The following is a 53,369-nucleotide window of genomic DNA, read 5'->3' as shown; positions in this document are numbered from 1 at the left end:
GTGGCCGCCCCGAGGGTGCTCAGCTCGTACGCCTCTTCCTCGTCCGGAAGGCCGGGGACGTCGCTGTCGGACGGGGGCGTCGAGGGGGCCTCGGCCGGGCTCCGTGGGTCGTGCGGCACAGGAAGAACCGGCGGAGCGGTGTCGAGTGAGGACACGAGCTGCGTTTCCGGAGCCCGAGTCCGGGTGCTCATGGGCACTGGTGCCTCGTGACCGCTGTCGGACGGGTGCGTGCCAGGAGGGGAGACACGGCTTCGCCCGACAGGCGGCTCCGCGGACCGTTCCTCCTCGGGCTGCTGTTTCGGTGCGCCGGAGCGCTGCTCGGGGGCGGGAGGCGTCGTGCTGGTGTCCGCAGGCTTGGTATCCGGGGCGGAGGTCTCGAACGTCGGATCCGGCAGCGGGGTGGTGACCGGGGCCGGGGTGCCGGGCGGGAGTGCGGCGTGGAAGAAGTCTTCGGTGGCGAAGAGGACGGGGTCATGGGCAGGGGAGACGGCGGCCGGATCGAAGCCTCGGGGCAGGAAGACCTGCTCGTGGCCATGCTCGGTCACCACGGTGAGCGGGGTGCCCAGGACCCGGGCGGCGAGGGCGGGCAGCAGGTCGGCACCGCCGTGGGCGCCGGGGCGGCGGTCAGGCGGGGCGGGCTCACCGTCCGGGCGCTCGGCGCCGTCCTGCTGCGGCTCGCTCGCGAACGGGCGTGACAGAGCAGCTGTGGCAAGTGCCACCCGCTGCGCGGGGGTCGCCCAGAAGGTCTGTGGAAGACGGCCCAGCTCGTTGAACTCGGCCTGCTGCGCCGGCGTCAGCTGCACGCCGGCGGCGTCGAGTTCGCTTTGGGTGAAGGCGTCCGAGACATCCAGGGCGAGGGCGTCGAGCAAGTCCTCGTTGCCGTCCTCGCCCAGCGCCCAGGCGAGGCGCCTGCGGGCGGTGTCGACGGCCTCCGCGGTGACCTCCGGGTCGCCGGGGGTACTCGTGAAGCGCTCGGCCAGATCCGTGCCCAGCAGGTGGGGGAGCCGGCCGCGGTCCTGGGCGACCGCCAGCAGCGCATGGAAGAACGAGGCGCCGTCGTGCGGCACGGCGTGCACCTCGCGCACTGTCGCGCCGTCCGGCGAGGTGAGGGTGCGCGGGTCGGAGCCGGTGCCGTTGGTGACGGTGTACGGCTCCGGTGCCTCGGAGCGCCAGTCCGGCTCGGTGTACGTCTGCGGTTGGTTCGGCGGCCGTACCGAGACCGGATTCTGGTGGTGGGCGGTGAGACGGGAGGCGTAGAGATGCAGGCGGTGGTGGTCCTGGGCGGCGGCGTCGGTGCGCCGCTGCCAGCGGCGGACGTCCTCGCGGGCGGCCTGCCAGGTGGCGACGGCCGGGGACTGGGCGATGGCCTGTGGCAGGACGGTCGCCCGGTCCGGGTGGTCGTCGCCCAGTGCGGCCCGTTCCTCCGCGCTCATGTCGAGCCATGCCTCCCGAGCCCGTGCCCGGGCGTCGTAGTAGCTCCGCTCCGCCTTGGCGAGGTCCCCCACGGCGTTGGCCAGGCTGTCCCAGGCGGTGACGACGTCGTTGGGGAACGTGGTGTCGTCCAGGAGGCCGTAGTCGCGGGCCATGTCCTCGCGCAGCCAGACCAGGGCGGTCGTCTCGGCTTCGACGGCGCGCGGGCCGCGCTTCGGCTTGCCGAGCGCGTGCAGCGGGCGGCCGTCGGTGATGTGGTGGTCCACGTCTGCCACCGCCAGCCAGCTCACCGGCAGCGCGAAGAGCATGGTCCGGTCGGTGGCCACCTTGACGTGGGTGCCGAGCGTGGTGCTCGTGGTGCCGGTGGACGGGGTGCCATCGTTGGCCCCGCCGACCGGGACTGTGCCACCCGGGTTCAGCAGGCCTGCGTTGCCGGTGCTCACCAGCGGTGCCGTGCCCACCGTACCCTCGACGTTGTCGGTGGTACCCGCCGTCAGCGTGTTGGAGATCTTCTGTCGCTGCATGGCTTCCATGCGTGGTTTGTTCTCCACGGCGAGCAGCCGGGCCCCGCGGCGGTGCATCTTCGCGTAGAGGCGGGAGTCGGCGGTGTGGGACTGGCCCAGCAGGCGGGCGGACGTCTGCGTGGGCAGCGGCGAGCCGTTCGCGCTGAGCGCCTGGCGGAAGCCGGCGGTCAGGCCGATCTGCGTGGTGGCCTCCTGCTGGGTCTGGGCGGGTGTGGTGCCGAGGGCGGTGAGCGGGGTGAGCCGGGCCATGCGCACGCGTTCGGCAAGGGCATCGTTGACGTGCCGCTTGCCGAGGTCGCTGTCGCCGAACCCATCGGCGCGAGCGGTGGCAAGGGTCAGGGCGTCCTGGACGTTGGGCGCGCCGAGGATGTCCACGGCAAGGATGCCGGAGCCCGTGCGGTCGTCGAAGGGCAGGATGTCCGGGTCGGCGGGAGTGGCGGTGTCGCCGCTGTGGTGATCGCTGCTGCTGGAGGCACGCCATTCGGCTATGCCTTCCGGGCGGGCCTGGGAGGCGGTCAGCATCCGTACCGCGCGCTCGGGTTCCCCTATGTCCTGCTCGGTGAGCTTGCCATAATGTCCGTTGCCGTCCGGGGTGAGCAGGCCGGCCGGAACGAATTCGTTGAGGCTGCCGACCGGAACCGTGACTTCGTCGATGAGCGGCTCGCCGGTCCGGTCCGTCATGGTGACGGTGAGGGTGTAGCCGGTGACGATCTCGGCGTGCGTCTGGGTGGTGGCGACGTTCGGCATGGCAGTGCTGCCGGTGGTACGGGTCCGGGTACTCGACGCCTGCTCGGCCGCAGTGCTCTGAAGCGAGGGGTTGGCAGCGAGGGGGCCGCTGTCGGCCGTGCGCGCGCCGACCGCGGCCGTCAACTCTCCGCTGCGGTCCCGCGAGGAGACTTCTGCGTCATCACGTACGGAGTTGCGGTAGTCCTCCAGTTCGATGCCGGTCCGCAGCCTTTCCACAGTTGTGGTGACCGGGGTCAGCTTGAAGCGGACTTCGGCGGGGCTGCCGCCGACCGGCAGGTGGTGAGGGCTGTTCCACACGCGGAGGCGGACCGGTAGGGGCATTCCGTCGGTCGTCAACTCGTGCAGGTTGGCGCGGAGAAAGTCGGGGGAGAGTCGCTGAAGGATCTGCTCCCGGTCGGCTGAGGGGACATGGAACTTCTGCAGCCTGTCCGTCAGCGCCCGCGCTGCCCCGCTCGCGTCGAGTTGGCCGCTGGAATGGGTGGCGAAGCGGCGGCTGCGCAGGAAGGCGGGCACCCGGTAACCACCTCCGAGGTTACGCGGGGTGGTGCTGCCCATGCCGTCCGGAGCGAGCCCGGACTCGATGGCGTCCTGCATCGGTAGCTGGAACATCACCGCGTCGCGCAGGCGGTGCAGCGCGGCGGCAGCCCCGCGTGGGGTGAGAACACGTCCCAGCCGTTCGGAGAGCCGCCCTGCCGCGGCGCCGAGTGTGGCCCCGGCACGGGTGCCCACCGTGCCCAGCACGGCCGTCCAGCGGTCTCGCACCGAGATGGTCTCGACGACGTCGGCCACCACCAGGTACATGCGCCCGGAGAAGGTGAGAGTGGTATTGCGGCCCGGGGTGATGTTCCTGGAGACGGTGGTGGTCTTGCCCCAGTTGTACTGCAGTCCGGCCGTGTAGGAACCGATCACCGCCACACCGCCCTGGGCGGCCTGCTGAAGCGGGCGGTCGGCGCCCAGAACGCCTGCGGTGACGCGTGAGGCGGTGCTCTTCGTGGACTGGAGCCGGTGTTCGTTGCCGAGGGTTGCCTCCAAAGCGGCCGGCTTCGGGTCGCTCTTGACCCGCAGGTTGCGCAGTTCGCCGCGGATCGCGCCCCTCAGATAGTGGGTCTGGAGGGGGCCGGCGCCAACGAGTCCGGAGATACGGGAGCCGAACGGTCCCAGGTACTGACCGAGTTGCGCGGCGATACTGAGGTCCGCCACCGCACGGCGCAGTGCGGTGTGCGACGGGGCTCCTGGCATGCCGACATGCCAGGAGGTGCCCGACGCTCGGTCAGCCGTGTCCTGCATGAGCTGCTGACGCTGAGGTCCCCCCTCGACGCCTGCCACCACGTGCGGGGCGCTCAGCACCCTCCGGGTCAGTTGCCGGTCGGCGGAGTCGTCCACTGGCGGTCCGGTGCCGTCGATGAGCTGGTCCGCCTCGGTGGGGGAGAGCTGCTCCGGTTCGGGTGTGCGTGCCGGTTCGCCGGCCTGCTGGTCGGTGGGGGCGTGGCGGCTGGAGCCGTGCGCCGACGGCACCGCCAGATCCACCCGGCACACGGTCTCGCCCTCTTCGTCGAACAGCGCACTCTCCTCGATCCGGCTGACGAAGACACCAGCGCCGAGCAGACCGACCGAGGCGAACCGGGGAAACCTGCGCGGACGGCGGTGTCCCTCGACGGAGGCGCTCAGGCGTACCTCGTAGCTGTAGAGGTCGGCGCCGTTGTGGTACGACAGGTGGTCGTTGACCACCGCAAGGGTGTTCCGGGTGGCCTTCTGCCGGGTCCTGCCCCAGCGGGCACCCACCGCCACGCCGCCGGCTTGGCGCAGCAGCCCGGTTCCGGGCACCTTGTTGTGGTCGCGTGGTGAGATGCCCGCTTCGACACCGCCGGACAGGGTGCTGGACGTGTGCTGGCCCTGCCCGGAGACCTCGGTGCCGACCAACGCGTTGCGCAGGGAGCGTTCGCTCAGGGTGGTCTCGAACTGCCGATCGGTGAGCCGCGCACGCAGGATCAGGACGTAATGGCCACGGCGCACCTTGCCGTCCTCGGTGACGGAGACCGGCACTCCGGTGGTGGTCAGAACATCCAGACTCTGCTTCAGGGTGGGATGGTTCAGCGCCTCGCGTACCTGGCGGTCGTTGTACAGCGCGGTCCTCATCCGCCCGTCGCCGTACCAGAATCTGGCCAGCCGCGGGTGGCGCAGCATGAGGGGTGGTACGAACAGCGACGGGTACACGCGGTGAAGGGTGTCCAGTACGGCGTCCGCGAAGACCCGCAACGGATCCTGCGGACCGGTCTGCCCGTTCTGATCATGGTTCTGTGCCTGGTTTCGGCTCTGCTGGTTCAGCGCCGGGTCCTGGCTGCCGTCCGGCGCTGAGGTCTCGTTCGGTGCCGGGTTGTGTCGACGGACCGCGCGGAAGCCCTCCACGCGGACCTGACTGCCCAGGTGTATGGGGTCGTTTCGGGTGAGGTACCACGGCACCGGAGGCTCGGCGGCCGGGTCGGGTCCCGTCTGCCCGGGGATACGACCGTCCCAGCCCGCGAGCCGCCGCGCGTCCTGAGTGGAGATCCAGTCCAGGCTGACCACTCGGAGCGGGCGGGCCGCGGACGACGGCTCGCCGGCCTTGCGCACCATCAGGGTGCGTTCCACCCGGTACAGCGCGATCGGGTGATTGCGGACACGGCCGGTGATCTTACGAGCCGCTTCGCTGCCCAGGTGATGGCTCCGCCCGGTGCCGAAATCCCCGCGGATCAGCGGACCACCCTGGATGCGTACGTCCGTCTCCGGGCCGACGACGGTGCCGCCGGGACCGGAGGTCGTCTGCAGACCGAGTCGGGTTTCTCGGACGTGCGCACGCTGGTTCTGGTAGGTCGTCTGGGTGATTTCGCGCAGTTCGGACGTCACAGACTCGGTGACCAGGGTGGCCCGGTGCGGAATCGACCGCTCGATCACCAGGTGGCCCAACGGGCGCTGGCGGTGCCCCCGAGTGAGTTCGGGGCCGCTGACCGGTGCGGAGAACCGCCCGAAGAGGGAGAGCAGCCGTTGCGGCCGGACGTAGTCGACCAGCGTGTGGTGCGCGGAACTGCCAGGCCGGGCACCGGAGATGGCGAGCGCCAGTTCCTCCGGCGGGTCCGTCAGGTGCAGTCCGGCGGTTTCGGTGAGCCGTGGTTCCTCTCCGGCCGGGAAGGTGAGCTTCTTGGGCGCGCGCCGGGGTCCCGCGAAGGGCACCGTGAGGTCGGTGGGCAGTCGCCAGCTCAACCCATGCCGCATGGCGAACCCCTCGGAGTGCACCTGGCTGCGCACCCAGTCGGGGCCCGGTGAAGGTGCGCCGGGTGAAGTGTCCTGGCCAGTGGTCTGCGGGGCTCTGGTGACCCGGTCCACCCGCACCCGGTAGTAGACGTCGTCCAGGTACAGGCGGGAGCCATCCACGCCGCGATACTCGGACTGGTGGTAACCCTGGGTGCTCTGGTTGTAGTCGGTTCGGCGGGACCAGCCAAGGGAAACGCTGATTTTCAACAGCCAGTTGAGTGGTGTGCCCATACCCAGTGCGGCGGCGATCCTGCGGCCGGTGCCGACGCTGCGCGCGCCCTCGATACCGCTTTGGCCACGGTGCATGGTGTCCACCCGGACCGTGCCGTCCTTCACGTCGGAGATGGGCTCCCAGCGGTGGTAGGGGACAGCCTCGACCGTCATTTCGAGGCCGGTTCCCGACTTCTCACGGCCCACGAAGCGCGCCCCGCGCGGGGCGGTGAACGCAGAGGGCTGGTCGGTCAGCAGACCCAGCAGTTCCGCTTTGTCGAACCGGTCGCGCAGATTCTCCGGCACCTGCTTGAGGATCTCTTGCGCCACCTGCTCGGGGGAACGCAGGGTAAGGACCCCTGGGCCGGCGAACAGCCCCGCCGGCCGTGTTTCGTGCGCGGCGTCGTCCGGACGCCCATCGTCCGGGTCGGCGTCCGGATGGAGCAGGACGGTGGGCAGCCGGCTGCCGTCCTCGAAGGTGACGGTGCGTGGTGCCGGGCCCGGCGGCTGGACGTCCGGGCCAGTCAGCAGCTGGGCCGGACGGTTCCGCTCGAGCTGGGTTTCCGTCGGTACCGGGGCGTCCGGTTCGGGGCCGTACAGGCTGGGGGCGTCGGCCATGTCGCGCAGCCAGTCCCGGAAGAGGTCGCCCGGTTCGGGGGCGTACAGGCTGGGGGCGTCGGCCATGTCGCGCAGCCAGTCCCCGAAGGGGTCGCCCGGTTCGGGGCCTGAAGCCGCCGGGTCCGGCCCCGTGGCAGGAGCCTGGTGAGGCAGTGGGGCCAGGGCGCTGTAGTGATCGATGCCGTTGTAGTCCAGGTACAGGGTGCCGCCTCGGCCACCCGGGTTGAGCGCCAAGACGTGAGTGTTCCCCGGAGACTGCTGGTCGGGCGCGACGATCCGCACATCGAGATCGAGCGTGTGCGCCAGCCCTTGGGGAAGCAGATCGGCGAAGGGCGAGGACCACAGGCCGGGGAGCTCGGCCGACGCAGTGAGGAGTCCCCGGGTACCGAGTTGCCGCGCATCGGTGGGAGTGGGAGCGACGGCGGCGAGCTCCGGGTAGCTGCTGTCCCGGAGGATCCGCTTCCATTCGCCGGGGTCACCGTCGTTGACGACCGCTTCTGCGACCCGGTTCCAGTCATCCGTGATCCGCTGCCGCTCGCTGGGATCCTGTGCCCCGGTGAGGGCGCGCAGACGCAGGTCGTCGACCACGGCGAGCACGGGATCGGGGAGGGCCTCGTCCGCCACGGCGGCAAGTTCGGAGTCGTCGAGCCGGTCGCGCAGCAGGCGGCGCAGCCCGGCGATGTCACGCGCCGCCCACGCCGGTGGTATGTCCTGACTGCGCGCACTGTCGAGCAGGGCACGGAAGAGGCAGTTTCCGTCCCCGGGCGTGTCCCATCGCCGAAAGATGCTGCCGTCAGCGTGCACGGTGTGCACGGTGACGGGCACAGTGGTGCTCGTGCCCGGCGGGGCTGGGTCCCCGGCCAGGTTCTCCGGAGGGGACATCGCGGGTGCCAAGCCCTTGCGGCGGGCGAGCTCGGCGGTGTCCTCGGGGCTGAGAGCGAGCTCGGACAGCGGCAGGGGTGTGTGAGAGAGGGACCAGGTGATCTGCACCGAGGGCGCATACGTGAGATCGCGCACCTCCTCTGGCGAGACCAGGGTGTTCGGTGGAAGCACGGGCGGTGGCGGTGGAGGGGGCACCAGTCCGTCGAGGGTGGTCTCGGGTCCGGCGGTGGAGCGCAACTCGGCTGCCGCGCGCAGGAACTCCTTGTACTCCTCGACGGTGGGGCCGGCCGACGGGACGGAGGTGGCGTCTGCCGCCGTGGCGCCCTTGCGGTCGACGACCATGCGACGCAGCAGGTCCGGGGTCATCCGGCCATCGCCGTAGCGGGCCGCGGTGTGGGGGCTGAACCAGCGTCGGCTGTCCACGAAGGCGAGCCCGGCGAGCAGGTCCAGGTGCTCCGGCCGCTTCTCGGCGTCCGGGCCGAGGACCTCCCGCAGCGTGCGGACTTGCTGGAGCGTACGGGCCCGGACGAAGGGGTCAACTGGTTCCGGGCCCACGTGCAGGCCGATGTCGCGCGCGAGCCGGTCGAGGTCGGCACCGCTGGGTTCCGGGGTGAACAATCGCCACTGCCCAGGGCCGTCCTGGCCGTCGACGAGCACCGCGACGGTGTTGCCGTCCGCGTCCCGGGCAGTGCCCACCTTGCTGGTCGGTGCCCACACCGACTGGCCGGTCTGGTTCGACACGTGCTGTGCCAGCGGCAGCCCCGCCACCTGCGGCTGTTGCCCGGCTTCGCAGGAGTACAGCACCAGTGGCCGGTCCACGCCGAGGTGCTGGATCACTTTGCCCAGCTGCACTCCACTGACGGTCACGGTGGGGTACGCCGGGTCGGTGCTTCCGAGCCCGGCCCAACGGGAGGTGCCGTGCGTCACCGCGTACTGGGCGCCCAGCTCGGTGTCCAAGCCGGGGAGGGCCGTCGGAGGGCCGGTGAACACGGCCTTCTGCGACGCCGGGGAGCCGGAAGCTGAGGTGATGCGTACATGGCGGAACGTGGATGTGCCGAGCAACTCGCGGCGTTTCGCGTTTTGGGGTGTACCGTCCTCGGCCGGGCTCTGGGAGATGATCAGCGCATTCACAGCACCGCTTGGTGGGGAGCTTGCGGTGTCCGCCGCCCAGAGTCTCAGCTGCGCGATGGGTACGGTGTGGCCGTCCAGGGCGGTGACGACCGGATCGCCCGGTGGTTGCGCAGGGCCGCCCTTCTTGTCGTCGACGGTGCTGTTGCGCTCCGCGGGCCGCACGGTGATCCGCCCCGAAGTGGAGGTCACGCTTGGCTTCGTCAGGGGCCCGGACGGAACGGTGGGCACGGGCGTGGCCGGGGTGCTGTCGGTCTCCGGGCCGGGCCTGTCGGCGCTGCTCCTTTCGCCCGTGCTGCCTGCTCCGTCGGACCCAGCGGAGTTGTTTCCGGGAGCGCTCACGCCGGTTGTGTCGTCGGTGCCGTGGCCCGACTCCAGGTACAGGTCGGTAGCCGGTTCGTCCCAGGGCTGAGAGAGCGTGAGGTGCTTGAGGGAGGAAGGCTCACCGGCCGGTGGGGAAACCGGGGCGGTTCCACCGTCGTGCACCGGAGGCGTCGTGACGAACGGCGTCTTCGGGGGCGTGGCGGGAGGGGCGGGCGGGTCGCCGTGGTGGGTTCCGGTGCTCTGGATGGCGGGTCGGGTCTCCGGTGCGGGGGGTGCGCCGAGGGCGTCGGCGAGCGGAAGCAGCACATCCGCATCAGGGAACGCGGTGTCGGCGGAGCCCCGAGTGGTGTCCTCGCTCCCCGGAGAGGCCGTGCCGAGGTCCGTCGTGGCGACGTCCGTGTCACCGGTGTCCGGTGACACGACGGACAGTGGGCCACTGAGCGGACGGACCTTGACCGGAGCGCCTGGCGCATCCCGGGTCAGCTCGACGGCCGCGCGCACCGGTCGCCCGGCCCCGTCCGGTGTGATCGCCGGTCCGAGTACCACCGCTCGGTCGGTTCCGGCTTTGTCGAGCAGTTCGGCCGCTTCCGGTGTGCCCTCCACCGATGGTGGCATGTCCGAAACCACGATTGTCAGCGGTGAGGCGGGGGTGGGCGGGGGGTTTTGGGCTGACGGGGTGGCTTCCCGGCCGCTGATGGTGTGGGTGCCGGTCCTCGGTGGGTCGGTGGTGACGCCGGCGGGTGGCGTGTGAGGGCTGCCCGCGGGGACGTCCGAAGTGTCCCGGGGCGTGGAGGGGGTGTCGGTGTGCGGTTGCGTGGGGGTGGTGTGCGAGGTTCGAGTCGTGTCCGGGGGCTGGGCGGTGACCGGTTCGGTGGTGCCCTCGGGATGGTCCGTCGTGTTCCCGGCGGGGCTCGTGGGAGTGCCGGCCGTGGGCTGTGTGCTGTCGCCGGGTGGGAACGAAGCGGTGAGAGGTGTGGGGCTCCGTGTGAGTGGGGTGTTGTCGGGGGCGGGGGTGCTGCCCGTGACGGGGTGGTTGTCGGTGAGTGGGGTGTTGTCGGGGGCGGGGGTGCTGCCCGTGACGGGGTGGTTGTCGGTGAGTGGGGTGTTGTCGAGGGCCGGGGTGCTTCTCGTGACGGGGTGGTTGCCCGTGAGCGGGACGCTGTCCCCGATCGGTGTGCTCTGCGTGATCGGTGTGTTCTCGATGGCCGGAGCGACCGTGACTGGGGTGCCGAGGCTGTCGAGGAGATGGCTGATCCAGTCGGCGTCGGTCCGGGTCGTGGGGCTGGTGCCGATCGGCACCAGCCGGATCTCGGGTCGCCCGGACAGGCTGCTGTGCAGGGTGTCCCGGATCTCGATCTCGGCACTGCTGGGGGGCTGGGAGCCGCGGATGTCCGTGAGCTCGCGCAGTGCCCGTTCCCGGACCTCCGCCGGGCCCTGGTGGACCTGCTGCCACAGATCGCTCTCGAGGGGAGTGACGGTGCCGGGGGAGGACAGCGAAGGCACCTCGTCCGATCCCGGAGGGTACGCCGAGTGGACCGGGGGCCGGGCGAGCGGGGAGCCGCCACCCACGATCTGCGTGTCCGGCGAACTGCCGTCCGGGGCGTTCGTCAGCGGGGAGCCGTCGGTGGGCTCCTGACGGGTGGGACCGCTGTCGCCGCGGGAGACGGTGGGTGGTGGCTGGTGACGCAGTTTGTCGATCGTGTGGCGTAGCTCGGCGCCACTGTTCAGAGCGGTGTCGCTGAGGGTGGACTCGACCTGGCTGCTGACGCCCGCGCCGACGAACGTGGACCAGCTGAAGGACCATTTACCGTCGAAGGCACCCTTGATCACGTACTCCGCCAGTGCCTCGCCGGCACCGGCGGCGACGAAATCGGTCGCGCCCTTGAGACCGTAATGGACGGCCAGCGCGCCGGGCCGGTCGGCGTTGTCGCGTATCAGCTGGTTGTTACGCCACAGGTCGGAGTTGTTCCGGAACGACAGCGGGTCGTCCCGGAACGTCAGCGGCGACTTCCTCTCAGCGCCGGAGCCGTTCGCGGACGGACCGGCGCCGTCCGGTCCCAGCTTGGGATCCGGTCGCACATCGGTGCCGAACTTGGGATCCGGTCGCACATCCGGTCCCAGCTCGGGATCCGGGCCGCGTGGGGGACGCGGGCCGCCGTCCCAGAGGGCGACCTTGTTCTGCAGATTCGGGGGGTCCTTGAAGCCGAGGTCCGGGCCGTGCTTGAGGAAGTCGTTGTCGAAGCTCTTGACGATGTTCCTGGCCCAGTTGTCGAAGATGCTGGTGAAGGCGCCCGCGGCTGCGCCGAACGCGGCGGACTTCAGGATGTCGTTCCAGTCGATGCCGTCGGGACGACGGCCGTCCGGGGCGAAGTTCATCATCGCCAGCCGCACCGCGAATGTGGTGAACGCCTCCTGGAAAGCCTCCGACAGCGAGGGCAACACATGGAAACGCTGCAGCAGTTGACTCATGATGAGCAAGATCCTCAACCGGCTGCGCAGCCTGGCCAGCAAGATCTGACTCGCCGAGACACCACCCGTGAAGAACGACAGCGCCAGCAGAAAGGCGATCTGGGCCATCAGCAGCACGACCTCGGCGATCATTTGCCACTTCGCCTCCATGATGTCCATGGAAGTCTTCCGCCGGCCCTCAGCGATCTGATCGAGCTGACCAGCGAAATCGATCAAAGGGTTCTTGCCCCCGTCGTCGATGAGCGACCTCACGGCATCCGAGTACGCGCGTGCCACATCATCCGGAAGCGCACCGGCAATATCGTGAACCGACCTGGCGATGAGCCCGGCGAGCTTCTCCAGCTTCCGGCCCAGTCCCGAGTAGTCCTGACGGCTCGCATAGGCGAGGTCCTCGTCGGCGTCGAGCCAGCGCTCCCCTGTCAGAGCCCAGAGAAAGTCCTTGAGTGAATCGGAAGGATCGAGACTCACCGCACCAGCACCCCGAGATCAGCGACGGCCATGACGGCCCAACCCCCCGTCACCACCCAAACCAGACGCGCCGATACGACTGTTTCGCTGCTCAAGCTCCTCAATATGAAGATCCCGCGTGGTCTTCATCATCTCGACCTGGCGAAGCGTGGCATCCGTGATGCCCACCAGAGCGTCACGGATGGCCATCAGGGTGGCCTTCGTGGTCTCCCGCTCCTTCTGTTCCTGCGGCCTGGCCTTCGCCGCGAACTCACCTTCCGTTCCCGGCCACCGAATCGTTCTGGCCTGGTCGTCGAGGAACTCCTCGGTCATGTTCCCCGCCAGCGAGGCGATCTCCTCCAACTGCCGGGTCAGAGCCTCGATACGCTGCGGATCAACGTGGTACCGCTGCCCCACCGTCAGTCCTCCCCGTCCTCACCCAGCGCATCCCGCCACACCGGAACAGCACGCCCCTGGTCCGGCCTGTCGTCGTCCTCACGCAGTACCTCCGGACCGAAGATCTTCTCCCAGTCCACCTCGAAGCCCTTCAGCTCCGGCACATCCGCGCTCGGCTCGGTGAAAGGCGCCATCGCCCTCATCACATGCCGGTTCATCTTCAAACGCGCGTCCTTCGCCGCCTCCAGCACACTGGCGGCCAACTCCTGCGCCGACATGTCCCGGTACTTCTTCTCCAGAAACTCGATCCCGGCCAGCTCACCCTGCGACCCCACAGTGACCCGGACAGCACGATCGGAAGACACCACCGCGAACGACGCCTCCCGCAACTCCCGCTCCGTACGCGCCACCGCCTCCTGAACCGCCTCCAGCTCAGCCATCGCCTTCTCCAACCGCTTCTCCAACGGCTCCGCCACGCCCGCTCTCCTTCTCATGCCGCTCCTGTCGCGGTTGTCCTGCCGGAGCTCCCGGCCGTCAGCGCCCGATGACGGCCGGAGTGCCGCCCTCCTCGGTGCCCCACACGTCCGTCTCCTCCTCCAGGTAGTCGGCGGAACTGGTGGGCCGGCGTCCCGGCTGCTCCTCGTCCGCGGAATGACCCCCGGTGGTCGGTACCCGCGAGGCCGGAGCCAGGAAGGTGTCGTCGTCCTCCTGGCGGTTCCACGGGCCGCGTCGGCGGCGGCTGCGCCGCTCGCTCTCCTCCAACGTGTCGACCAGGACAGCACGCACCCGTTCACCGTTGCCCTTGTCGCCGCCCCCGCCCATACCGCCGCCCATCGGCATGCCGGGAGTACCGGGAGTACCCGGAATACCGGGCGCGCCTGGCACGGCGGGGAAACCGAGACCGGAGCCGGCAGCCCCCACGGGGGGTGCCGCACTGGTCGCGGCGAAGGCGCCAGTGGCCAGGACATCACTGTTCCCGCCCCCGCCGGCGAGACCGGCGCCACCGTGGCTCGGCCCAGCCACTGGCACATCGCGACGATCGATGCCGTCTCCACCGTTCCCATTCAGGCCGCCCGGCGAGCCGAGGTTGTCGGGGAGGTTGATGCCGTCGGGCAGGTGGATGGGCTGGGTGGGGCGGTCGGGGAGGTTGATGCCGTCGGGCAGGTCGATCGGCCGTTCGGGGCGGTCGGGCAGTCCCGGGCTGTCGAGCTGGTCCGGCCTGTCGCTGCCCCGCGGCGAGTTGAGCTCGCCCAGATCCACCGTCCTGGTGTTGCCCTGGGGATCGGTGACGGTGACGATGCCGGTCTCCGGGTCGAGGACCTGCTTGCTGCCGTCGGGGAAGCTCGTCACCAGGCGGCCGTTGTCGAGCATGGTGGTGGAGCCGTCCGGGTTGGTCACCTTGGCCCCATGGGTGAGGTCGGTGATCGTGGTGGTGCCGTCCGGGCGGGTGGTGGTGAGCGCCCCGGTGTCCGGGTCGAACGTGGCGCGGCTGCCGTCCTGATACCTGGTGGTGAAGTCGCCCTCTTCGAGGGCCGTGCGACCTCCAGTCGGCGTCTCCAGGCCGGCAAGGTCGCCCGGGGTGCCCAGGCCGTTGCGGCCGTTGAGGTTGCCCAGGTCGCCGAGCTTCTCGGTGGTCGTGGTGCCGTCGGGGCGGGTGGTGACCGTTTCGCCGGTCGTGGGATCGACGGTCCGGGTGGTGCCGTCGGGGTACGTGGTGGTCAGCTTGCCGTCGTCGTCGAGGACGGTGGTGGAGCCGTCCGGGTTGGTCACCTTGGCCCCGTGGGTGAGGTCGGTCACCGTGGTGGTGCCGTCCGGACGGGTGGTGGCGAGTGCCCCGGTGTCAGGGTCGAAGACGCTGCGGCTGCCGTCCGGGAAGGCCGAGGCGATCCTGCCGTCGTCGAGCCGCCCGAGGTCGCCGGCCGCGCCCCGGTTCAGCCTTCCGGGGCTGCCGAGGGGTGTGCCGAGTGGTGCCAGGTGGGCGGCTTGCAGGGGCCCGTTGTGGTTGGGTGATCCGTTGAGGTTGCCGAGATCGCCAAGGGACTTGTTGACCGTGTCGGGGTCGCCGGGGCCGCCGGGGCTGCCCAGGTTCTTGGGGATGTCGCCGAGTGGTGCCAGGCGTGCGGAGTCGTTGGGGTTGGGTGATCCGTTGAGGTTGCCGAGATCGCCAAGGGACTTGTTGACCGTGTCGGGGTCGCCGGGGCCGCCGGGGCCGCCCAGGTTCTTGGGAATGTCGCCGAGTGGTGCCGGGCGGGCGGAGCCGTCAAGGTCGGTGGGCTTGCGGGTCGGCCCGTTCTGTATGTGAACCCCGTAGTTCTGGTCCGGTCGTCCGCCGGGGTTGTTCGGCCCGTTCAGCAAGTCTTCCAGACTGATGGGTCCATTCGGCCCGTTCAGAGTGAGGGGTCCGTCGGCTCCCTTACCGGTCGTGCTGGTGGTCCTCGGCTTGGGATGATTGCCCGAGAAGTCCTTGCTGAGGTCGAGAAAGTGGTTGTTCAGGTTGGACTGCACCCGGGCGGCCGGCGTGCCCAGGTATGCGTCGATGCCGTGGTGCCATATCTCGACCGCTTTGTCGCCGACCTTGGCCCAGTTCGCGATGTCGGCCAGGTCGCCGTACTCCGGGTGTACCGAGGTGAAGCCAGGACGGGGCTTGTGAACGACGACCGTGCGGGGCCCGGCCTCCAATTCTGTCCTCAATATGTTGTTCTCATCCACCCACCGGCCAAGCTCGTCAAGGACGTAGCGCAGGACCTGGTGCGGGTCGTAATATGGCGATTTGGCCCATGCAAGCCATGCCTCCAGCAGTGCGTTGGCGGAGTCCGTCAGGTACTTGCGAGCCAGGGACAGGGCACGTGAGTACACCGTGTTGCCGGTGCCTGCCCCGCCGTCCGGACCGGCCGGGGAGTCGAAGGTCTCGACGTAGCCGTCGTAGTTGTCGCGGATCTTCTCCAGCAGGTCGCGGAAGACGTTCGCCGCCGCGCCCTTCCAGCTGGCGTCGTCCTTGCCGAAGCGGTCCTCCCAGTCCTTCAGCACCACGGCGTGGTCCTTGAAGAACTTGGCGGCGAAGTCGAAGGATTCCCCGGCGGTGTTCAAGGAGTTCAGGTCCACCACGTCACCCGGGGGCACCCCCAGGTCGCTGAACCGGACATTCTCGGTGCTGCCGTCCAGCAGAGCGAGGAGCGCCGCCCGGGGCCCGTTCATGTACCTGGCGAGCGGGACGGTGCTCATTGAATCCTTGTGGTAATCCTTGAACTCATTGCCCTCGCGGACGGTCGCGTCGCGGACGTTGTCGGAGCCGGGGTTCTCGAAGTGGATCTCGTTGCCGACCTTCACGCGGCCCTCGAAGACGATCCGGGCCTGCATGATCTTGTCGTCCTTGCCGCCTTTGAAGAACCAGATCGCGTAGTCCTCGCCCTCGGTCGTCAGGAAGCCCGAGTCGAGGGATTGACCCAGATTTCGTTCCGTGATCTCCATCCGGAAGAGCTTGCCGCCGTGGCTGGAGCGGAGGTCGTCGAAGACGGTTTTACGGTCCGGTACCGGGTAGCCGGTGAGGTGGCGCACCAGGTCGGCCCAAGTGTCGGCTTGCACGTCGCCGGCGTTGTCGAACTTGTTGACGTTGTCCTTGGAGTTGGGATCGTACCGGTCGACCACCGCGCACCCCTCTCTGGTCGGTGTGATTCCCTTTGGCGTGCCGCCGTCTCACGCGAGGCGTAGCAGCTGATGCCGTCACATGAGCGTGCCGGGCGTCCGGCTCAGGCCGGTGCACACGGAAGAGGAGGCTACGAGCCGGTTTTCGGCACGTTGGGCGTGCTGCCCGTCGGCGCGGCGATGCCGCCGCCGGTGAGCGCGTACACCTCGTTGAAGGTCTGGCGCAGAAGCTGCGCGTTGATCGCGTCCAGGTTCTTGCCCTTGGTCTTGTTGGCATCGTCAATGGTCTCGGTGAGAGCTTCCAGCATCTCCTTGAAGAGATCCATCTGGCTGCCGAGAAGTGTGTCGAGGGCCGTGGCCGCGTTCTTGACCTGAGTGACCAGGGTGTGCCCCGACACAACATGATCCAGATCTGCTTTGGCCATCCTGCCGAGGCGGAGAAGCTGTGTGTTCTTGTCGAGGTTCTCCGGGGTGGTATGCCCGTCGGTAAGGTGGCCGAGCGGGCGGATGTTGGCTCCGTCGCCCTCCTCGCGGTGCTTCTTCGCGGCGGCGTACACCGGCTGCACCTCGTGATCCCGGAAGTTCTCCATCTGCTTGAGATCAAAATGCCTGACGTCGGCCTTCTCGCCGGCCATGGGACGCCTCCTGACGCTCGGTGCGGGACGGGGGGATGGGGTGGCGGGGCGACGCGCCGAACGCGGACGGTGGCCGGAACGTGGGAGGACCCGGCCGGCCGGAGAGCCGGCCGGGTCGGCACAGGCGCAGGCCCGGGGTCGGCCGACGCACCGTGGTCAAGCGGGGGAGACACTCCCCCAGTTGTTCGCGCTGTTCCTCTCGTCGCGGGAGTGGTTGTCGTGGATGAGGCTGACCAGCTCGCTGCTGTCGCCGAGGAGCACGGCCATGTTCTTGCACGCCTGGTCCCACTTGCTCTGGACCTGGATGTACATGGTCTGGTCGTCACCCTCCCAGGACCTGACGAGCGGCTGCAGCTCGTCCTCCAGGACGTTGAGGGTGTTGATGATCTGCCGGGTCTGGCCTGCCAACTCCTCGATGGCGTTCCTGACCAGGGGGTACTGCAGGTCGATGATGCCGTCGGCCATGATGTCTCCTTTCCGTGGCCGGGCGCCGGGGCCCGGGAAGGGTGCGGGGTCAGCGCAGCGCGTTGAAGACGCCCTGGCTGGTCTTGCTGTTGAGGACCTCGATCAGGTCCTGGTTCTCCTTCGCCAGACGGTTGGCGGAGACCACGTTCTCCTGGAGCGCGTCGATCATCTTGCTGATCTGGACGACCACTGTCTGCGCCTCCGCGTTCCAGCTCCGGAAGAGCTTCAGCAGGACCTGGCCCTCGTCACCTCCCACGCCCGAACGCGCGGCGATCTCAGCGACGTTCTGCTGGATCCTCTCGACCTGGCTCCGGGCGGACTCCAGGGAGGAGACGCCTCCCAAGCCCTTGGCATAGTCCGCTCTCCTTGCGTCTGCCATATCACGTTCCCTTCGTTCAGGTGAGTGCGTCGCATCCTGGTCGTGCGAGGCTAAAGAAGAATCAGTGCACGGCGCAACGCGTGGGATGGGGAATTTGAGTATCCCTCAGCAACAGAAACCCTTGTACCGCAGGGACGTTGCTCAAATGTTGCAGTCGGATCGACATGCCGCCCCCGGCCATTCTTCCGGCCGGTGAAACGGTCGGAGGTCCGGCCCGGCAGGTGGGTCCAACGGGCAGACGGACCGGTTTCCGGTCAAAAGGAAATCCGGCCCGTGGAGGGCAGGGGCCGGCGGAACGTCCTCCCGTATTTGAGGTTTCCACCGCATCCGGCGCAGTGACGGCCCGCGTCGGTGCACACCGTTGGCGCCGCATACGTATGACGTTCACCAGGTCGCCCCGTACCTTTCCTTCCTACCGGGACCGGGTGCCGCATTCCGGGGCTGTGGCCCTGGGTTTCGCGGCACCTGCGGCGGCGGCCGGGTCGAGGTCCGTGCCGGTCGGGAGCATCGCGAGCAGCGGTGCCGGAACCGAGGCGATGTCGGCGGGCCCGTACCCCAGCGCCTGCTGCGAGTCCTTGTCGGGAAGGCGGTACTTCACGCCGTTCTCCGCCACCAGATAGATGGTCCCGGCATGCGCGGCTCCGCTCGCGTGCAGGGCGCGTACCAGCGCGCCGCGGCCCGGCCGTACCACCGTGGCGTCCGCCGGGACACAGGCCGGCTCCAACGGCCCTGCGGTTCCTTCCGACACGGTGACCGGGGCCAGCCGGCTCAGCGGGACGAACCCCGAACTGATCCTGACCCCGCCGCTGTCGCCGTCCACCTGCGCGCACAGCGCGTCACCGCGCTCGACGGACCGGGGGGCGGGCGGCTCGTCCGGCAGCTGTGCGGAGTCGTCCCTTCCCGGGTCCTTCGCCCGGTGCTCCCGCAGCGCGTCCGCGCCCACCGTGCGGACCTTGGGCGACCGCCCCTGATAGGCGTCCTCCTGAGTGGCGGGGTCGCCCAGCACCAGGGCGGCACCCAGCTGGGTCAGGGGTACCAGCCCGTCCTCGCGCAGCAGGTGATAGCTGTTGTCACCGCCGGGCACGCTCACCTGGAACACCTGACCGACCCGGGTTTCCTCACCGCCGAGCCGAGGCCCCTCCTCGCCGCGACCCGGCACCGCGGGCGGGCGCAGGACGGGGCCGGGCGCCAGCGCGTCCAGGAAAGCCGCCGAGACCGGAATCGGCCGCTGTGAACTGTAACCGAGCGCGTTGCGGGCGTCGGAGGCGCGGTCCAGGGGCAGTCTGCTGCCCCGCCACACCAGGTAGTCGGTGCGGTCCGGGCCGCGTACCAGTACCCCGTGGTCGCCACCGATGTCGCGGTATCCCACAGGTGCCCCCACCACGACGGTGGTGGCCCCCGGCTTGTCCACCCCGGTGCGTGCCGCCGCCCCGGAGGTGTCGGGCAGCGGTCCGTCCGGCCCGGTGACGCACACGTGCCAGGCGCCGGCATCGAGGCTGCCCGGCTCCGGAACGGTGTCCGGGGCACCGGGCAGGCCGACCGGGGCGCCCACCGGGACGTCCCGCAGGGAGGCGGTGCGGACATCCGCGGTGGGCAGATCGGAGCCGCCGATCAGCCTCGCCGAGGCGTAGTTGCGCACCGGATGAAGTACGCCGTCGGTGCCGGTCCACAGATACCGGGCGCCGGTGTCACGGTTGACGACCAGGTGTTCACTGTCGCGCCAACCGTCGTTCCCGCCGGGGCGCAGCAGGCCGTAGACGGCGGTTCCCGCACCGATCAGCAAAGTGACCAGCACGCCGAACACGACACCGCGCGTGGTGCGTCCGAGCGGGCTCTCCGGGGCGTCCGGATCGGCCGTCAGCAGGCCCGAACTGAGCCTGCCCATCATGAAAGTGTGGGCGTGAACCTGGTCTCGTTTGGACTGCACGGCCTTTCCTCAACTCCTCTTCCGTGTCCCAGTGCAGGGGGTGCTCAGCCGAACAGGCCGCGCAGCCAGCCGAAGAACCCGGCCACCCAGAGGGCGAGCGGAAGTAGCGCGACGGCCAAGCCGGTGTGCGCCACCTCTGCCGCACGGCCCCAGTACGGCAGCACACGGCGGCCGGGCACCGTCCACGAAGCGATCACGAGTCCGGCCGCGGCGGCGAGCAGCGCCGCGAAGACCACCAGACGTCCGTCACCGTCGCTGGCCGTCGTCCAGGCGCGGGCAAGCAGCAGCAGCCCCCAGACACCGGGCACGGCCAGCGTCAGCCGCTGCCCGATGTGGACCAGGCCGCGGCTGTGCAGAAGCAGCAGCAGACTCAGCGCAAGGGAGGTCAGCACCTCGGGCAGGCTGGGATGCTCGGTGAGGACGATCAGGCCGGCCGCGGCGGTGGTACCGGTGGCGGCGAAGAGCGCGGTGACCCAGCCCCCGGCCAACTCGGTGCGCTCCGCCACCTCGTCGCCCGCATAGGGTTCGATGCCCTCCTGGAGCTGACCGGCGGTGGACGGCAGCGCGGGCATCCGCATCCCCGCCAGCTTGAAGGCGAGCGGCGCCACCGCTCCGGCGGCGAGCACGACCGCCGTGACCACCAGGGCCACCGTGGCCGGCGCCTCCAGATCGGTGTACGCCATGAGAGCGCCGGTGACCGCGGCCGCGCCCGAGACCACCGCGGTGGCCAGCAGACCCGGGGCGCCGACCGCGGTGGCGGCGAGTGCTAGGACGGCGCCGCCGGCCCCTGCCGCGCCCGCCGCGAACAGCCGCGCGCCCGCGACGCGCACCGCGTCCGGGCCGCTCAGGTCTCCACCCAGCAGCAGCCAGCCTGCCAGGGCCAGGCAGGGGGCGACCAGCAGCCCGAGTGCCGTCGCCGAGAGGCGGTCGCCGACGGCGCGGCCGGCCGTGGCCGCGCCCGCCAGCAGCAACAGCCCGGTCACGGCGGCGCAGACGGCCTGGGAGAGTCCGGAGCCGGTCGTCCACGGTCCGGTCACGAGCACCAGGGTGGCCAGCACGGTGGCCACCGCGGTGCCCAGCAACAACCCGCGGGCCGCTGCGGGCCGCCAGGTGTGCAGCCGTCTGGCCGCGGTGTCGGCTATCCCGTCGACCAGGTCGTCCAGTCGCGCCTCGGGCAGCGCTTCGGTGTGGGGACGCAGATGGAGCACCGCGCCGTCGCTCAGCCCGGCGTGGGCAAGGGTGGTCTCCTCGTCGAGCGGGGCGTCGCCGAGCCGCTGGAGCACCCAGCCGGCGTGGTCGAGTCCGGTCTCCTCGGCCTCCTCACCGATGTAGCGCAGCAGTGTGGGCAGGAGATCGGCGACCGGCACGTCGGCGGGTACCGCCAGATCGACGGAGACGTTCGGCGCACGTACGGTCAGGCGGCACAGAGCGGCCACCGCGCTGTCGGTCATCAGCTGAACTCTCGTCTTCGTGGAAGCTGAGGCAGGGAGGACTTTCCCCGAGGCGGGGACGTACGAAGAGTACGGAAGACGCGCGCGGCAAGAAACCCGCGGCCGGACCGGGAAAATGGCTTCGCCAGGACCGGCGACCGAAGTCCCGCATGGACAGGTCGCGTTTCCTGAATGCACACTACTGCCTGTGTCCGCCGGACCGTCATACGGACCGTGCCGCTCGTTCTGCGGGAATCCGTCCCTTGACGGAATATGCCCGTGCCCGCCGCCCGCTCGAGAATACCCGTCCGGTGCCTTCCGCCGGGAGTTCGACGCGGTCCGCCAAGCCTGTGAGACCGGAGGTTTCGTTCCGTGAGTGTCGTGCTGTTCCGCCGGCCGGCCCGCAGACGCGGACCGGAAATGCCCGAGGGCGAATTGACCCTCCAGGAGCCGCCGGTCCTCTCCGAGACGGTGCCGGACACCTCGGCGATATGGACCTACCTGCCGATGGCGCTCATGTCGGTGTCGATGATGCTGGTGTTCCTGCGCCCAGGAGGCGGCAACAGCGTCTTCCTGTACCTCGCCATGGGCGTCATGGCACTCTCCGCGGGCGCCATGTTGCTGGGACAGCTCATGCGCCGCTCCAGCGAGCGCAAGCAGCGCCTGAAGGGTGAACGCCGCGACTACCTCCGCTACCTGGCACAGATCCGCAAGCGGGTCCGGACCACCATCGCGGAGCAGCAGCGGGCACTCGCCTGGCGCCACCCTGAGCCCGCCTCACTGCGCTCCCTGGCCCGCACCACGCGTCTGTGGGAACGACGCCCGGCCGACGAGGACTTCGGCGAGGTGCGTCTCGCCGTCGGCGACCAGCAGCTCGCCCTCACCCTGACCCCCGTCTCCACCCGCCCCGTGGAAGACCTCGAACCGCTCTGCGCGCACGCTCTGCGCCGCTTCGTCCGCGCCTACTCGACCGTCCCCGGGCAACCTCTCGGCCTCTACCTGCGCTCCTCCGCCCGAGTGCTGCTGCGCCCCGAGGAGACACCCGGCGAGGAGTCCGCCCCGCGGGCCGCTTCGCCACACGGGGAAAGCGCTCGGGCCGAGGGAACCGACGAGGTACGCGCCCTGGTGCGCGCCGTGCTCGGCCAGCTCGCGGTGTTCCACGCGCCCGAGGAACTGTGGCTCGCCTTCTGCGTCAGTGACGAGCGGCGGCCCGACTGGGAGTGGGTCAAGTGGCTGCCGCACGCCCTGCACCCGCACGAGGAGGACGGCGCCGGCCAGGTCCGGCGGATCACCGCCGAACTCACCGAACTGGACGACCTGCTCGGAGCCGAGTTCGCCGAGCGTCCCGGCTTCGACCCGGAGGCCCGCCCCGGCCGTGACGAGCCCTACACGGTCGTCGTCCTGGACGGCGTCACCGTCCCCGAGGGCCACCGCTGGGAGGGGCACGGCTACCGCAACGCCCTGGCCCTCGACGTGTCCGGCGCGCTCCGCTGGCGACCCGGCCGCAACACTCTGCGGCTGACCGTCGGGCCCGAGCGGGTGAGCCTGGTCCGTACCGACCGCAGCCGCAAGGAACGCTCCGTGCCACTCGGCCGGCCGGACCGGCTCGGTCCGCTCGGCGCGGAGTCACTGGCCCGGCTGCTCAGCCCCCGCCGGATCAGCCTGGGCACCGACATCGCGCAACCGCTGGACACCGACGTCGAGCTGACCACCCTGCTCAACATCCCCGACCTCCACCGACACGACCCGCACACCCTCTTCGAACGGCACAGCGGCTCCGCACGGCTGCGGGTGCCCATCGCGGTCGGCGTGGACGGACGACCGGTGGAACTCGACATCAAGGAGTCCGCGCAAGGAGGCATGGGCCCGCACGGCATGCTGATCGGCGCCACCGGCTCCGGCAAGAGTGAACTCCTGCGCACGCTCGTCCTCGGTCTCGCCCTGACCAACTCCTCAGAGACCCTCAACTTCGTCCTGGTCGACTTCAAAGGCGGTGCAACCTTCCTCGGCCTGGAAGAACTCCCCCACACCTCCGCCGTCATCACCAACCTCGCCGACGAAGTCGCCCTCGTGGAACGCATGCAGGACGCCCTGCACGGCGAACTCATCCGCCGTCAGGAACTCCTGCGCGCCGCCGGCAACCACACCTCCGCCCTGGAGTACGAGCGGGCGCGCGCCGCCGGGGCGGACCTCGCCCCGCTGCCCAGTCTGTTCGTGGTGGTCGACGAGTTCAGTGAACTGCTCTCCGCACACAGGGAGTTCATGGACCTGTTCGTGATGATCGGCCGTCTGGGACGCTCCCTGGGAGTGCACCTGCTGCTCGCCTCGCAGCGTCTAGACGAAGGCCGGATGCACCAGTTGGAGAGTCACCTCTCGTACCGCATCGGGCTGCGCACCTTCTCCGCCATGGAGAGCCGCGGCGTGCTCGGCGTACCCGACGCCTACGAGCTGCCGGCCCAGCCGGGCAGCGGCTATCTGAAGTCCGGCGTGGAGTCCCTGACCCGGTTCCGCGCCGCCTACTCCTCCGGGACGTACCGGCGCCGCACCGCAGCGGTCGTGCAGGCCCGGGTGGCCAGCCAGGTGGTGCCGTGGACCAGCGGCTGGGTGGTGCCGCGTACGCCGCCGGCCGCGCCCGATCCGGAACCGGAGAACGAGGGGACCGGGGAGACGGGGGAGGAGGAGACCCTGCTCGACGTGGCCCTCGACCGGCTGCGCGGCTCCGGGCCCGCCGCCCACCAGGTGTGGCTGCCGCCGCTGGACGACCCGTTTTCGCTGGACGCCCTGTTGCCCGGTATCGCCCCCCACCCCGAGCGCGGTCTCACCTCCGCCACCTGGCCCGGCACCGGCGGGCTGCGGGTCCCGGTCGGCCTGGTGGACAAGCCCTTCGAACAGCGGCGCGACCTGCTGGTCGTGGACCTCTCCGGGGCGGGCGGCCACGTCGCCGTCGCAGGCGGCTCGCAGAGCGGCAAATCCACCCTGACCCGCACCCTGATCGCAGCCCTCGCCCTCACCCACACCCCCGTCGAAGTCCAGTTCTACTGCCTCGACTTCGGCGGCGGTGGCCTGTCCCAGCTCGCCGGACTGCCCCATGTCGGCGGCGTCGCGGCGCGGCTCAACCCGGAGCGTGTGCAGCGGACCGTAGCAGAGGTCATGACACTGCTCGCCCACCGCGAGCAGTTCTTCGTGGACCACACCATCGACTCCATGCAGTCCTACCGCCGTCGCCGCGCCGCGGGGGAGTTTCCCGACGAGCCCTTCGGCGACGTCTTCATGGTGGTCGACGGCTGGTCCACGGTCCGTCAGGACTACGACGACCTGATCCCGAACTTCAACGAACTCGCCACCCGCGGACTCAATTACGGCATCCATCTGCTGGTCGCCACCGCCCGCTGGGTGGAGCTGACGGCCCAGGTCCGTGACCAGTCCGCCACCCGGCTCGAACTGCGGATGGGTGATCCGATGGACTCCGAGGTCGACACCCGCAAGGCCCGCTCCGTGCCGCGCAGCGGCGGCCGTGGCATCACCGCCGACAGCAAGATGCACTATCTCGCCGGCCTGCCCCGGCTGGACGGCAGCGGCTCCCTCGACGACCTCGGCGACGGCGTCGCCCACCTGGTCGGTGAGATCTCCCGGCATTGGCCCGGACAAGCCGCCCCGCAGGTCCGGATGCTGCCGCACCGGCTCCCGCTCGCCCAGCTTCCCGCACCCGAGCCGACCGAGGGCGGCGGCATGCGCATGCCGCTCGGCATCGACCAGGACGCCTTGGAACCGGTCTGGCACGACTTCAGCCGCACCCCGCACCTGATCGTGGTGGGCGACACGGAGAGCGGTAAGACCAACCTGCTGCGCCGCGTCGCCGCGGGCATCACCGCACGCTACACGCCGGACGAGGCAAAGATCATCGTGGTGGACTACCGGCGCACCCTGGTCGACACCGTTCCCGAGGAGTACCGCATCGGGCATGTGATCTCCCTGGACAACCTCACGGAGACCATCGACGGTGCGTCCCACGCGATCAGGACCCGCGTGCCCGGCCCGGACATCGCTCCGGCCCGTATGCGCCAGTGCGACTGGTGGACCGGCCCACGACTGTTCGTCCTGGTCGACGACTACGACATGGTCTCCTCCAACTCCTTCCAGAGCCCCTTCGAGCCGCTCTTCGAGTTCCTCACGCTCGGCTTCGAGACGGGCCTGCACCTGGTCATCGCCCGCGGCGCCATGGGGGCCGGGCGCGGCCTGGGCGACGCCCTCATGCGCCGCCTCGACGAGGCCAACAACCCGGCCGTCCTCCTGTCCTGCCCGCCCACGGAAGGAAGTCTGTTCGGCAACATCAAACCCCTCAACCTGCCTCCCGGCAGGGCCCTGCACATCGCCCGCCGCCGGGCACGGCTGATGCAGACGGCACTCGTGGAGGAGCCCGGGGAGAGGTGAACGCCTGTCCCGTCGTGGCCGGGGATGACCGCTGGGGCGGGCTGCGGCAGACGGGGCGGACGACCCGGCTCCCCCTCGGGCGGCTGCGCCCGCCACGGCCATGGGGCCGGGAAGGGGCGCCTCGCGGCCAGTGTGGTGACGTTACGCGTCCCCGGGAAGCGGCCGGTGCCCTCCGGCCCGAGACGCCGCCCGGCTACGCAGGCCGTAACAGGGGCACCGGTACGGCCCGGGTCATGTCCGCGGCATCGCACCACCGGCCCTGTCCGGGGCGTCCGTTCCCGCCGCGCGCCGTCGCCGGGCGCGGGCACGGGGGACGGCGTACGCGGCCCACAGGAACCCGGCAACGGCGGCGGAGCCGGCCATGACGAGCACGGTGGCGCGGCCCACGACGCGGTCGGCCGCGGCGGTCTCGCGGACGGTCACGGGGCCTGCGGCGCGGCGCCCGCCACCGGCGGCCGACGCGCCGAGGACCGTGGTGACGGCGGCATAGGGATCCAGCTGGGGAATGTCGGCGGGGTATGCGGTGGCCCTCAGGCGGCGGGCGACCGCGTCGGCGGTCTCGCCGGGTCGCGCGGCACGGACCGCCGCGGCGGCGCCGGCGGCGTAAGCGGCGGCCACCGGCGCGCCGCCGCCGAGGTAGTGACCGTCGCCGCGCGGGCCGCCGGACACCACGCCGGCGCCCGGTGCGGCCAGGTCGATGCCCGAGGTGAGCAGGGAGCCTTCCGGCCGGGTGCCGTCGGGGAGCATGCCGGCGACGGAGAGGACCCCGGGTTCGCCGGCCGGCCAGTAGAGGCGCGAGGGCGTCTCGCCGGACCCGGCCACGGGCGGGTCCGGGGCGGCTGCCGCGACCACCACAGCGCCCGCGCGGCGCGCCTCGGCGACCGCGCGCGTCAGTTCCGCGTCACGGCTCGGCAGGGCCACCGTGACGGCGATCACCTCGGCTCCGGCCGCTGTCGCCTCGCGCAGCGCCTCCACGACCGGGCCGGGTGCGGGAGTACCGCGCCGGTCGGTGCCGCGCAAGGCGAGGATCCTCGCGTCCGGCGCGACCCCGGCCAGGTACGGGCTGTCCCCGCCGGTCCCGGCGATCAGCCCGGCCAGGAAGGTGCCGTGGCCGACGCAGTCGTCACCGGCGGCACCCCGTACGGTGACCCGGCCGCTGAGCCCGGCCGCCTCGGGGTCGACGCCGGTGCCGATCAGGGCGACGGTCACGCCCGCGCCCGTGCTGTGCCGGTGCAGCTGTTCGAGGTCGAGACGCTGACGTGACCAGTCCTCCTTCTCCGCCTTCTTGCCGGAGGCCGGGGTGCACGCATCCGCACGTGCCTTGAGCGTGGAGGGGATGGCGGGCAGTTCCTGGCCGCGGTTGCCGCCGGCCGCGGGTCCGCCCGGGAGGGGCGCCGCCCCGGCCCGCACGGCCGGGGACAGCGACAGGACGGCGACGAGGCCGGCGCCGGACAGCAGGCGTGCGTACCGCTTCACCGGCCCACGCTCTTCGGAGCGGCGGCTGTGACGTCCTCCGGGAGGAGGATCCGCAGGTCGTCGAGTGTGGGTACGGCCAGTGAGCTGAGCCGTCCCGCCTGCCGGGTGATCATCGACTCGACGACCTGGCGGGCCAGGCGGGCGTTGCCGAAGGAGCGGTCACGGGGCAGCGAGTCGAAGTACTCCCTGAGCAACGGGCCGGTGCCGGGTGCGCATTCGTAACCCATACCGGCGGCCTGGCCGCGCACGATGGTGACCAGTTCCTCGGAGGAGTAGTCGGCGAAGGCGATACGGCGCGGGAATCGGGACGCCAGGCCCGGGTTGGAGGCGAGGAAGCGTTCCATCTCGTCGGTGTAGCCGGCGACGATGACGACCACCTCGTCGCGGTGGTCCTCCATCAGCTTCAGCAGGGTGTCCACCGCCTCCTGACCGAAGTCCACGCCGCCACCGCGGGGGGTGAGGGTGTAGGCCTCGTCGATGAACAGCACGCCGCCGCGGGCGCGTTCGAACACCTCGCGGGTGAGTTGGGCGGTGTGGCCGACGTAGCGGCCGACCAGGTCGGCACGGGCCGCCTCGATGAGCTGTCCCCGCTCGAGAATGCCGAGCCGGGACAGAATCTCACCGTAGAGACGGGCGACGGTGGTCTTGCCGGTGCCGGGCGGACCGGTGAACACCAGGTGGTGGCTGAGCGAGGGCACCGGCAGCCCCGCGGCGGCGCGGTGGCGGGCGGTGGTGATGAGGTTGACCAGGTCGGCCACATCACGCTTCACCTCGGCCAGGCCGATCATGTCGCCGAGGCGGGTCAGCGGGTCGTCGTCCGCGGGGGCGGCCAGGGCGGCCTGCGCGGCGGCGGGGGAGACGTCCTCCGGCAGCAGCAGCCGCAGGTCGTGTTCTCCCACCTGCGCCTGGGTGGCGAGCCGGACCGCCTGCCGGTCCACCATCTCCTCGAACACCCCCCGCGCGGCACGGCCGTTGCCGAAGCCCGCGTCCCGCGGCATCGCCTCGAAGTGCGCGGCCAGTGCGTCCGCGGTGCCCTCACCCAGTTCGTACTGGTGCCGGACGCACATGTTCTCCATGATGGCGACCAGTTCGGGCACCGAGTAGTTCTCGAATTCGACGGTGCGCGAGAAGCGGGACGCCAGGCCCGGGTTGGAGGCGAGGAAGCGTTCCATCTCGTCGGTGTAGCCGGCGACGATGACGACCACCTCGTCGCGGTGGTCCTCCATCAGCTTCAGCAGGGTGTCCACCGACTCGCGGCCGAAGTCGGCGCCGCCGGTGCCGCTGTCCGCGGTGAGCGTGTAGGCCTCGTCGATGAACAGCACACCGCCGAGGGCCCGTTCGAAGGTCTCGGTGGTCTTGATCGCGGTGCCGCCGACGATCTGTGCGACCAGGTCGGCGCGGGAGACCTCCACCAGGTGCCCGCTGCGCAGCGAACCCAGTTCGGCCAGGATCGCCCCGTAGAGGCGAGCGACGGTGGTCTTGCCGGTGCCGGGCGGGCCGGTGAAGACCAGATGCCGGCTCATCGGCGGTGCGGACATGCCGAGCTGTTCGCGGCGCTGGGCGAGCTGGGTCAGATTCACCAGCGTGCGTACTTGCTGCTTGACGTTCTCGAGGCCGATCAGCGCGTCGAGGGTGCCGAGCGGGCCGTCCGCGCGGTCCGGGGCAGGCGCGTCCGCGGCTCCGGAGCCGGCCGGGTCGGTGTTCTCGGCACTGCCGGTACCCCAGGCGTCCCGCTTGCCGTTACCCGTGCTGTTCAGACCCTCTACGGCGAGCCGTTCGCCGGGGGTGGTCTGCACCAGACCACCGCCCTCGTTCTCCCGGGCGACGCAGTTCAAGAGCGAGACCGGTGCGGTGGACTCCACCCGGAAGCCGTCATGGGCGCCGCCGCTGACCTCACAGCCGCTGAGCGAGGCGAGCGCGCCCTCGCGCAGCAGGAAGCCGTGCCCCTGCGGGGCGTGCACCGTGGCGCGGTTGGCGGTCAGTTCGCCGCCCGCGGCGACCAGCACACCCTCCTCGCCGGACATCTCCACCCGGAAGTCGCGCACGGTGACATTGCCGCCATCCTCCACGGCCAGTCCGTTGCCGGCGGCCTCGCAGACCCCGCCGCCGGCCACATAGAGAGTGCTGTCGGCGGCCACCCGCACGCCCGCGCCCTTCGGCCGGATGATCTCGCAGTCCTCGGCGCGGCCACGGGCGCCTTCGGTGAGGGCGATGCCGTCGCCGGCGGGCTCCACCAGCCTGGCCCGGCGCAGCAGCGGGTTGGCACCGGCGCGCACGGCGACCGCCGGCGATCCGCCGATCACCTCGAGGCGGTCCAGTTCCGGAGCCGAGTTCTCTTCCAGGAGCAGTCCGGCCTGGTCGCAGTCGCGGATGGTCAGACCGGTCAACGTGGGGGAGGCGGCCCCGGAGACCCGCAGCGCCGCGCCCTGCGCGCCCTCCACCCAGCAGTCCTCGAACGTGCCGCGCCCCCGGTCGGTCACCAGTACGCCATGGCCGCGGGTGCGCGTGACGCGGCAGCGGCGCAGCACGGGGTCGGTGCCCCCGGCCAGGGTGAACCCGTTCGCAGAGGCTCCGGTGACGCGCACGTCCTCGAGCGTCGTACGGCCCGCGCTGCTCAGGTGCACGCCGGTGCTGGTGTCGTGCACCACGGTGCGGACCACCGAGAGGGCGCAGTTTTGCTCCAGGGCGATGGAGGGCTTGTCGGTGGAGGAGATGTCGCAGTCCTCCAGGGTGCCCCGGGCATCGCCGTTGGCGAGCAGGCCGTTGCCGCGGGCGTCGCGTACCGTGCAGCTGCGGATGCGCGCCTCACCCCGCTCGGCGAGGACCAGCCCGCTGCTGCCCAGATGCTCCAGCGTGCAGGACTCCACGGTGGTGGGCGTGGCCGAGGTGATGACGATGCCCGCGCCCTGCGGGTTGGTCACCCGGCAGTCCCGCAGCGCGAAGGAACCGGTTCCCCCGGCCAGCAGCGCGGTCCAGGCGGCGCCGATGAGCTCACAGCCGTCGAACGCGGCCTGCCCGAACCGTACGTCCACGGCGGGCTCTTCGGCGTCGGAGCCGCGCAGGGTCAGTTCGGCCAGCATCACCGCGTCGGCACGCAGCGTGAGCACACTGCCCGAGCGCGGTCGGATGTCCACCGTCCCCCGTCCCTCGGAGGCGGTGAGGGTGACCCGGGTGTGGATCACGAGGTTCTCGGCGTACGTCCCGGGCCGGACGCTGATGAGCGCGCCGGTACGGGCGGCCGCGAGCGCCTCACCGATCGTTCGGTAGCCGTCCCGGTCTCCCGGACCGACCGTCAGTACCTGGCGCGACACGCACCAACCTCCTCGTCACGGCGGAGTCTTCTGCGGGCGCCCCTGCTCGCCGGGGGCGTCTGTCGGAGAGCCGACGGTGTCATCATGCCTTGCGCCCGGCCCCCGCGGGGCCGGTGGTGAACCGTCGCCGTTCCACCGGGAGCGGGACTTTGGCGCGGGCGTGCGAGGGCGGATCAGGCAGGCTTCCCGGCGTCCTCGTCCGCCCGCAGGGTGCCCTCTCCGGAGCGGAGCTCCGGCGGAGGACCGGGAAGGCCGTCCACCGGCACCAGCAGCGGGGCCACGGCCCCGGCGTTCACCATCAACATGGTGCCCTCACCCAGCGAATGGACCAGCTCCCGTACCGGGACCCTGTCGTGCCACAGCGACGAGGACATGAACTCATGGGCCGGGGAGGTGAACAACAGCACCACCGGCGCCCCGTCCCGCCCCATGGCCGTGAGCGGTCCGCCGTCCGGTCCGCGCACGACCGTGACGTCCGCCTCCACGAGCGCCGCGAGTGCCTCGTCCACCGAGCCGTAGCCGGTGACGGCCCGCTGCGCCGCGGCGTCCACCGGGTCGGTGGGCTCCGGCCAGCCGAGCACACGGGCCGAGGGCCGGTAGGCCGGGTTGGCGCGGACGTTCCCCACACTGCCGCTTCCGTCCGACTGCCATTCGCCCACCAGAGCCCACTCCGGCGGCGTCCCTTCTCCGGTCCACTCCGGGTCCAGCACGCCGATCCAGTGTCCCGGCGCCGTGCGTGCGACGGCCCGTACGGCCTCGGGCACCTCGGGAGTGGCGACTGGTTCCTCCTGCCGCTCACCGGGACGTGTGTCCACCTGAACCCTCCGGTTGATGCGAAGTTCCCTGGAGCCGTCCGGCATGCGCGCACGCCGATGCGGGCCCGTCCGTTCAGTGCAGCGTGGTGAACCATTCGTGGTTGTTGCGGCTCTCCTGGGCGCAGGGCCAGATGAACAGATTGCGCACGCTGTTGTTGGCGTCGTAGGAGTCCAGGCACTGGTTGTTGCTGGCGTAGTTGCGGAGCCAGAACTTACCGTCGGGCTGCTTGTCGAACCACCACAACTGGTTGTCGGCGGTGGTGCCGTTGCACGGGTACTCCGTCACCTTGGTGCCGCTGCCGGCGCCCTGATAGCCGGGCAGGTCGAGGCACATGCTGTCCACGACGTTGCGTATCTGGAACAGCGGCGCACCTCCCGGCCCGGCGTCGGCGTACCGCTGCTCGACGTTCCACAGCTGGTTGTCGCTCGGGTGGCTGTTGCACGTCGACTGCACGATGCGCCCGTCGGGAGCGCCGCTGCCGGCACCGGGGATGTCCACGCATGTGCTGTTGGTGTTGTTCTTGAGCAGAACCTTGGTCAGGACGGCCGGTACGTTGCTCGGCGCCTTGCGTATCACGGCGTCCTTCTCCCGCACCGTGCTGGCGCTCCCCAGTGTGGGGGAGGCCGTGGACGGAGCCTTGGTGGTGGCCTCCTTTCCGGGCACGGGCGGCGCTGGGGCTTCCTTGTCGCCCTGTTCCTTCACGCCGTCCTTGTCCGGGGCGTTCTTCTTCGCTGCGTCCGTCTTTCCGGCGGTCGGTGTCGCGGCGACGAAGGCTCCGGGCGGCTCGTCGCCGCTGCCGAGAAGGGTGTCGGCCGAGCCGGTGGAAGCGACCTTGTCGCTGTCGTCCTCGCCGCTGGTGACCAGGACCAGCAGGGGTACGGCGATGAGAACGGCGCCCGCCATGGCGGCGGCGGCGAGCACGGGCTTCTTGGGACGGCCTGGGACGCCGGCGTCCGCGGAGTCGTCCGAGGAGGCCGGGGCGGTTGCCGTGGCGCCCCCCGCATGTCCGTCCGAGGACACCGCGAACAGGGCGCGCGCGCTCCAGCGGGCCCTGGGTGCGGAGGCGGCACGTGCGGAGGCTGCGGTCGTGCCGCCCGTCGTGCCACCTGCGGCAGTGGCCGGAGTTCCGGCTGCTTGGGAGGTCTGCGACGTTGCCGCGTTCGTACTCTCCGCCGGTGCGGCGGGGTCGGTTCCGGAGACGGTCGCCGTTCGGCCGGCCGTGCCCGTGTCCCCGGCGGTCGTGGCTGTCGAGCTCGTGCCGTCCGGGGCCGTGCCGTCGCCCGAGATGGTGATTGCCGTGTCCCGAGCGTTGCCGGTGGAGCGGGTCGCACCGGTTGAGGCGTTGGTGGCAACGCCGGACTCTTCGCCTTGGGTGGCGCTCTTGCTCACGGCCCGCTGCTGGTCAGGCATGTGGATCCTACCTTCGTGGTGTGGTCAGAAGCGGTCATTCCATGGGACCGGAAACCCGGGAGGGGTTCCGTGACCGGGGCCAGCGGGCCGGCCGCGTGGAGATGGCGGGCGAGCCGTGTCGGGTCGGTGCAGCCCCGGTCGAGGAGCTCACGCGCGATCGCGGCGTGCAGCAACTGCCGAGAGGGTACGGCCATTGTGTCGAGCAGTACATCGTGGACCAGCTCGGGCAGGCGGTAGTGGCCCGAGGCCGGGTCGTCGGGGTCCTCGTGCCACAGGAGCAGGTCGGCGGTGACCGCCTCGTCGACCAGCCGCAGCAGCTGCTCGTGCCTCATTCTGAGGATGGCGGCGACGAGGGCGATGTCGAGCCCTCCCCTGTCGGCGGCCGCATGGGACAGCATCGTCCTGACCGGTGCCGCCACTTCGTTCAGCTGGGCCCGGACGATGGCGCGGACCGTGACCGGCACACGAGCGTCGGGGCCACATCGCTGCTTCGTCGGCAGCTTGAGCAACTCGTGCAGCATGAACGGGTTTCCTCTGCTGCGCCGATGCAGCGCCACCGCATCGGCCGCGGGCGCCATCTCACCGCGTTCCGCGAGCAGCTCCCGCACATCTGCGACGGTCAAAGGCTCAAGCTGCAGCCACGCAGTGTCCAGCCGCGCCAGCTCGGCGAGCAGTCCGCTGACCGTGGGGGCCGCCGGGTCTCGCAGGGCGCATACGAAGAGGACCGGCGCGTTGCGCAGGAGCGCGGCGAGCCGGCCCAGCCGCTCGGGGAGGTCGGGGTCCGCGCGGTCGAGATCGTCGATGACACACATGGTGGGCGCCCGAGTCACCTCGTGGGCGAGGGCGGCGACCGGGTCCGCTTCCGTACCCTCCTGAAGGCCGTCCTGTGCGCGGTCGACCTCGCTGCGCCGCCGCGGTCCGTCCGTCGGCCGGGTGGTCCGGCGATGAAGGGCAGCCGTGCGGTCAGTGCCACAGCCCCGGCCTCCGCCCGCCCAGATGGCGGCGAACCCGGCCCTGGTGGCCTGCGCGGCGGCCTCGTCCAGCAGTCTGGTCTTGCCGGACCCCGGATCGCCGGAGACGACGGCCCACTGGACGTGCCCGGGCGTTGCCGCCTCCAGTAGGGCATGGAGCTGTGCCACTTCCTCGGCACGCCCGACGAGAGGCGTCGCGACGGGGGAGTCGGTTCTGGGCGGGGTGGTGAGCGTGGTGACGGAGCGGGACGGCCGGGGCGCTCCGAGGACCGCGGTGTCGTGACGCAGGACGGCGGTGTGCAGCTTGCGCAGGCCGGGGCTCGGATCGAGTCCCAGCTCCCGGGCCAGCATGCCGCGGAACCGCTCGTACTGGCGCAATGCCTCCACCGGCCGTCCCGCCCCGTATAGCGCTCGTATGAGCAGGGCCCAGGAGACTTCCCGCAAAGGGGCGGTGACGGTGAGGTGTTCGGCGACGTGGACGGCGTGCTCCACGTCGCCCTGCTGGAGGAGGATCGTGGTTTGAAGTTCCCTCGCGTCCTGGCGGGCTGCGTTGAGGCGTGAGGTCTCCCGCAAGGCGAAAGCGTGCTCCGCCGCCTCGCCGAATGCCTCGCCCCGCCATAGATCGAGGGCCGCGTCGATCTCCTGGCGGGCGCGTGCGAGGTTCTGCTGCCCGAGTGCTCCACGAGCCCTGTCCACGGACTGCTCGAACGCGACGGTGTCCCGCGTCTGGGGAGGAATACGCAAGGCGTAGCCAAGGGTTCCGCTGATCAGTACCGAGGCCCTGCCCTGTCGGTCCGGCTCCAGGGCCGCGCGCAGTCGGCTGATGTGGGCTCGGACAGAGGTCACGGCGGCTGCCGGCTGGTCCTCTGGCCAGAGGGTACGGCACAGCTCCGCCAGGGAGACCGGCCGGCCGTCCTCGACGAGGAGGCGGGTGAGCAGCACTCTGCGCTGCCGGGGGCCCAGGTCCAGTGCGCATCCGTCGCGCAGTACCTCTATGGGGCCCAGCACGCTGTACCACATGCCATGAGAGTGATGGGAGTTCACCGGGGCCATTCACCTCCAGCCGCAACCGCCCGGGAACGCGGATTCGTTCCCGTCCCCCGCGACGACGTGTTGGTCACACGGGTGGTATACGCGGCCCCTGGTGCCACTGTTGAAGGAACTGGTGCCAGTGTTGAGGGAAACGGGGAAGGCCCGCTGTCCACCGGAGTTCAGGCGTCGAAGGGCATGAGGTGACGAGGGCGGTGTCCCGCTCGCCGTACTCCACGGTCACCTCGACCGCCGCCGCGCCGCCGTCGGCGGGGGGTGACAGGTCGAGGCTGCCGCACGCGTCGGCGGCATGCGTGAACCCGGAGCAGTCCGATGTCAATCGCAGGTCGGGGTAGACGGAAGCCAGCCATGGGTCGAGCCTGGAGCGTGTGATCCGGAAGTCGACGTCGTACGCGGCATCCATCCGGCCCAAGGACATACATGTCGCGTCGTGGGCTCCGGCCGGCAGGCCGCTTCGGTCCGCGAAGCGCATGGCTTCCGCGCACGGGACCGACTGTGTGTCCATGCCGTCGCCCACCATGTCGGGAGTGATCTGCCAGCCCACCCACACCAGCGTCAGCGCCAGAACTCCCCACAACACCCTTTTGTTCATGTTCTCGCCTCGACCCAGGTTCAGTCTTCGGTCACGGACATATGACGTATCAGGGGAGGGCGGGGTTGCGCCGCGTAACGGACGTGGAGCCAACCTTTCCTGCCACAGGGGTCGTCGCTCGTGCCGGGAGCCCGCCGCAAGGTGCAGCCTCGTCTTCAACGTCCCGTCGCCGCGGCGCGTACATCCCAGCGACACCGGGCCGGACACAGGCAGGGCGCGGGCATGACGGAGGGGAGGCATCTCATGGGACGACGGGGTGAGCACTCCGCCGTGCCAACGCTGCGTACGCCGAGGCGCGCGACGCCCGGCACCGGCCGCCGCCGAACTGCCCCCTGAACCGCAGGACCACTGTGGACGCCGGACCGTCATGACACCGGACGTGCTCTCCCTCTCCAGAGCCGTCCGGGCCGTCGCGTTCGGGGCGGTGTGCGTGACGCTTGCCGCGACCGGACACATCCTGATGTCGGGAGAGGCCGTCCCCGGCCGTGCGATGGTCGCCGCCTTCGTGGGTACGGCCGTGGGGGCCTGGGCCCTCGCGGGCCGTGAGCGGGGACCGCTCGCCGTCACCGCGACAACCGTGACGGCACAGGCGGCACTGCACGTCGGCTTCTCACTCGCGCAGACCCTGACCCGTGCCGACGCCCGGGCGGGCACCTCCTTCGTCCGGCGGTGGGCCGAGCATCTGTTGTGCGTGGGCATGCCTCCACACACCCCGGAACGGACAGCCACCGGTATGCCGGGCCACGCCCACGCCACGGAGCACGACATGTCCGCCGCCGCCGGCACGGCCGCGCACGGCATGTCCGCCATGGCGCCCCTGGGCATGGTGGCCGCGCATGTGGCGGCTGCCATGCTGTGCGGGGTGTGGCTCGCCCACGGGGAACGGGCCGTCTTCCGCGTACTGCGCGCCCTCGCCGGATGGCTGGCGGCGCCGTTGCGGCGCGCGTCACTTCGCACCGCACCCTCGCGATGTGCACGTCCACGCGTACGTCCGCGACGCGACAACCCCGTACCGCGGCGGACGCTGCCCGCCGTCGGCGACCCCACGCGAGGTCCACCGGGCGCGCACCGCTGTCCTGTGGTGACAGCCGGTTCCCCGGACGCGCGCCGACGGTTCCCCACCGGCGCGGGCATCGGCGCCCCCTTCGGCGCGCCCGAGGTGCCCGCGTCCCGTCCCGCCCGCGCGCCGCCAGACTTCACCCGACCGACGTAAGGACCCGTGGCGATGACGCCCACCCACCAACCCTCCGACCACCGGCCCTCCCCTGCCCCGCGGTCTCCCGCCGGGCGCGCACCGGGACGGCACACTCCCGCCTCCGACGCGGCCACGACCCGGCTCGCCCTGGCGGCCCAGGGCGGCGACGCCGACAAAACCGACCTCTTCGTCCGCGCACTGCACCAGGACGTGTGGAGCTACGTGGCGCACCTCAGCGCCGACCCGCAGGCCGCCGACGACCTCACCCAGGACGTCTTCCTGCGGGCACTGGCCGGCCTTTCCCGGTTCGAGGGCCGCTCCTCCGCCCGTACCTGGCTGCTGTCCATCGCCCGGCGCACGGTGGTGGACAGTTTCCGGTACGCGGCCGCCCGGCCCCGGCGCGCCGACCAGCCCGACTGGCGCGGCGCCGCCGAGCAGGCCCAGCCGCGGCACCTGCCCGGCTTCGAGGAGGGCGTCGCCCTCACCGAGATGCTGACGACGCTCCAGGCGGAACGCCGCGAGGCCTTCATGGTCACCCAGCTCCTCGGGTTCCCCTACGCCGAGGCCGCCACCGTCCTCGGCTGCCCGGTCGGTACGGTGCGCTCCCGCGTGGCGCGTGCCCGCGCCGCACTGGCCGGCATGATCCGGGACGCCGACACGGAGGGGGATGCGGGCACCGTCCGGGCGGCCTGAGAACGCGCGCGGAAGCGGCGGACACGGCTGAGGGCTGTTCGCGGACCGGGTTCCCGGCCGGCTGTCTTTTCGCAGCGCGAAAAACGCGGCGAGGCCGGGAACCCGGAGCCCTCCTTCCACGACTACTTGTGCGAACCCCGGCGAACAGGGCTTTCCGGATGCAGGGAAAACAGCGGGTCGTGGAGGCAGGACATGTCCAGGATGTGGCGCCCGGTCGGCGGCGTCGTTCTCACCGCGGGACTGCTCACCACCGCGTGCGGCGGTGGAGGCGGCGCGGCTGACGCGTCGGCCGCGCGGGGCGGCTCCGGGGGTTCCCCGGTGTCGGTGGAGAACTGCGACGGTGAGAAGGTCACGTTCGAGGCGCCTCCCGGCAAGATCGTCACGAGCAACGCGGCGGGACTGGAGATCCTGCTGCGGCTCGGAGCGGGACCGAAGGTGACCGGCACCGGCTTCCCGCCCGCCAAGGGCGCGCTGCCCGCCGAACTCGCGGACCGGGCGGCCGAGGTGCCGGTCCTGGGACGGACGGTCATCCCCAAGGAGAAGCTGCTCGGTTCGGGCGCGGATGCCTACATCGAGACGTTCCGCCCGGCGCGCGGCGCTCATGTCGGGCCTCGGCCGGAAGAGTTCGAGGCCGCCGGTATCCGCGTGGTGCAGCTGCGCTCCACCGCGTGCGCCGCCGAACTGCCGGGGCCGCGGAAGGACCTGTCCGCGGTCACGGAGGACATCGAACGGCTGGGGACGCTCACCGGCACGTCCGAGCGGGCCCGTGAGATCGTCTCCGGCATGAAGGAGACCCTGGACACCGTGAGTGAACGGGTGGGCGCCGTGCCCGAGGGGCAGCGGCCCACCTACTTCGTCTTCGACTTCGACGCCGGCACCAAGGAGCTCACCGCGGTGTGCGGGAAGCAGGTGGCCAACGCGGTGATCACTCTCGCCGGGGCCCGCAACATCTTCCGAGACTGCGACGCCGACTACGAGAAGACGGGCTGGGAGGACGTCGTCGACAAGAATCCCGACTGGATCCAGCTCGCCGTACGCAACCGGGGGAGCGAGAAGGCGGACGACAAGGCGTTCGACGAGGCGGAGCGCTTCCTCAAGTCCTTCCCCGCCACGCGCGGGCTGACCGCCGTCAAGAACAACCGGTTCCTGCGGATCAGGTCGGAACGCACGACGACGCCGGGCGTCACCAACGCGGAGACGGTCGAGCAGATCGCCCGCACCCTGTATCCGGACAAGTTCGAGGACGTGCGGTAGATGTCGGCGGCATCCTCACCGACCCGCACGGCGCGCGCGGCCGGCCCGTCCCCGACGAAGGCCGGCGAACGGGGGCCCAGGACCGTCCCCGTGGTCTGGCTCCTCGCCTCACTCGCCGTGGCCCTGCTGCTGTCGCTCACCGCGGCCGTCTCCTGGGGCTCCTCCGGCGTGCCGTTCGGCGAGGTGTGGTCCACGGTGCTGCACCGCGTGACCGGCGGGCAGCCGCGGCCGGGAACCCAGGACCTCATCGTCTGGCAGCTGCGGGTGCCACGCGCCCTGCTCGCCGCTCTCGTCGGGGCCGGACTGGGGATTGTGGGTACCGCCGTGCAGGCGCTGGTGCGCAACCCGCTGGCGGATCCCTACCTGCTGGGCATCTCCAACGGCGCCTCGCTGGGGGCGGTCGCGGCCATCGTGCTCGGTACGACCACGGGCGGGCTGTTCGGAGTCGGTGTCTCCGGAGCCGCTTTCCTCGGGGCGCTGCTGTCCTTCGGCCTTGTCTGGGCGGTGGCCCGGCGAGGAGGCGGTTTCTCCCCTCTGAAGCTCGTCCTGGCGGGTGTGGCGATCGGCCAGTTCCTGTCCGGGTTCACCAGCTATCTGGTGCTGCGGGTGGGCGACGAGCAGCAGACCCAGGGCGTGCTGTTCTGGCTGATGGGCAGCCTCGGCGGAGCCCAGTGGAGCACCCTGGTCCTGCCTGCCGGGGCGGTGCTCCTCGGACTGGTCGCCCTGCAGGCGCGGGCCCGGGGGCTGAACGCCCTGCTCCTGGGCGACGAGACCGCGGCCGGGCTGGGCGTCGACGTGGTCGCGCTCCGCAGGGAACTGTTCGTCGTCACCAGTGTCCTCACGGGCGTCCTGGTCTCCGTCTCCGGCGCCATCGGCTTCGTGGGGCTGATGGTGCCGCACCTGTGCCGGCTCGTCATCGGCGGGGACCACCGCAGACTGCTGCCGGTCTCCGCGCTGACCGGCGCCGTCCTGCTGGTCGTGGTCGACATCGTCTGCCGCACGGCCCTGCCGTCGATGGAGCTGCCGGTGGGTGTGGTCACCGCCTTCGTCGGCGCTCCCGTCCTGCTGTTCCTGCTCGACCGCCGACTGGAGCGTGGCTGATGCGCATCGAGGTGGACGGCCTCCGGGTCGCCTACGACGGCCGTACCGTGGTGGCCGGGGTGAACCTGCTCGCCGCTCCCGGCGAGATCACCGGGCTGATCGGCCCGAACGGCAGCGGCAAGTCAAGCGTGCTGCGCACCGTTTACCGGCACCTGCGTCCCGCGGCGGGCCGGGTCCTGCTCGACGGTACCGACCTGGCGGCCCTCGCGCCGGCCCGGGCGGCACGCCATGTGGCGGCACTGCCACAGGAGCGGGGCGGCGACTTCGAACTCACGGTGCGCGAAGTGGTGGCGATGGGGCGTACCCCCTACAAGCGGGCCTTCGCCGGTGAGGACGAGAAGGACCGGCGGATCGTCGCCGACGCCCTGGAACGGGTCGGCATGACGCGGTACGGCGGGCGCAGGTTCTCGGCACTGTCGGGAGGCGAACGGCAGCGGGTCCTGCTGGCCCGCACGCTGGCCCAGGATCCGGACGTCCTCGTCCTGGACGAGCCCACCAACCATCTCGACGTCCGCCACCAGGTGGAACTGCTGGCCCTGCTGCGGGCCCAGCACCGTACGACCCTGGTGTCGCTGCACGACCTGAACGCGGCCGCGTCGGTGTGCGACCGCCTGCACGTGCTGCACGCCGGTGAGGTCGTCGCCTCCGGTACCCCGCTCGAGGTCCTCACCCCGCACCTCCTCGCCGAGGTGTTCGGCGTACGGGCCGCGGTCATCGAGCACCCGCTGACCGGTGACCCGTTGATCGCCTTCGACCACACTGCCACGGCGGCAGAAACGCCCTCGTAGGGGAAGCGCCGATACCTGGGGGCGCGGAAGCGGGACCGGTCTACCCGGAGGTGACCAGGACGGTGCCCCTGCGCTCGAACTCCAGGTAGCGTTCGATCCTCGCCGCCGCCTCGGAGCCGAACTCCCGCTCCATCAGGTGCAGGGCCCCGTCGATGCCCGCGCTGACACCGCCCGCGCAGACCAGGTTGCCGTCGTCGAGGACACGTGCGTCGCGCACGTCGGCTCCCTGGTCCCTCAGGTACTGCTTGGCGCCGGTGTGTGTGGTGCACGGCCGGTTCCTGATGACGCCTGCCTCGTGGAGCAGGACCACTCCGGTGCACAGTCCGTACAGGGTCAGCCGCTCGTCCGCCGCCGCCTCACGCAGCAGGCGGGGCAGGTGCCCGTCCTTGAGTTCCGCCCAGATGCCGGGACCGTTGCGGAGGCGGAAGCCGCCGCCGGGCACGACGAGAACATCCGCCTCCGCGGGATCGAAGGCGTCCGGCACGTCGATCCGTGTGCCGAAGCGGGCGGAGACCGTTCCGGGACGGCCGCCCGTGACGAGCCGGTACGCGACCGGGAAGCCCATCGCGGCCGTAGCACCGAGAACCTGGAGCGGCCCGAACACATCCAGTTCCTCCACCCCGTCGAAGACGACGACGTGGACACGTAGGGGGTGATGCTTCTGTTCCTGCGGCGAAGTGGCGGGCGCCGTGGCAGCCGCGGGTGCGGTAGTGGCACCGGTGGCGGCCAGGGCCGCGCCGGACAACAGGGCGTTCCTGCGGTTCACTTCGGGCATGCCGATGACTCTTTCCGTTGGTGGCTTCGTGTGCCGGGCGTCCAGGTAGTCGTGCCGTGAGGGTGGCTGGTTCCGCTCCTGTGACATCGGTGAGGTGGCACAGGCTGTACTCCGAACCGTCGTGCCTGCCCCATCGTGCGGTCCCGCGCCTGTTCCTACGGTGGTGGACGCACCGGATCGGCCGGTGCACCCCGACGACAGGGAACCAGATGACCATGGCGCATCCGAGCGCGTCCCGAACCCGAAGCCCGGTCAACTACCGCACGGCGACCACCACCTTGGTCACCGCTTTCGCGAGTCTCGGCCTGGTCGTTCCGGCGGTCGGCGCTCCGAAGCCGGACGTGGACTCACTGCGGCAACGGGCGGTCGCGATCCAGGCGACGGGCACCGTGGGGGTGCTTGCCCAGTCGTCCGGCCCTCAGAGCTCCCGGTACGCCACCGTCGGAGTAGCGGACACCGCCACGAAGCGTCCTGTACGGCCCGGCGACAGGTTCCGGATCGCCAGTGTCACCAAGACGTTCGTGTCCACGGTGGTGCTGCAACTGGCGGGTGAAGGGCGGCTCTCGCTGGACGACACGGTCGAGGACTGGCTGCCGGGAGTGATCTCCGGCAACGGCAACGACGGCGGACGGATCACCGTCCGGCACCTGCTGAATCACACCAGCGGTCTGTACAGCTACACCCGCGACATCCCCGTTCTCAACACCAGGGCCGGTTATCTGGCCCAGCGGTACACGACCTGGACGGACTCGCAGCTCGTCGGCATGGCGATGCGTCACGCACCCGACTTCGCGCCCGGGACGGGGTGGGCCTACTCGAACACGAACTACATCGTCGCCGGCATGATCATCGAGAAGGCCACCGGCAACACCTGGGAGCGTGAGGTGACGCGCCGCATCGTCCGGCCGCTGCACCTGCGCCACACGTCCGCTCCCGCCACCCGCCCCGACATCCCGGGCAACCACCTGAAAGGCTACTCGGCCTTCGACGACGGCAAGCCGGCGATCGATGTCACGGAGTTCAACCCGAGCGCGGCCGGCGCGGCCGGCGGCATGATCAGCACCTCGGCCGATCTGACCCGCTTCTACTCGGCACTCATGAAGGGCCGGCTGCTGAAGCCCGCCCAGATGGCGGAGATGAGGACAACCGTACGTGCCGCCCAGCTGGACGCCGTCTGGCCAGGCGTCCGCTACGGCCTGGGACTGATGCAGGTGCCGCTCAGCTGCGGCGGGAGCTACTACAGCCATGCCGGGGACATCGCCGGCTACATGACCCGCACCGGCGTCAGCGGGGACGGCCGTCACGTGGTGGTCGTGGAAGCCACGGGCGACGGCTCCGCTCCCGACCTCGACACCATGCACGTCACCAACACCCTGATCGACGAACAGCTGTGCGCCGCCGACCGCGAGCGGTGACGCGACGTCCCGTCCGGATGACGGGGCCCCGGATGTTCCGCGCGCGGCGGCGCGGAGAAGGCCGTCGCACTTCTGCGGCTACAGGACGCAGTGAACGGTGCACGTGTCCGGTCGTCGACGAGCGGCGCGGCGGCCCCGAGGACCTCGCCCGCGTCGCCGTCGGTGACCGGGATCAGCCGTCGTCAGCGAGTTCTCACCGTGAGGCGATCAGTCGGCATCGGGATCAACGGACTCTTCGTGGAGACGGGTCGCGAGGCGTCGGCCCACGCCACGGCCCAGGCACGCAGGGCGGTGATACCGGCATCGTCGAGGCCGTAGACGGCGAAGGCCTCGTCGCATCGGTCCCCTCGGCGCCCACGAGGTTGGACCGAAGGTCCTCGCGTTCGAAGCGGCCCCGGGCGTGGCGACGGCCGAACTCCTCGAGTTCGGCGTCGGTCCAGCGGCGGAAGGCCGTGAACACACCGATCAGGTCGCGGGGAGCGCCGCGGTCCGCGAGGGCGCGGACCTTTGTCCCCACCACGTCCTCCTCCGCACGGACGGGACCGTCAGGGTCTCCACGACCGGACCCCAGAAGACCTCCTTGAGGACGTCGACCTCGCACGTCTGCCCGGTGGCCGGACCGGACACGGTGAACCGGGCGGACAGCGGAGCGGTCTCCAGCGCCTGAACCTGCCGGCCCCGTGCCTTCAGACCACCACGGAGTGCGTCCGCGATGTCGGCCGTCGGAGCCTGGTTCTCCGTGGCGACATCGAGGTCCTGGCTGAGACGGTTCGCCAGACGGTGTGCCCGGACGGCGTACCCGCCCGTGAGGACCAGGGGATAGGGAGCGCCGATCGCGATCACGTCCGCCAGGAGCCGCCTGTGCAGCTCCGGCATGTCCTCACGCGGCTGACGGACGCGGGAGGAGAGCGGGGGAAAGGCGTCCTCCCATACCCCGCGCACGGTGCGCCCTACGAGAGTGCGCAGCACCGGCCACATCTCCAGGAGAAACGCCTGGTTGAGGAAGCGCGACAGATCCTCACGCAGGCCCTCGTGCAGCACGGTTCGGTACAGGCCCATGCGCTGTCGGGACTTCTCCAGATCGTAGGAGCCCAGCCCGGACCAGGCGATGTGGAGGGGCAGCTCGACAACACCGTGGACGGGGCCGCGCAACTGGTCCAGCGACTCCGGCAGACGGCGCCGGAATTTCTCCCGGTACAGCGCGAGGTCTTCCGCCTCCGCGACCGACAGATGCGCCGGTGCGGGCGGTGCGGTTGGGGGGTGCTGCCGGCTGGAGACCATGGCCCCATTAGGGCGGCGGCCAGAAGGGCGAGCGGGGCGGACCGCGTGTGCCCCGCGGACGATCAGCCGGGGCTGGACCAGCCCTGGCGCCAGTAGCCCGCGAATCCAATGTCCGCTTTATCCGCATTGAGTTCGGCGGCAAGGTGACGGCGCAGTGTCGTGGGCAGCCGCTGCTCGCCTGCCGCCCAGGTGTAGAAGCGGCCCGGGGGCAGCTCCGCCCTGCGCACCGCGTCCAGAGCCAGGGCGCCGGGCCGGACCTCCGGGTCGTCGCGGCTGATCCAGTGGACCCTGACCCCCTCCCGAGCGGTGATCTCCGACGACCGGATGTCCGCGGCGGTGGGAACCTCCAGGAAGACCTCCGCGGTCAGGGTGGACGGCGCGTGGTCGAGGATCGCCAGTACGGCCGGCACCGCGCTCTCGTCCGCGACCAGGAGTTGCCAGTCGGTCTCGGCCGGCGGGAGGTAGGCGTACCCCATGTCGAAGACGCCGGCCGGATCCCCGGGCCGCACTCCGCGCGCCCAGGTGGACATGGGGGAGTCGTCGTGCAGGGCGAACTCGATGTCGAGCTCGTCGTCGGCGGGGCGGGAGCGGCGGATCGTGAGATTGCGGACCCAGGGCCTGGCGGACTTGGGCGTCATCATCATCTGGGCCATCCACGCCTCGCTGGAGAGGGTCGGCATGCGCAGGGCGTTCTGCCCCTTACGGGGGAAGAACAGCCGGACCGACTGGTCGTGGCCGACGAGGACGAGGTCCTTCAGGGCCGGACCGCCCAGCGTCACCCGTGCGAAGTTCGGTGTGAGCAAGGTGCTGCCACGCACCTCGAGTGTGATCATCGTGCGGGACGATGGACGACGGACCCGGGGAATCATCGTACGTCCCTGACTGTATTGCTGTTTGCCCAGCTCATGGCATTATTGTGAGTCAGGGCTCACTTTTTGGCCACTCGCTTTTCGAGCATCCGGGGAGCACCGCGTTGGCATCGGGAAACCGCCGTCTCGAACCACGTCGAAGGCCTCGGCAGGCCCGGGCAGAGCTCACCCGGGGCCGCATCCTCGACGCCGCTGCTCACGTTTTCGCCGAGCACGGTTATGCGGCCGGCACCACCAACCGGATCGCCGAAGCCGCCCGCATCTCCATCGGCTCGCTGTACCAGTACTTTCCGAACAAGGATGCGATCCTCGCCGAGTTGCTGGTCCGGCACATCGACGACGGAGCCAGGGCGAGCGCGGAGCAGAGCGAGCGGGCACTGGCCGCCGGGAGCCTCGAAGCCGCCGTGCGGCTGGTCGTGCGGGAGGCCATCGAGACACACAGGGCCGACCCCCAGCTGCTGCGCATCATGATCGAGGAGGCGCCACGCTCTTCGGACCTCGTCGAGAAGGTGAGCAGGCACGAGGAGAGCCGGATCGCACAGTTCGGCGAGCTGCTCGCACGGCACCCCGAGGTGCGCGTCGACGACATCGACACGGCCGCCGTACTGCTCGCGTCCACCGTGGAACTCGTCACCCACAAGCTGATGGCGGCACCCGCACGCGTCGACATCGAACGCTTCGAACGTGCACTCGTCGGCATGCTGGTCCGCTACCTTGCCGGTGACCTGCCCTACGGGCGTACGGAGTCCTCCGGGACCCCGGACGACCGGTCGGAGCCGGAGTGAGCGGAGTGATCCTCCAACTCCGCTCGCCACAGGCGGTGTTCCCGGTCCGCCCACGCCCGTGACACGGTGCCGCCCCACATGCCCCTGCGGGCCTCCGGGTCACCGACCGCCTTCCCGATGTGGGCGGCCACGACCACGGCGACCGCCAGGGCGAGCCAGTCGTGGACGAACGTCGCCCCCGTCCGCAGGCTCAGGGCGAAAAGCTGCGGGAACCAGAGCATGAGCCCGGTCCCCAGCATCACGAGGCCGGCGCCCGCCGTCCACGCCGCGTAGGCCTTCTGGCCGCCGTTGAACTTGCCCGAGGGTATGTCCGAGGTGCGGCGCCGCCGCACGGCGGCCCACAGCCAGCGGCGGTCGTGGTCCTCGAACCGGTTGAGCCGGGTGAGGTCCGAGCGCAGCGCCCGGGACGCCAGCCCCAGCAGCACGGGCAGGAACATCGCGACACCGGACCATTCGTGCACGATGGTCACCAGCCTGCGGCGGCCGACGAGTTCGGCCAGGGGACCCACGTACAGGCATGCGGCGGTGATGACGCACACCCCGGCCAGCGCCGCGGTGGCGTGATGGACCCAGCGCACCGCGGCCGTGAACCTGAGAAGCCGGTGGCCGGTACCGGAAGGGTTCTCGCGGGCTGCCGCGCGGTCAGACCGTGGGGGCATCGCTGCGTCCGTTCGAGCGGCCCACCCACGCGTCCACGTCGTAGCCGAGCTCTTCCCAGTAGCCGGGCTTCACGTCCTCGGTGACGGTGATGCCCGACAGCCACTTCGCGGACTTGTAGAAGTACATCGGCGCCACGTAGAGCCGCACGGGGCCGCCGTGCGCGTGGGTGATCGGTTTGTCCTCCATGCTGGTGGCGACCATCACGTCCGAGCGGCGCGCCTGCTCCATCGTCAGGCTCTCGGTGTACACCCCGTCGAAGCAGGTGAACCGGATGGCCTTGCCCTCGGGTGCCACGCCCGCCGCGTCGAGGAGGGTGGACAGGCGCACACCCGCGAAGGGCGTCTGCGGGACCCGCCAGCCGGTCACGCACTGAACGTCCTTGACGATCCTGTGCTGCGGAAGACCCGCGAGGTCGGACAGCTTGTACGTCATCGGCTTGTCCACGAGCCCGTCGACGGTGAGGCGGTAGTTCGTCTCGTCGCGTTCGGGTACGGAGCTGGTGACGGAGTAGTAGCGGAAACGGTTGCCCGGCAGCAGGTTTGACAGGCCGGTCGGGTCCTTCTCGGCAACGGTGTCGATGCTGTCGGAGACCAGACGCTGCAGCGGGCCGCCGGCGACGACGCCCACGGCGCCGAGCCCGACCATGCCCAGCAGTACACGCCGCCCCACCGGGGTGCCACGGCGGCCGCCGGGGTCCGGGGGCGGCGCCGCGGAGTGAGAGGTGCTCATACCCTGACTACGCGCCACCACCGGGCTGTGTTGAAAGCCCGCCGCGTCCGGTGGTACCGAGCCGTGGGCAAGGGCCAGACGGCACGCTCGGTGTGCCCCTGCTGCCGTTGCCCGTTCGGTGGACCTTCCCGTGCCGCGGCACCTTCCGCCGCACGTGCGTGCCTGCCGCGGCAGTGACCAGCCTGCCGTCAAGGACCGGCACCACCGAACGGTGCGAGGAGCACCGGGCGCTCTTGGAGAACAGCAGACGCCATGGCAGGCGGGGTCGTGCGGCCGAATGCGCCCCACCATGTGTCCGAAGCCGCTCGGCTGCGTGTCAGCGGCGTATCGGTCCTGCTCATCGCACCGTCATGACCGGGCCTGGCATGGTCCGGTGCACGGTGCGACGGTAGGCAGGGGCATGATGAAGGCCCGACCGGTAATGCCTGCGATGGATGCCCATGTCTGATTCTGCTCCTGCCAAGATCCTTCTCGTCGAGGACGACGAGGTGATCCGGAAGTCCGTGGCAATGGCCCTGGAGCGGTACGGGTATCACGTGACCGTGGCCGCCGACGGGCTGACGGGACTGGAACTCTTCCGGGAAGGTCCGTGCGACCTGCTGTTGCTCGACGTGATGCTGCCCGGGCTGGACGGCATCGGTCTGTGCCGCCGCATCAGGGAGAGCAGCACGGCTCCCATCCTGATGATGTCCGCGCGCGGCGACTCACTCGACGTTGTGTCCGGACTGGAAGCCGGCGCCGACGACTACGTCGTCAAGCCCGTGGACACCGCTGTCCTGGTGGCCCGCATCCGTTCGCTGCTGCGCCGGTCCATGCTCGTACCGACGGAGCAGAGCGAACAGGCCGGCAAGCTGGTCTTCGGCGACCTGACCATCGATCCGGCCGCGCTGGAGGTCTACCGGGACGACGAGAGACTCGCGCTCGCCCCGACCGAGCTGCGTCTGCTGCTGGAGTTCGCGGCGCACCCCGGCATCGTGCTCAGCCGCCAGACCCTGCTGCGCGACGTGTGGGATTACGGCTGGGACGGGGACTCGCGGGTTGTCGACCTGTGCGTGCAGCGACTGCGCAAGAAGATCGGAGCCGACCGCATCGAGACCGTCCGCGGCTTCGGCTACAAACTGCGGCGCTGAGCCGGAGAACCCGCGATGTCGAGCGTGCGTGCCCTGCTGAACCTGCGCTCCCTGCACTGGAAGATCACCATCTTGGTGACCATGGCCTGCACCGCGATGGCGCTCACCGTCGGCGTGCTGGTGCACGCCTCAACCTTGAGAAGATCGATGCACGAGGGCGCGGGCAAGGCCGTCGTGGCGCTGGACCGGGAGCTGGAGGAGGCTCGGGACTCGGGTCAGGCTGCGCCGCTCGCCACGCCCGGTGAACTCCCGGCAGCCCTGAGGCAGCAGGTCGAGCGTCACGGCCAGGGAACCCTTTACGAGAACGATCCGCCCGCACCCGTGTTCTGGGCGGCGCGGAAGGAAGGCGGGCAGCTGTACGCGACCCGCGTCGACATGACAGCGGACCTGCTCACCAGGCGTGCCCTCGACCGGCACCTGTGGAAGTCCTCCCTGGCCACCCTGGCCGTCGTGGTCCCGCTGACGGCTCTGGCGACGGAAGTGTCTGTCAGGCGACTGCGCCGGGTGGCCCGTACGGCACGCCGCATCACCGAAGGCGATGTGAACGCGCGGACCGGAATGGGACGCCGCGGTGGTGACGAGATCACTGACATCTCGGCCACGGTCGATTCCATGGCCGACAGCCTGCAGGAGAGGATCACAGCAGAGCAGCGCTTCACCGCTGACGTCGCGCACGAACTGCGCACTCCGCTGATGGGGCTGGTCACCTCGGCCGGCCTGCTTCCCGAGGGGGAGGCCACGGAAATGGTACGGGACCGGGTCCGCGTGCTGCGGGACCTGGTCGAGGACCTCATGGAGATCTCCCGTCTCGATGCGGGCGCCGAGCAGTTCCAGCCGAGGGAAGTCGTCCTGGCCGAGCTGGTCGAGGAATCGGTGGCGAGGACCGGCCTGACGGTGGACATGACGGTGGTTGACGACGTCGTGGCGGAAACGGACCCGCGCCGTTTGGACCGCATCGTCGCCAATCTCGTCGTCAACGCGCACCGTCATGGCGCCGCACCCGTGGAGATCACCGTCACCGGCCGGACGATCAGGGTGCGTGATCACGGGGCCGGCTTCCCTCCCGATCTGCTCGCGCGCGGCCCGGAGCGATTCCGCACCGGCGCGGCGGAGCGGGGCCGCGGACACGGGCTGGGCCTGACGATCGCCCTGGGCCAGGCCAAGGTGATCAAAGCGGCCCTGGACTTCACCAACCACCCCGAGGACGGGGGAGCGGTGGCCGTCGTGCGCCTGCCCGGCGACAGCCTGTCAGGCGCGTGACCGGACACACGGTTCCCCCCGCGCGCACGGCCGGAGCCGCCGTGGAGTGGCCCGCCCGCGCTGTGATGCACGACCGATGCGTTCCTGCGACCTCACGGCGCTCCCGCGTCCGTCGTCCCGACGAACCGCCCGAGCAGCCTTGCTGTCGTACCGGTCATGCGTGCGACTACGGAGGTTGTTCTCGATGTTCCCGTGCCTCGTCTACCGTTGTCGCACGACGACCGGCGTGCTCGCGCTCTTCTCCGCGGTGACACTGGGCACCACTGTCGTTCTGACGTCCGGCGACTCCGGGTCCGCCCCCCCCATCACGACCGTCAGGGTGCCGTGGACATCCACGGGGACGGCAGCCTGGCGGAAGTTGTCGAGGAGGCCGCGGTCCCGTGGCCGCAGGACGGCCAGACCGCTGTCAGGATCGAGGGAGAGGGCTCGCTGGGTGTGCGAGGCGAACAGCAACCGGTTCCGATCGCGAGTCTGGCCAAAGTGATGACCGCGTACGTCATCCTCACCGAACACCCGCTCCGTCCGAATGAGCAGGGCCCGCTCATCGAGGTGGATCAACAGGCCGCGCACGAGGTGGGCGTTGGCGGTGAGTCGACGGTTCCGGTCCGGCCCGGCGACGCGTTCTCCCAGCGGCGCATGCTGGAGTTGCTGTTGATTCCCTCCGGCAACAACATCGCCCGCCTGCTGGCCCGCTGGGACTCCGGCACACAGGAAGCCTTCGTCAAGAAGATGCAGAGTGCCGCCCGGAAACTGGGCATGGACCACTCGACGTATACCGGGGCCAGCGGAATCGAGGAGACGACACGGAGCACGGCGGCCGACCAACTGAACCTGGCACAACAGGTGATGAAGAACCCTGTCTTCCGTCACATCGCGGCAAGCAGGAATGTCACCGTCCCCGGCGTGGGCCCCGTGCAGAACACCAACTCCCTGCTGGGCACGTCGGGGATCATCGGCCTCAAAACCGGCTCCAGCACCCCGGCGGGCGGCAACCTCCTGTGGGCCTCGGAGGTGCGCATCGGCGACAAGGACCGTCTCATGCTGGGAGCCGTGCTGCACCAGGGGGCGAACACCACCGCCGGAGAGGGCCTGCGGACCGCTCTCGACAACAGCCGGGCACTGATCGACGCACTGCGCGGCCGACTGGGCTCCTCGCGGTCGGAGGGCTGAGCGACGATGACGACGCCCTCCACAGGCAACAGCGTGGACGCCCGCGAGGTCCGGGGACGGGAACAGACGAACCGCACGGCATCGGCGACGCGCACGGCGCGAGCCGCCCGGGCGCCGTCACAGCCCCCGTCCCGGCCACTCAGGCTGCGCCTGTCGCTCCGGTCGGCGCGCAAGGGAACACTGACGGCCTGCCTCGCCGTCCTTCTCGCGCTGGTCGTTTCGGTCCCCGGCCGGATCCCCAACAGCCCGGGACATCTGGGCAGCCTGGTCGAGACCGTGTTGCCCTGGACGGTCCTCGCGATCCCGGCACTGATCGTCCCGGCACTGGTCCGCAGATCTCCGCTGGCAGCACTGTCACTGGTACTGCCGGTCACCGTGTGGGGCACCCTCTTCGGCAGCACGCTCGCCGACAAGTCCTCGCCCGGGGGAGACCTCACCATAGCGAGTCACAACGTCAACCAGGAGAATCCCGACCCGGAGGGCACGGTAGGGCAGTTGCTCGCCTCGAAGGCAGACGTTCTGGCACTGGAGGAACTGACTCCTCGCACGGCGTCCGCCTACGAGCGCGCGCTGGCGTCCGCCTACCCGTACCACTATTTCAAGGAGACGGTGGGCCTCTGGAGTATCTACCCGCTGAGCGACGTGCAGGCCCTGCCCATCGTGCCGTGGACACGCGCGATGCGCGCCACAGTGGAAACCCCTGAGGGCTCTCTGGCTGCCTACGTCGTGCACCTCCCGTCAGTTCGCGTCAACTCCGCCGGGTTCACCACGCGCGCCCGTAACGAGGCACTCGGTCGGCTGACGGCCGAGCTTCACCGCGAAAGCGCCCAGAACGTGGTCGTACTGGGTGATTTCAACGGGTCGGCCGACGATCGCGCGATGCGCCCGCTCACCCGGCACTTCGCCTCGGTCCAGACGACGGCCGGTGACGGATTCGGTTTTACCTGGCCGTCGCGATTTCCGGTGGTGCGCATCGACCAGATCTTTGTGAAGGGTGCGAAGGCCACCTCGGCATGGACCCTGCCCGCGACGGCGAGCGACCATCTCCCCGTGGCGGCCCGCCTCGATCTCCTGCCGCGGACGCCCTTGGGCAGTCGCCACCCGTGAGCACACGGGAGGCTGCTCGGTTCCACCGCCGGCCGGCGCGCTGACCGGACCCGTGAACGAGCCGATCCCGTTGTGGCACGGAAGACACCGGGCAACGCTTGCAAGCGGGTCGTGGCGGTCAGGGCTTGGACATATGCACGCGCAGGTGGCGGCGCCGACTCGGATGAGGCGGGTGACGGCGTTCGGCAGCCGATGGCGGAGCTTCTTCAGCTCGGCGGCGCCGCGCTTCGGCCAGGTCACCGTCCAGTGGCAGGACGCGGGCCCGGGCCGTCCCATGATCGCCCGGACAGCGCCTATTCGGCGTGGGCGACGGCTGTGACCGGGGAGGTGCGCGATGCCCGGCGTGCCGGCAGCATCCCCGCTCCGGCGGTCAGCACGACGAGGCCGGCGAGGACCGCCGCGAGCTGCCCGACGGGCACACTGAACGGGGCGCTCACCTCGGCGACACGCACCACCAGCCAGGCGTACGGCAGTCCGAGGGTCAGACCGAGGATTCCACCCAGCACTCCGTGGAGCGCGCACTCCAGGGTGACCGTGCGGTGCACAGCTGCCGCGCCGAGTCCGAGGGCCCGCAACAGGCCGAACTCACGCTTGCGTTCGACGACGGTGAGGCTCGCCGTCGTCGCGACACCGACGACCGCGACGACGACGGTTAGCCCCAGCAGCATGATCACTGTCGTGGCCACCGTCCGCAGGTCCTCCGCCCCGTCCTCCGGCCCGCCCAGCCCCTCGGCGATGATCCGGCCGCCGCCCTCGGGGCTGTCCACCACCTCGGTGAGGGCCCGCTCCGCGCGCGCCCGCCCCTGGGCGCCGCCCTCCGCGGCGTTGGCGATGACATCGGTCGGGGCAGCATCCACTCCCATACGGGTGAGGTCCCCGGCGGTCATGAGAACCTGCGCGCCGTAGGGCCCGGCTCCCGGCAGCGTCGCCGCGACGGTGAAGTCGACCGCGTGTCCCTCGATCGTGAGGGTCACCCGGTCGCCCGCCCGCACACCGAGATCGTGGGCGTAGCCGGCGTCGACGACGATCCGGGAAGGCCCCAGCCGGTCGAGGGATCCCGTACGGGCGGTCAGTGCTCCACCGGAGCGTACGGCGTCGGGGGCGAGGTCGGCGACCGAGACGGTGGAACGGCCCTCGGAGGACTCCGCCGTCCGGAAGGCGGTCACACCGGTCAGCTCGGGGCGCGACTTGAGCGCGGTGACCAGCGTCGGGGACAGCGATTCGCCTTCTCTGTCGGTCAGCGAGAAGTCCGCCGCCGCCGAGACCGCCCGCTGGTAGCGGTCGTAGGCGTCCAACGAGGCGAGGCAGGTCAAGGTGGTGCCGATCAGACAGACGCCCAGGGCCACGACGACCGAGACAGCGGCCGCTCTGGCCGGCGCGCCCCCGACTCCCGCGACCGCGAGACGGCCGACCGCGCCGAGACGGCGTAACGGCAAGGCCACCGCCGACAGAACGGGACGGACCAGGTACGGACCGAGGGCGATCAGGGCCAGAAAGGCCAGCCCGCCCGAGAGCGCCACCACGGTCAAGGCGGCGAACCGGTCGTAGTCGCTGTCCCCCGGCTCCGGCAGACCGGTGTACTGGCGCCGGGCCAGGGCCACGGCCCCGGCGGCGCACAGCAGCCCCGTCAGGAACCGCCCGGTCCTGACGGCCGGCCGGTCGTCACCGGACGAGGCGATCCGCAGGGCGTGCAGGGGAGAGACCCGCGAGGCGGTCAGGGACGGGGCCAGCACGGCCAGTACCGCCAGCAGACCGGTGCCGACAACGGTCAGGGCGGCTGGTTGCCAGGGGAAGGAGGCGGAGGCGGACAGATGGTGCCCGAACCATTCGGCCACCGCGGGAACGAGCCGACCGCAGCCCCAGGCCGTCAGCACCCCGGCCGTGCCGGCGAGCAGCCCGACCGCCGCTCCCTCGGCGACGAGCGCGGCGGCCAGCCGTCGCGAGGTCGCCCCGATGGCGCGCAGCAGCGCCAGCTGGCGTACACGTCGTGCGAAGACGATGCGGAAGGTGGAGGTGGCGACGAGAACGGCCGCGCCGATGGCGACGGGGAGGAAGACCGAGACCAGGTCCAGCAGATCACGGGCTTCCGCCACCGCCTCACGGGCCTCCTGGTCACGCACCCTGCAGTGAGAACGCCATCAGCCAGACCGCGATCGTC

The 53,369-nt window shown here is 70.7% G+C and carries 32 protein-coding genes and 2 pseudogenes; 12 read left to right on the top strand and 22 right to left on the bottom strand.

The window, feature by feature from the left end; translation table 11 throughout:
- From BU52_RS29130 to eccD, 9 genes are all read right to left on the bottom strand, one after another.
- Positions 1 to 12,089 (bottom strand): WXG100-like domain-containing protein (locus BU52_RS29130; protein WP_456154828.1); only part of this gene is annotated, 12,089 nt, incomplete at its 3' end.
- 18 nt (positions 12,090 to 12,107) lie between these two features.
- Positions 12,108 to 12,485: a hypothetical protein gene (locus BU52_RS29125; protein WP_037940045.1), complete on the bottom strand. Its 378-nt coding sequence runs from the start codon at positions 12,483 to 12,485 to the stop codon at positions 12,108 to 12,110.
- A 2-nt stretch (positions 12,486 to 12,487) separates the two neighbouring features.
- The gene (locus tag BU52_RS29120; protein WP_037940043.1) at positions 12,488 to 12,940 is read right to left on the bottom strand and encodes a YbaB/EbfC family nucleoid-associated protein; all 453 of its coding nucleotides are present in this window, start codon (positions 12,938 to 12,940) and stop codon (positions 12,488 to 12,490) included.
- Between the two features lie 58 nt (positions 12,941 to 12,998).
- Positions 12,999 to 16,109 (bottom strand): AAWKG family protein, encoded by a 3,111-nt coding sequence (locus BU52_RS35085; RefSeq protein ID WP_037940042.1) that lies wholly within the window; start codon positions 16,107 to 16,109, stop codon positions 12,999 to 13,001.
- 128 nt (positions 16,110 to 16,237) lie between these two features.
- Positions 16,238 to 16,741 (bottom strand): type VII secretion system-associated protein, encoded by a 504-nt coding sequence (locus BU52_RS29110; protein WP_037940039.1) that lies wholly within the window; start codon positions 16,739 to 16,741, stop codon positions 16,238 to 16,240.
- A 156-nt stretch (positions 16,742 to 16,897) separates the two neighbouring features.
- Positions 16,898 to 17,206: a WXG100 family type VII secretion target gene (locus BU52_RS29105; protein WP_037940037.1), complete on the bottom strand. Its 309-nt coding sequence runs from the start codon at positions 17,204 to 17,206 to the stop codon at positions 16,898 to 16,900.
- Positions 17,207 to 17,255: 49 nt separating this feature from the next.
- Positions 17,256 to 17,585: a hypothetical protein gene (locus BU52_RS29100; RefSeq protein WP_037940035.1), complete on the bottom strand. Its 330-nt coding sequence runs from the start codon at positions 17,583 to 17,585 to the stop codon at positions 17,256 to 17,258.
- A 412-nt stretch (positions 17,586 to 17,997) separates the two neighbouring features.
- On the bottom strand, positions 17,998 to 19,512 hold the full coding sequence (gene eccB / locus BU52_RS29095; protein ID WP_037940033.1) for a type VII secretion protein EccB: 1,515 nt from the start codon (positions 19,510 to 19,512) through the stop codon (positions 17,998 to 18,000).
- Between the two features lie 44 nt (positions 19,513 to 19,556).
- Positions 19,557 to 20,963 carry a type VII secretion integral membrane protein EccD gene (gene eccD, locus BU52_RS29090; protein WP_037940031.1) on the bottom strand — a complete coding sequence of 469 codons (1,407 nt, stop codon included), beginning with the start codon at positions 20,961 to 20,963 and terminating at the stop codon, positions 19,557 to 19,559.
- Between the two features lie 351 nt (positions 20,964 to 21,314).
- Here eccD and eccCa point away from each other — a divergent pair, with 351 nt between their 5' ends.
- Positions 21,315 to 25,373, top strand: coding sequence for a type VII secretion protein EccCa (gene eccCa / locus BU52_RS29085; RefSeq protein WP_235216452.1), 4,059 nt, complete (start codon positions 21,315 to 21,317; stop codon positions 25,371 to 25,373).
- A gap of 231 nt (positions 25,374 to 25,604) precedes the next feature.
- On the opposite strand, the gene BU52_RS29080 is transcribed toward eccCa, so the two are convergent.
- The 6 genes from BU52_RS29080 to BU52_RS29055 form a co-directional block, all read right to left on the bottom strand.
- On the bottom strand, positions 25,605 to 26,849 hold the full coding sequence (locus tag BU52_RS29080) for a S8 family serine peptidase (protein WP_037940029.1): 1,245 nt from the start codon (positions 26,847 to 26,849) through the stop codon (positions 25,605 to 25,607).
- The gene (locus BU52_RS29075; RefSeq protein ID WP_037940027.1) at positions 26,846 to 30,160 is read right to left on the bottom strand and encodes a right-handed parallel beta-helix repeat-containing protein; all 3,315 of its coding nucleotides are present in this window, start codon (positions 30,158 to 30,160) and stop codon (positions 26,846 to 26,848) included. The genes BU52_RS29080 and BU52_RS29075 overlap by 4 nt, the downstream gene beginning before the upstream one ends.
- A 173-nt stretch (positions 30,161 to 30,333) precedes the next feature.
- Positions 30,334 to 30,975, bottom strand: a complete 642-nt coding sequence (locus BU52_RS29070; RefSeq protein WP_235216451.1) for a type VII secretion system-associated protein — start codon at positions 30,973 to 30,975, stop codon at positions 30,334 to 30,336.
- A gap of 73 nt (positions 30,976 to 31,048) precedes the next feature.
- The gene (locus BU52_RS35415) at positions 31,049 to 31,897 is read right to left on the bottom strand and encodes an RICIN domain-containing protein (RefSeq protein WP_157847928.1); all 849 of its coding nucleotides are present in this window, start codon (positions 31,895 to 31,897) and stop codon (positions 31,049 to 31,051) included.
- Positions 31,898 to 32,361: 464 nt separating this feature from the next.
- On the bottom strand, positions 32,362 to 34,377 hold the full coding sequence (locus BU52_RS29060; RefSeq protein ID WP_063830043.1) for a BTAD domain-containing putative transcriptional regulator: 2,016 nt from the start codon (positions 34,375 to 34,377) through the stop codon (positions 32,362 to 32,364).
- A 97-nt stretch (positions 34,378 to 34,474) separates the two neighbouring features.
- Positions 34,475 to 34,999, bottom strand: a complete 525-nt coding sequence (locus BU52_RS29055) for a hypothetical protein (protein WP_157847927.1) — start codon at positions 34,997 to 34,999, stop codon at positions 34,475 to 34,477.
- Positions 35,000 to 35,366: 367 nt separating this feature from the next.
- Here BU52_RS29055 and BU52_RS29050 point away from each other — a divergent pair, with 367 nt between their 5' ends.
- From BU52_RS29050 to BU52_RS29030, 5 genes are all read left to right on the top strand, one after another.
- Positions 35,367 to 36,212, top strand: coding sequence for a hypothetical protein (locus BU52_RS29050; RefSeq protein WP_051858691.1), 846 nt, complete (start codon positions 35,367 to 35,369; stop codon positions 36,210 to 36,212).
- 12 nt (positions 36,213 to 36,224) lie between these two features.
- The gene (locus BU52_RS29045) at positions 36,225 to 36,887 is read left to right on the top strand and encodes a sigma-70 family RNA polymerase sigma factor (RefSeq protein ID WP_037940022.1); all 663 of its coding nucleotides are present in this window, start codon (positions 36,225 to 36,227) and stop codon (positions 36,885 to 36,887) included.
- A gap of 192 nt (positions 36,888 to 37,079) precedes the next feature.
- A complete protein-coding gene (locus BU52_RS29040) occupies positions 37,080 to 38,141 on the top strand; it encodes an ABC transporter substrate-binding protein (RefSeq protein ID WP_078903504.1) in 1,062 nt (353 codons plus the stop codon).
- Entirely contained in the window at positions 38,142 to 39,242 is a 1,101-nt protein-coding gene (locus tag BU52_RS29035) for a FecCD family ABC transporter permease (RefSeq protein ID WP_078903503.1), read from the top strand.
- Complete coding sequence (locus BU52_RS29030) at positions 39,242 to 40,030, top strand: ABC transporter ATP-binding protein (protein ID WP_037940020.1); 789 nt, start codon at positions 39,242 to 39,244, stop codon at positions 40,028 to 40,030. The genes BU52_RS29035 and BU52_RS29030 overlap by 1 nt, the downstream gene beginning before the upstream one ends.
- A gap of 40 nt (positions 40,031 to 40,070) precedes the next feature.
- On the opposite strand, the gene BU52_RS29025 is transcribed toward BU52_RS29030, so the two are convergent.
- The gene (locus BU52_RS29025) at positions 40,071 to 40,805 is read right to left on the bottom strand and encodes a DJ-1/PfpI family protein (RefSeq protein ID WP_051858689.1); all 735 of its coding nucleotides are present in this window, start codon (positions 40,803 to 40,805) and stop codon (positions 40,071 to 40,073) included.
- A 215-nt stretch (positions 40,806 to 41,020) separates the two neighbouring features.
- Between BU52_RS29025 and BU52_RS29020 the strand changes: the two genes are divergently transcribed.
- Positions 41,021 to 42,220: a serine hydrolase domain-containing protein gene (locus tag BU52_RS29020; protein WP_051858695.1), complete on the top strand. Its 1,200-nt coding sequence runs from the start codon at positions 41,021 to 41,023 to the stop codon at positions 42,218 to 42,220.
- A 207-nt stretch (positions 42,221 to 42,427) separates the two neighbouring features.
- Here the strand turns inward: BU52_RS29020 and BU52_RS29015 are convergent.
- The 3 genes and pseudogenes from BU52_RS29015 to BU52_RS29005 all read right to left on the bottom strand — a co-directional run bounded on the left by BU52_RS29015 (position 42,428) and on the right by BU52_RS29005 (position 44,334).
- Positions 42,428 to 43,096, bottom strand: a pseudogene (locus BU52_RS29015) (nucleotidyl transferase AbiEii/AbiGii toxin family protein).
- Positions 43,097 to 43,120: 24 nt separating this feature from the next.
- Positions 43,121 to 43,501: pseudogene (locus tag BU52_RS37295) on the bottom strand (hypothetical protein); the annotation flags it as partial.
- A 62-nt stretch (positions 43,502 to 43,563) separates the two neighbouring features.
- Entirely contained in the window at positions 43,564 to 44,334 is a 771-nt protein-coding gene (locus BU52_RS29005) for a siderophore-interacting protein (protein ID WP_200881328.1), read from the bottom strand.
- Between the two features lie 140 nt (positions 44,335 to 44,474).
- Between BU52_RS29005 and BU52_RS29000 the strand changes: the two genes are divergently transcribed.
- Positions 44,475 to 45,155: a TetR/AcrR family transcriptional regulator gene (locus BU52_RS29000; RefSeq protein WP_051858688.1), complete on the top strand. Its 681-nt coding sequence runs from the start codon at positions 44,475 to 44,477 to the stop codon at positions 45,153 to 45,155.
- On the opposite strand, the gene BU52_RS28995 is transcribed toward BU52_RS29000, so the two are convergent.
- Together BU52_RS28995 and BU52_RS28990 are read right to left on the bottom strand one after the other, a co-directional pair.
- The gene (locus BU52_RS28995; protein WP_051858687.1) at positions 45,101 to 45,814 is read right to left on the bottom strand and encodes a cytochrome b/b6 domain-containing protein; all 714 of its coding nucleotides are present in this window, start codon (positions 45,812 to 45,814) and stop codon (positions 45,101 to 45,103) included. The two genes, BU52_RS29000 and BU52_RS28995, sit on opposite strands and share 55 nt — an antisense overlap.
- Positions 45,798 to 46,544, bottom strand: a complete 747-nt coding sequence (locus BU52_RS28990; RefSeq protein ID WP_037940016.1) for a molybdopterin-dependent oxidoreductase — start codon at positions 46,542 to 46,544, stop codon at positions 45,798 to 45,800. The genes BU52_RS28995 and BU52_RS28990 overlap by 17 nt, the downstream gene beginning before the upstream one ends.
- Positions 46,545 to 46,984: 440 nt before the next feature.
- Here BU52_RS28990 and cseB point away from each other — a divergent pair, with 440 nt between their 5' ends.
- The 4 genes from cseB (at position 46,985) to BU52_RS28970 (ending at position 51,211) form a co-directional block, all read left to right on the top strand.
- Positions 46,985 to 47,674 (top strand): two-component system response regulator CseB, encoded by a 690-nt coding sequence (gene cseB / locus BU52_RS28985; RefSeq protein ID WP_078903502.1) that lies wholly within the window; start codon positions 46,985 to 46,987, stop codon positions 47,672 to 47,674.
- Positions 47,675 to 47,689: 15 nt separating this feature from the next.
- Positions 47,690 to 48,934 carry a sensor histidine kinase gene (locus BU52_RS28980; RefSeq protein WP_037940012.1) on the top strand — a complete coding sequence of 415 codons (1,245 nt, stop codon included), beginning with the start codon at positions 47,690 to 47,692 and terminating at the stop codon, positions 48,932 to 48,934.
- Positions 48,935 to 49,258: 324 nt separating this feature from the next.
- Positions 49,259 to 50,104 (top strand): D-alanyl-D-alanine carboxypeptidase family protein, encoded by an 846-nt coding sequence (locus BU52_RS28975; protein WP_235216450.1) that lies wholly within the window; start codon positions 49,259 to 49,261, stop codon positions 50,102 to 50,104.
- A 150-nt stretch (positions 50,105 to 50,254) separates the two neighbouring features.
- Positions 50,255 to 51,211, top strand: a complete 957-nt coding sequence (locus tag BU52_RS28970) for an endonuclease/exonuclease/phosphatase family protein (protein ID WP_407702067.1) — start codon at positions 50,255 to 50,257, stop codon at positions 51,209 to 51,211.
- 293 nt (positions 51,212 to 51,504) lie between these two features.
- On the opposite strand, the gene BU52_RS28965 is transcribed toward BU52_RS28970, so the two are convergent.
- Positions 51,505 to 53,331, bottom strand: a complete 1,827-nt coding sequence (locus tag BU52_RS28965) for an FtsX-like permease family protein (RefSeq protein WP_051858684.1) — start codon at positions 53,329 to 53,331, stop codon at positions 51,505 to 51,507.
- Positions 53,332 to 53,369 lie beyond the last annotated feature (38 nt).

Source organism: Streptomyces toyocaensis, from assembly GCF_000725125.1.
In the GTDB taxonomy this organism is placed as follows: domain Bacteria; phylum Actinomycetota; class Actinomycetes; order Streptomycetales; family Streptomycetaceae; genus Streptomyces; species Streptomyces toyocaensis.
Note: the sequence above shows the minus strand (reverse complement) of the source record. Positions and strands in the feature narration are given on the sequence as shown.

What these genes read in the sequence shown, in the direction of transcription:
- BU52_RS29050 (WP_051858691.1), top strand. Translation starts at nt 35,367, where the DNA reads ATGACACCGGACGTGCTCTCCCTCTCCAGAGCCGTCCGGGCCGTCGCG.
- BU52_RS29055 (WP_157847927.1), bottom strand. Translation starts at nt 34,999, where the DNA reads ATGAACAAAAGGGTGTTGTGGGGAGTTCTGGCGCTGACGCTGGTGTGG.
- BU52_RS29025 (WP_051858689.1), bottom strand. Translation starts at nt 40,805, where the DNA reads ATGCCCGAAGTGAACCGCAGGAACGCCCTGTTGTCCGGCGCGGCCCTG.
- cseB (WP_078903502.1), top strand. Translation starts at nt 46,985, where the DNA reads ATGTCTGATTCTGCTCCTGCCAAGATCCTTCTCGTCGAGGACGACGAG.
- BU52_RS29045 (WP_037940022.1), top strand. Translation starts at nt 36,225, where the DNA reads ATGACGCCCACCCACCAACCCTCCGACCACCGGCCCTCCCCTGCCCCG.
- BU52_RS29105 (WP_037940037.1), bottom strand. Translation starts at nt 17,206, where the DNA reads ATGGCCGACGGCATCATCGACCTGCAGTACCCCCTGGTCAGGAACGCC.
- BU52_RS29030 (WP_037940020.1), top strand. Translation starts at nt 39,242, where the DNA reads ATGCGCATCGAGGTGGACGGCCTCCGGGTCGCCTACGACGGCCGTACC.
- BU52_RS28980 (WP_037940012.1), top strand. Translation starts at nt 47,690, where the DNA reads ATGTCGAGCGTGCGTGCCCTGCTGAACCTGCGCTCCCTGCACTGGAAG.
- BU52_RS29035 (WP_078903503.1), top strand. Translation starts at nt 38,142, where the DNA reads ATGTCGGCGGCATCCTCACCGACCCGCACGGCGCGCGCGGCCGGCCCG.
- BU52_RS29005 (WP_200881328.1), bottom strand. Translation starts at nt 44,334, where the DNA reads ATGATCACACTCGAGGTGCGTGGCAGCACCTTGCTCACACCGAACTTC.
- BU52_RS28995 (WP_051858687.1), bottom strand. Translation starts at nt 45,814, where the DNA reads ATGCCCCCACGGTCTGACCGCGCGGCAGCCCGCGAGAACCCTTCCGGT.
- BU52_RS29100 (WP_037940035.1), bottom strand. Translation starts at nt 17,585, where the DNA reads ATGGCAGACGCAAGGAGAGCGGACTATGCCAAGGGCTTGGGAGGCGTC.
- BU52_RS29040 (WP_078903504.1), top strand. Translation starts at nt 37,080, where the DNA reads ATGTCCAGGATGTGGCGCCCGGTCGGCGGCGTCGTTCTCACCGCGGGA.
- BU52_RS28990 (WP_037940016.1), bottom strand. Translation starts at nt 46,544, where the DNA reads ATGAGCACCTCTCACTCCGCGGCGCCGCCCCCGGACCCCGGCGGCCGC.
- BU52_RS29020 (WP_051858695.1), top strand. Translation starts at nt 41,021, where the DNA reads ATGGCGCATCCGAGCGCGTCCCGAACCCGAAGCCCGGTCAACTACCGC.
- BU52_RS29110 (WP_037940039.1), bottom strand. Translation starts at nt 16,741, where the DNA reads ATGGCCGGCGAGAAGGCCGACGTCAGGCATTTTGATCTCAAGCAGATG.
- BU52_RS29060 (WP_063830043.1), bottom strand. Translation starts at nt 34,377, where the DNA reads ATGTGGTACAGCGTGCTGGGCCCCATAGAGGTACTGCGCGACGGATGC.
- eccD (WP_037940031.1), bottom strand. Translation starts at nt 20,963, where the DNA reads ATGACCGACAGCGCGGTGGCCGCTCTGTGCCGCCTGACCGTACGTGCG.